This window comes from Antarctobacter sp., from assembly GCF_034670325.1.
GTDB lineage: Bacteria > Pseudomonadota > Alphaproteobacteria > Rhodobacterales > Rhodobacteraceae > Antarctobacter.
Window position 1 is genome coordinate 112,614 of record NZ_JAXMNR010000004.1, and the last position, 55,234, is coordinate 167,847.

Below are 55,234 nucleotides of genomic sequence, written 5' to 3' on the forward strand. Positions count from 1 at the left end.
GTCCAAGGCGTTCAACGTGATCCCGCAGCGGGTCCATATCAAGGGCACGGTCCGCACCCAGTCGACCGAGATGCGTGCTCTTGCGGAAAAGCGGATCAAGGAGATCTCCGCCGGTGTGGCGGCAACCTTTGGCGGCACCGCAGAGGTGACGTATCACCTTGGCTACCCGGTTATGGTCAACCATCCCGAGCAGACCGAATTTGCGCGTGACGTGGCGCGCGCGGTGTCTGGCGGCGTTGACGACGCGCCGCTGGTCATGGGCGGAGAGGATTTCGCCTTTATGCTCGAAGAGCGGCCCGGCGCTTATATCCTTGTGGGCAATGGTGACACCGCGATGGTCCATCACCCCGAGTACAACTTCAACGACGAGGCGATCCCGGCGGGATGTTCCTGGTGGGCCGAGGTCGTCGAACGGCGGATGCCGGTCGCGTCTTGATCGGGACGGTCGGCGGGACGGTAGACGTTCCGCCAACCGCCCCTAAGGTGCTCAGCTTTCCGCTTTTTTGCGGGGCTTCCGGGCGGCTGCGGGTTTCGCGGCCGCCTTTGTTTTGGGGGCAGCTTTGGCGCGGGCAGCGGCAGGTTTCGCGGCGGCCTTGGCGCGCGGTTTGCGGGCCGGTTTGGTGGCGGCGGTCAGCGCCTGCGTCGCGCGGAACCAGTGGTCACGGTCCTGACCTTGGGGGCGGCCTTCGTCCAGCCAGAGGAAAAAGGCAGCTTCGGCGATTTTGGCGGTGTCGGGTTGCGGGGTGCTCATGTGGTCTCCGGTCGTATCCAAGTTAGCGCTAACGTGATATCGGAGAGTGCTGCGCTTGCGCAATACGCTGCGCCGCAGCAATTCGGCGCCGTGTCCCTGCCGCATCACTGCGACCGGCACGGTGCCTCAGCCGACGCTTAGCAGCAGGCGCACAAGGGCGGTCTGCGTGTTGACCCCGGTCTTGTCATAGAGGCGGGCCAGATGCGTGCGTGCAGTGTTGACGCTGATCCCCAGCGCGTCGGCGGCGGATTTAAGCCCATCGCCATCGGCGATGTAGCGGGCGATCCGCAATTGGCCGTCCGACAGACCGTAAACCGCTTGCGCCACGGCAAGGCGGCGGTCGATGCGGGCATCGCCATCGACCTGAATGTAGGTCACGCAATCGCGCACGGACACATGAGCGATTGCCAGACCACCGTCGTCGGTATCGCCAAGGATTGCAGGATACCGGAACGGGCCGCCGGTTTCCTGCGCAAAGCGGTGCAGCTCAAAGTGTCCATGGTACTGGGCAGCCCGTTGCAACGCCTCTTGCAGGACACGGTCCCAATCGCGTCGGTGCGCGCGCAGACGCCCCGCCGACAGGGTGAGGACCGGGTGGTCCTTCAAGCGTTCCAGCATGCCGGGTCCGGCCCAGAGCAACCGGCCGGCACTATCGACAGAAACCAGTCCGTTCCCCTCTGGCGCGTCGCGCTGCATTACGAACGACGCATAGACGATCTTCCACTGGCCGTCCTCGCGCTGGAGGATGCGCGTCTCGAAACTTTCGGTGCGGGCTTCACCGGGTGCTTCGGCCCAGCCGTCAAACACCACCCATGCGCTGTCCCCGGTGACGCTGATGCGCATGTTGTCCTGACCAAACGGCACTTTGGGACAACCCAGCCCCTTGTCGAGCACATGTTTCATGTAGGCCGAGACTTCGGACCAGCCACTTTGCACCGAGAGCCCGGACGTGGTCGTCACATAGATGTCCTGCGTGCGCTCATCCTGCACGAAACACCGGGCCCACGCGTCATAGTCGCGGTCCTGAAAGGCCACCGTCTCGGCCCGGATGGTCGCGGCGATGGCCGCGCGGTCTTCGTCAGTCGGGTCGAAAAATGAAGGGGCGTGAAGGGTGGGGTCCATACGCATCAATCTAGACCTTTCGGAACAACGCGACAAACCCGGCGGCGCGCCTGCGCGGCCTTACCAGTTGGACGAAGGTTGCTGTCATCTGTCTCCAGCCAATGCGTGCCTCGGCCAGCGCGGCGTTTCCGTGGGTTTGGTAAAAGGCATCAATCTCGCGCTTGTCCGGGCGGTGATCGCGGTCGTAAGAGGGCGGGATGCGGGCAAGGGTCAGTGTCGGGTCCATAGAGAAGCTCCTGTTCGGGACTGGTCCGGTTCAGGATGCCGCATCAGAGGCTGCGGGTTTGTCATGTGGAGTGACCACATCGGTCAAAAACTGCGGACAGGCTTGATTTTCCTGTCCGCAAAGGTCGCCCGGCGTCCCGTCAGGCGGGGCCGCCGGGGTCGCGCCTGCGCTTGCTCTTCGACACGGCCTCTTTGACCATGCGGTTGAAGGCTTTGCCGCGCGCCCGGGATTCGGCCACCGTCTCTGTGTTGTGGCGGTCTTCGCGGCGCAGCTTTTCCCAGCGGGCCAGGCGGTCGGCATCCAGATCACCGGCGGCGATGGCCGCGCGGACCGCACAGCCCGGTTCGCCCTCATGGGCGCAATTGCGGAACCGGCAGGTCAGGGCCAGTTCTTCGATGTCGTCAAAGACGGCTTCGATTCCCTCGCCGGCATCGGCGAGCTGCAATTCGCGCATCCCCGGTGTGTCGATCAACCAGCCGCCCGCCAGCGTCGGTGCAAGGCTGCGGTTGGTCGTGGTGTGGCGGCCTCTGGCGTCATCCTCGCGGATGCCACGGGTGGCAGCCTCCTCGCCGGTCAGCGCGTTGCGCAGGGTGGTCTTGCCCACGCCCGACGACCCGACAAGCGCCAGTGTCTGACCGTTCTTGCACCACGGCGTCAGGCGCGCGACCTCTTCGGGAATGCGGGCGTTCAGGCTGATCGCGGTCACCAGCGGCGACAGGCGCTGAGCCTGCCGCAGGTAGTCGTCCGCATTGTCGGCCTTGTCGGGTTTGGTCAACACGATCAGCGGCAGGCAGCCGCCGGAATGTGCCAGCGCCAGATAGCGTTCCAGCCGCGCGACGTTGAAATCCGCGTTACAGCTGGTGACGATGCCCAGCGTATCGACGTTCGCCGCGATACGCTGAATCCGGACGTCGCGACCCGCCGCGCGACGGGTGATGTCCGAAGTCGGGGTCAGTCGGCGGATCGCATGGGTGCCGTCGCTCAGTACCCAGTCACCCACGGCGTAGGCGCCGGTGGATTCCGTTGGCAAAAGCTCAATCTGGCCCGTTGGCGTCACCGCGCGCATGCGGTCTCGGTGAACCTCGGCGAGGCGGGCGGGGGTCAGCGCCGCATCCTCTGGCGTCAGTTGCCGTGCGAAATGGTCCGACCATCCAAGGCCGGTCAATGTGTCATCAGTCAATGTGATAAGTCCCGTTCAGACATGCAATTGGGTCCGCCGGAGGCGGCCCGGTGTGCGTGCACGGGCGGCGGGCTTTTGGTCAGCGCGCGGCCCGGAGGGGGGATGCATTCTCCATCTTGTCCTCCGTCCAGTAGGGTCTGGCCTATGTCTAGACGGGCCGGGCCCTTGCTGCAAGCGCCGGTATCAAGCGCTGGTATTTCGGGGCCAGCGTTGCTATCTGCCGCGCAACAGCAAGGGCAGGGGCGCGCGATGTCACCGATCAACGTCATGTGCATCAAATGGGGGACGCTGTTTGGTCCCGAATACGTCAACCGGCTGTATTCCGGTGTGCGGCGCAACCTGTCGCGCCCGGTGCGGTTTTTCTGCATGACAGAGCATTGCGCGGGTCTGCACCCGGACATCGAGGTGCTGGACCTGCCGGTGGAACCCTTTGCCGAGCCGATGAACGCAGCGCTTGCGGTGGCGAACCGGCAGGGGGCGATGCGCAAGACCTCGCTCTTTCGGCCCGGTCTGGTGCCCGACCTTGCCGGGCCGGTGCTGGGGTTCGATCTAGATGTGGTGATCACCGGGTCGCTGGATGAGATCCACGACCTTGCACCGGGGACGGTGGCGATGCGCCACGACTGGACCGAAAAACGCAAGGGACGGCCCACCGGGCATGGATCAGTGTTCCGGTTTGATCCGGCGGAGCACGGATTCCTCTACGAGGATCTGGCCGCCAACCCCTATGCCGAGGTCGAAGAGGCGCGCGGGTCCGAGCAGCGATATACCTCACACAAGGCGATGGAGCGCGGTGTTTTCACCTATATTCCAGAACCTTGGGTGGTGTCGTTCAAGTATGACTGCAATCCGTTTCCGGGCAACTATTTCCGTGCGCCGCACCTGCCACAAGACGCACGGGTGGTCTGCTTTCACGGTCGCCCCAAGATGCCCGAGGCCATCGCAGGCTACAGCGGCTCGCTGATCCGCTACGCCCGACCCTGTGGCTGGTTGCAGGATCACTGGATCGATCGCGCGCGGGCGGACCTTGGCGCGGAGTGGACCTGAGGGACGGGTACGGCGCTCTTTCGGCTATGCCGAAAATCGCCCCGCCCACCGTCCCCGGCCGCAGGCGTCCCGACAGGGCACGCGGGTTTGGTCCGCGAAATCCCGCTTTGACCGGCTGACCGGCGGTAATCACGCGGCCCGCCGCACTTGCCCCCATGTGTCAAGGCGCGGTAAGAGCAAAGGAAAGAGCGAACCGAAAAGGGCAGGCGCATGACACGTCGCGTAGTTGTCACCGGGCTGGGGCTGGTCACGCCACTGGCCTCCGGAGTGGAAGAAACATGGTCGCGGTTGCTGGACGGGCAGTCCGGCGCAGGCACGATCACCAAGTTTGATGCAAGCCATCTGGCCACCACCTATGCCTGCGAAGTGCCCTGTGGCGACGGCACCGACGGCACGTTTAATGTCGACGCCTACATGGACAAGAAAGAGCAGCGCAAGGTGGATGAGTTCATCCGCTTTGGCATCGCGGCGGCCGAACAGGCCGTTCAGGATGCGGGCTGGACGCCCGAGGACGAGGAAAGCCGCCTGCGCACCGGTGTGATGATCGGGTCGGGCATCGGCGGGCTGAACTCCATCGCCGAAACCGCGCTCTTGATCCGTGATAAGGGCCCGCGCCGCGTATCGCCGTTCTTTATTCCCGGCGCGCTGATCAACCTGATTTCCGGCAATGTGTCGATCCGCTATGGCTTCAAGGGGCCGAACCACGCGGTTGTGACCGCCTGTTCCACCGGCGCGCATGCCATCGGTGATGCGGCGCGGCTGATCAAATACGGCGATGCGGACGTGATGATCGCGGGCGGGGCCGAGGGCGCCATCGGCGAGATCGGCATTGCCGGGTTCAACGCTTGCAAGGCGCTGTCAACCAAACGCGGCGACGACCCCAAGGCCGCCAGCCGCCCCTATGACATCGACCGCGACGGGTTTGTCATGGGCGAAGGCGCGGGCGTTGTCGTGCTGGAGGAATACGAGCACGCCAAGGCGCGCGGCGCAAAGATCTATGCCGAGGTCTGCGGCTATGGCCTGTCAGGCGATGCCTATCACATCACCGCGCCGTCTTCGGACGGCGAGGGCGGCGAACGCTCGATGCGGGCGGCGCTGAAGGATGCGGGGCTGACACCGGACGCGCTGGATTACATCAACGCGCATGGCACCTCGACCATGGCGGACACCATCGAACTGGGCGCGGTGGAGCGGCTGTTGGGTAATGCGGCGTCCAAGGTCACCATGTCCTCGACCAAGTCGGCCACGGGCCATCTGCTGGGCGCTGCCGGCGCCATCGAGGCGATCTTTTCGATCCTTGCGATCCGCGATCAGGTCGCCCCGCCGACCATCAATCTGGACAATCCGGCGGTCGAGACTCCGATCGACCTTGCGCCCAATGCCAAACGCAAACGCAAGATCACCTATGCGCTGTCGAATTCTTTCGGCTTTGGCGGCACCAACGCCAGCGTGATCTTCGGCAAACCGGAGTAATCCCCCATGTGGCGCAGTATCGCCTCGAACGCGCTGACCTTTCTGGTTGTCGCGCTGTTCCTTTTCGGCGGCGTCCTGATCTGGGGCCAGTCCGAGTATTCCGCCGAAGGTCCGCTGGACGCGCCGATCTGCCTTGAGGTGCCGCGCGGCACCAATATGCGTGCAGTGTCCGAGGACCTGTCAGAGCAGGGCGCGGTGTCCAGCGCGATGATTTTTCGTCTTGGCGCGGATTACACTGACAAGACGCAGGCGCTGAAGGCGGGCAGCTATCTGGTGCCGGAACACGCCTCGATGTCCGAGATCACCGATATCGTCACCCGCGGCGGTGCCTCGACCTGCGGGACAGAGGTGGTGTACCGGATCGGTATCACCCGCGCCACGGTGCAGGTGCGTGAGATCGACCCGGCGACGGGCCGCTATGAGGAGCGCGCCAGCTTTGACCCCGGTGAGGGCGATGTCCCCGAGGTTTACGCGCGCGTTAAACAGGCGGGCGACACTCGTTACCGCGTGGCGCTGGCCGAAGGGGTGACCAGCTGGCAGGTGGTCGAGGAGTTGAAACAAATCGACGTGCTGGAGGGCGCGGTGGGCGACCTGCCGCCCGAGGGCAGCCTTGCGCCCGACAGCTATGAAATCGGCAAAGGCGACACCCGCGCCGACGTCATCGCGCGGATGCAGCAGGCGCAGGAGGTGATCCTTGCGCAGGCGTGGTCGAACCGTGCCTCTGGCCTGCCGCTGGACAGCCCGGACGAGGCGCTGATCCTGGCCTCGATCATCGAGAAGGAAACCGGCGGCCCGCAAGAGCGGCGCGAGGTGGCCAGCGTTTTTGTGAACCGTCTGGAAAAGGGCATGCGCCTGCAAACCGACCCGACCGTGATCTATGGCGTCACCAAGGGGCAGGGCGTTCTGGGCCGTGGTTTGCGACAGTCCGAGTTGCGCAAGGAAACGCCGTGGAACACCTATGTGATCAACGGCTTGCCGCCGACACCCATCGCCAACCCCGGCCGCGCCAGTATCGAGGCGGCGCTGGACCCGGCGAACACGGATTATATCTATTTCGTGGCGAAAACGCTGAACCCGGCGGATGGGCACAACTTTGCGGTCACGCTGGATGAGCACAACACGAACGTCGCGGCCTATCGTGCGTTGGAGGCGCAGCGCGACTAGTAGGGGCGCTTGCTTGGCTGGAGGGGTGATCCGGTGGAGCGCGCAAGCGCGCGCAGGGTGACCCTCCCGACGGCCTGCGGCCTCTGGTCGGGCGATTGTCGTGCCTTGGCGGCCTGTGTTGCGCATCAAGGATCACCAGTAAACTGGACACTCCGGGGGACGCCCGTGGCGCTGAACTGCGGCGTCTGCCGGCAATTTGGTCTCATGCGGGATCATCGTCTGGCGGCCGGTCTCCCAACAGGTAACGTGGTCCCGCCCCGCTGTGCATGGCGCGGTCCTCAGGGTTGTAGAGAGCGCAGCTCTGCAAAGACAGGCAGCCGCAGCCGATGCAACTGTCCAGACGTTGGCGCAGGGCGGTCATGCGCGCGATGCGCGCATCCAATACCCGCCCGAAGCGGCGGGAGATGCGCGACCAGTCCGCCTTGGTGGGGGCGCGATCGCGCGGCAGGTGGTCCAGTTCGGCACGGATTTGGGCCAGTGTGAAACCTAGTCCTTGCGCGATCATCACGAAAGACAGCCGCCGTATGTCGGTCCGTTGGTAGCGCCGCTGTCCCCCCGCATTGCGGTCGGGAAAGACGAGGGATTCGGCCTCATAGTGCCGGATCGCGGAGGGGGCGAGGCCGGTGCGCGCCGAGATTTCGCCGATCGTCAGACCATCCTTTTTCATCTATCTGAAAATACTTGAAAGTTTGTTCTTGAGTTAAAGTATACTTGAGGTGCGATCTTGACGCCATCTTGAACAATGAGAGAAAGATCCATTCATGGCACGACTGGAACACGTCAACATCACCGTCCCCGACGCCAAGGCGACGGCGGCTTTTCTGTCCCGGCTTCTGGGCTGGCATGTCCGCTGGGAAGGGGCCTCGTTAAATCAGGGCTATTCCGTTCACGTTGGCGAAAAGGACAGCTACCTTGCGCTGTACTCGCCCAAAACCTCCGTGAGCCCGGCTGTCCCGCGCTATGTCAATGAAGCGGGCTTGAACCATGTCGGCATCGTCGTCGATGATCTGGACGCGGTCGAGGCGCGGGTGCGCGACTTGGGATTCGAGACCTTCAATCACGCCGACTATGAGCCGGGCCGCCGGTTCTATTTCGACGGGCCGGATGCGGTGGAATATGAGATGGTCTGCTACGACTGACCTATGTCGGTCTGTGAGGCGGGGCTTGGCGTCCCGCCTCTGGTCTGCTATCACCGCGTCATGACGACCGCCGCACATAACCCCTGCTGCATTATCTGCTGACATAGGTCGGGTCCCCCCGACCAACGGCGGGACGGTCCTCTATTCCAATCCATCATCAGAGTTGCTAGGCCCGCCGCAACATTTGCGAAGGACGAGGCCATGGACATTCGCTTTACCAACTCTGCGACCCGGAAGAAGGACATCTTTGTCCCGATCGACCCGACGAATGTGCGGATGTATCTCTGCGGCCCCACGGTCTATGACCGTGCCCATCTGGGCAACGCGCGGCCCGTGCTAGTGTTCGACGTGCTCTACCGCCTGCTGCGCCACGTCTACGGTGCCGATCACGTCACCTATGTGCGCAACTTCACCGACGTGGACGACAAGATCAACGCCACCGCACTGAAGCGCAAAGAGGCGGGGGCGCCCGGGTCTTTGGAGGATCTGGTGCGTGAACGGTCGGATGAGACGATTGGCTGGTATCACGCGGATATGGATGCTTTGGGCGCGTTGCGACCGGATCACGAACCGCGCGCGACCGCCTATATCGCCGAGATGGTCGCCATGATCGAGGATCTGATCGCCAGCGGCCACGCCTATGCGGCGGAGGGCCATGTGCTGTTCTCGGTCGAGAGTTACGCGGGCTATGGCGCGCTGTCGGGCCGGTCGGTCGATGACATGATCGCGGGCGCGCGGGTTGAGGTTGCGCCCTATAAAAAGAACCCGATGGATTTTGTCCTGTGGAAGCCCTCGACGGACGACTTGCCCGGATGGGAGTCGCCTTGGGGTCGGGGGCGTCCGGGGTGGCATATCGAATGCTCGGCCATGAGCCACGCTCTGTTGGGTGAGAGTTTTGATATTCACGGCGGCGGCAATGACCTGACTTTCCCGCACCATGAGAATGAGATCGCCCAGTCGAAATGCGCGCACCCTGAGGGGGATTTCGCGCGCGTCTGGCTTCACAACGAGATGTTGCAGGTGGAGGGGAAGAAGATGTCCAAGTCTTTGGGCAACTTTTTTACTGTGCGGGATTTGCTTGATCAGGGCATTCCGGGAGAAGTTATCCGCTTTGTGATGCTGTCGACGCATTACCGCAAGCCAATGGACTGGACGGCGGAGAAGGCGCGTGAGGCGGAGACGACGCTGCGCAAGTGGCGCGGCCTTGCCGCAGGTGCGCGTGCAACCAAAGAAGTTAGCACTGATGTTTTGGCAGCTTTGAAGGATGACTTGAATACCCCGAAAGCAATAGCAGAACTGCATAAGCTTGCGGACAAGCTTGGTCGGTCTCAGCGTTCAGAGGTTCCCTTAGGCGATGTCGATCAGTTTGCTGCTTCTGCAGGCCTGCTTGGGGTTCTTGAAGACAGCTCAATGATGGGATCTTGGATTTTTGGCGGTGCTGTCGACAAAGTGGCAGTTTCACTATTGTTGGAGGGCTTTGAAAACAAGCTGGTCCAAGCTCGGGTCGAGGCCATGCAGACCAAGGACTTCACCGAGGTCGACAGGTTAAAGGCCGCATTGATCGAGGCCGGCGTCGAGGTCCGGATGTCCAAGGCGGGCGTGGAACTGGTGCCGGGCGCGGGCTTTGACGCGGGCAAGCTGGAGGCGTTGGGATGACCAAGGAACGCCTTTCCCTCTACGACACCACCCTGCGCGACGGTCAGCAGACGCAGGGCGTGCAATTTTCCACCGCCGAAAAGCTAAAGATCGCGGCGGCGCTGGACAGCCTTGGCGTCGATTATATCGAAGGCGGCTGGCCGGGAGCGAACCCCACCGACAGCGCCTTTTTCGAGGAGGTGCCCAAAACCGGTGCCACTTTGACCGCCTTTGGCATGACCAAGAGGGCCGGGCGCTCTGCCGCCAATGATGAGGTTCTTGCAGCGGTCCTGAACGCAGGCACGCCCGCCGTCTGTCTGGTGGGCAAGACGCATGATTTCCATGTCACCACGGCGCTGGGGATCACACTGGAAGAGAACATTGCCAATATCGCCGCCTCCGTCTCACACCTTGTGGGACAGGGACGCAAGGCGCTGTTCGATGCCGAGCATTTCTTTGACGGGTACAAGGCCAATGCGCCCTATGCGCTGGACTGCCTGCGCGCGGCGCTGGAGGCGGGCGCGCGTTGGATTGTGTTGTGTGACACCAATGGCGGGACCTTACCGCAGGAAATCGGGCAGATTGTGCGCGATGTGATCGAAAACGGGGTGCCGGGTGACCGATTGGGCATTCACACCCACAACGATACGGAAACCGCGGTGGCCGGGTCTCTGGCGGCGGTCATGGCGGGGGCGCGCCAGATCCAAGGCACGCTGAACGGGCTGGGCGAACGCTGTGGCAACGCCAATCTGACGGCACTGATCCCGACGCTGCTGTTGAAAGCGCCCTATAAGGATATGTTCGAGATTGGCGTCACCGATGAGGCGCTGGCCGGGCTGACCCGCACCAGCCGGATGTTAGACGACATCCTGAACCGGGTGCCGCAAAAGCAGGTCGCCTATGTCGGCGCTTCGGCCTTTGCCCATAAGGCGGGGCTGCACGCCAGCGCAATCCTCAAGGACCCGACCACCTATGAGCACATCGACCCCGCGCTGGTGGGCAACCGGCGCGTGGTGCCGATGTCCAATCAGGCGGGGCAGTCGAACCTGCGCAAACGGCTGGGCGAGATGGGACTGGAGGTCGACAAGAGCAATCCGGCTCTGGCGCGCATTTTGGACCGCGTCAAGGAGCAGGAGAGCGAGGGCTATTCCTACGATACCGCGCAGGCCAGTTTTGAGCTGCTGGCGCGGGACGAACTCGGGCTGCTGCCAGAGTTCTTTGAAGTGAAACGCTACCGGGTGACGGTGGAGCGGCGCAAGAACAAGTACAATCAGATGGTGTCGCTGTCCGAGGCGGTTGTGGTCGTGAAGGTGGACGGTGAGAAAAAGCTGTCGGTCTCGGAATCGATGGACGAGGCAGGCAATGACCGTGGCCCAGTCAATGCGCTGTCCAAGGCGCTGGCCAAGGATCTCGGCCGTTACCAAGAGGCGATCGACGACATGCGGCTGGTCGACTTCAAAGTGCGGATCACCCAAGGCGGGACAGAGGCTGTGACCCGCGTCATCATCGACAGTGAGGACCGGCAGGGGCGGCGGTGGGCCACCGTGGGCGTCAGCGCCAACATAGTCGATGCCTCTTTTGAGGCGCTGCTTGATGCGGTGCGCTGGAAGCTGGTGCGTGATGGTGAGACCGGGGCGGCGTGATGGACTGGAACGCCTTCTTCGAGGTTCACAAAGACCTGCCGCGAGAGGGGCCGGGGTCGACTGAAGATGTGGTCTGGGCCACGGCTTTGGCCGGGGTGCCCGAGGGCGCGGCGATCTGCGACGCCGCAGCCGGGCCGGGCGCGGATGTAGAGGCTCTGGCGCAGACTGTGCCGGGCGCGCAGGTGTTGGCGTTTGACAAACACGATGGCTTTGTCGCGCAGATGCAGACGCGGTTTTCGGGCGCGCGCAATGTGACCGTGCAAAAAGCTGATCTGGCAGAGATCGCCAACCTGCCGAAGGCGCCATTTGATATGATCTGGTGCGCTGGGGCGCTCTATTTTCTGGGTCTGAAAAACGGGCTGGAGGTCATGCGCGGGGCGTTGAAACCGGGCGGCGTCTTGGCCTTTTCGGAACCCTGTTTTTTCACCGACACGCCCAGCCCCAAGGCCCGCGCCTTTTGGGAGGGGTATCCGACGCGCGACCGGGCCGGAATTGCGGCGGCTGTTTCGGCGGTGGGGTTTGATATCCTCGGCACGCGCGATGTCTCCGACGCGGGCTGGGAGGCGTATTACCACCCCATGGAGGCGCGCATTGCGATGCTGCGGGCCGAAGGCGATCCGCGAATGACCGACATGCTGGACCTCTGCGCCAAAGAGGCAGAGGACTGGCGCGCGGTGCGTTCGGAAACCGGTTATCTGCTGACCGTCGCACGGCGGTTGTCATGAGTTTTGGGCCGGGTAGCGATCTTTTCGCCTGCGCACAGATCGTCGAGCGCGGCGACCCAGAACGGTTTGCCGCCGCGATGGCCGCGCCGGTGTCCGCGCGGACGGTGCTTTTCCCGCTCTACGCCTTCAACGTCGAGGTGTCGCGCGCCCCTTGGGTGACGCAGGAACCGATGATCGCCCGGATGCGGCTGCAATGGTGGCACGACGCGCTGGAGGAAATCGCATCGGGCGGGTTTGTACGCCGACATGAGGTAGTGACGCCTTTGGCGCAGGCATTGGCCGGTGTGGCCGTGGCCCCTTTGCAGCAGGCGGTCGACGCACGCGAGGCTGATCTGGAACATGCGCCTTTTGCCGACGAAAGCGCGCTGATGGCCTATCTCGATCAGACGGCGGGGCATCTGGCTGTGGCTGCGATGGCCGCCTTGGGCACCGCCAATGTTCGCCAAGCCGAGGTGCGTCCGCACGCAAAGGCCGCGGCCCTTGCGCGCTATCTACAAGCCGTTCCGGTACTGGAATCGCACGGCAAACTGCCGCTTCCCGATGGTCGGGCAGAGACGATTGCGGCGATGGCCAAGGCGCGGCTACAGGACTTGCAGGAGGTGCCGTCCTTGCGGTCTCTACGGCGACGCTACGGCCCTGCGGGGGCCGCGCTGCGCGAATTTGCCCAAGGCAAGCCGTTGCTGCAACTGGCCGCGCAAGACCCGGCAGCGGTTGCCGAAGGACGGCTGCGACTGAGCGAATTCCAGCGGCGTTGGCGCTTGCTGCTGGGGTGAGGCCTCAGGCTTCGACCTCATCCCGGGGCCGCAGCACCAGCCAGATCAGCGCCCCACCCGCCAGCACAAGGAAGGGTGCCATCGCAAGGTTAACCGCCGTCCAGCCCTGCTGCGCCGATCCGCCAGAGCAGTTCATCAACCCGCCCGAGGCGAGCGAGGCAAAGGTCACACCGCCAAAGACGATAAGGTCGTTCAGACCCTGCATCCGCCCCCGCTCATGCGGCTCATGCGCACCGGCCAGCATGGTAGTGGCGCCGATAAAGCCAAAGTTCCAGCCCAGTCCCAAGAGGACCAGCGCGACAAAAAACTGCTCCAGCTCGACACCCGACAGGCCCACGACCCCCGCACCCGCGAGGATCACCAGACCTGTGGCCATGATCTTTTCCACGCCAAAGCGCGCGATCAGATGACCAGTGAAAAAGCTGGGTGCAAACATCGCCAGCACGTGGGCTGTGACCACGTTGGCGGCATCGTTGGTTTCAAACCCGCACCCGACCACGGCCAGAGGGGTTGAGGTCATGACAAGGTTCATCAGCGCGTAGGACACCGTGGCGCAGATCACTGCGACGGCAATGCGCGGGGTGGCCAGCAACTGCAATCGGGTTCGGCCTTTTGGTGCGTCCTCTGCCGGGCGCGGCGGGCGCGGGATTTTGAGGAACAAGAACAGCAGCGCCCCCAGTAGGTTCAGCGCGATCACAGCCGCATAGGTGCCAAGAAAGGGCACCACAAAGGCGTCTGAGGTCGCCTTGACCAGTTGCGGTCCGATGATGGCCGAGGCCAGCCCGCCCGCCATGACGTATGAAATCGCCTTGGGGCGGAATTCGTCCGACGCAGTGTCAGCGGCGGCAAAGCGGTAAAAGCCCTGCGCCGACATGTAGGTGCCGGTGATCAGAGACCCCAGCAGGAAGATCGGGAAAGAGGCCAAATAGAGCCCGTAGGCACCAACCGCCCCGCCAAGCGCGCCCGCACCCGCGCCGACAAAAAAACCGGCGCGCCGTCCGTATTGCTGCATCAGCCAGGACACCGGCGTCGCCGACAGCATCGAGCCCAGCACGATCAGAGAAATCGGCAGAGTTGCAAAACAGATATTGGAGGCCAGCGACTGTCCAGCCAGCCCGCCGATGGTAAAGATCATCGGCATCTGCGCGCCAAGGATCGCTTGGGCGAGGACAAGAACCACTACGTTACGGCGGGCGGGGGCGTCATGTTCAGTTGTCATGATGTGATGCGTATTCGGCAGTGCAGGGCGGGGCAAGAGCGATTGTGCCGTTTCGGGCGATGGTCCCTGTGGTTGCGGGCGTCCATGGGTTGCTATTTTTCGCGGTGGCATCACGGCGTGATGCACTGCCGGGCGGTTGACAGCACCGGCATCAAGGTTGAAGGCGAAAACGCATGGCACGCCCACGCCATCATCCCACCGCGAAAAACCGCAAACCATGGACGCCCCTGAACGCAGAAACCATCGCCCGAAACGAAGCGGTCAACGCATCGCGTATCCCTAGCTTCGGCACTATCCTGCGGATGCGCTTGCCGGTCAGTGGATCCACTGCGTAAAGCTGGTGAGGCAAAACCTCATGGCACGGGACGTCCAACGCTAGGTCGCGGACACCCAGATCTGCTTTGCGGTGATCAACGGCGATACCGCGCTTGGCAGACCAGTCCCCCGGGATATTTCGGGACAGAAGAAGCCGGGACGCGCCGGGAGGTTTCGCTTTCATCCGCGCTGATCTAAGGGTTCAGGGATGGATGGACTTGTGATCATCGGTGGCTCGATCGAGGCCTTGCGGCTGGCGCAGAACCTGCGCGGCGTGCGGGTAATCTTGCCAACGCCCGAACGGGTGGCGCGGCGCTGGCCCTGTCCGGTCTGTTTGGGGCCGATAACGGCCGAGGCGTTGCAGGGGGCGCATGTGGTGGTCGAGGCCGCGCATCCTTCAGATACGGAGACGGCATTTTCCGTGGCGCGGGCCGCGCGGGTGGTTGGGGTGCCTCACCTGCAATTGGTGCGCCCGCCGTGGCGCGCCACGCGCCGCGATCTTTGGGTACCTTTGCGACACCCGCAAGAGGCCGCAGCCGTGATCCCCGCAGCCGCGCGCGTTCTGGTCGCCACCGGGCGCGATGCGCTGCCCCGCTTGCGCAACCTGCGGGCCGAGGTGCTGATGCGCCGCATTGGCGACGCGCCGGACCCGCTGCCGTTGCGCAGGGGCCGCTTTCTGACCGGCGAGGGGCCATTTACGGTTGCGGATGAAATCCGGCTTTTGCGCAAAGAACGGATCGACTGGCTGCTGGTGGGCAATGCAGGCGGGACCGGCGGTTGGCCCAAGCTGGCCGCCGCACGGGCCTTGCGCCTGCCCGTCGCCATGATCGACCGGCCCCGCCGTCCCGGCGGGCCGCGCGTTTCAACCGTCAAGGAGGCTTTGGCATGGCTGAACCTGCACCCGCTGTCGGGCGGATAATCCGCAGTGACGCCTGCGTGGCCGAAGGGGCGGCGTGGCTTGTAACCTGCGAGCCGCGCTTTGCCGAGGCGCTGGACCAGACCGGCCCTTTGCCGCTGCGCCTGAGGGAGGACGGCTTTGGCCAGCTTCTCAGCGCGATTGTCAGCCAGCAGGTCAGTGTCGCCTCGGCGCGGGCGATCTGGGGTAAGCTGGAAGGGGCCGGGATGGTCACGCCAGAGGCGATCCGGGCCACGGACCATGACGGGTTGCGCGCCCTTGGCCTCAGCCGCCAAAAAGCCACCTATGCGCAGGCGCTGGCAGCGGCGGGGATCGACTTTGACGGGCTGCGCGCGATGCCCACAGATCAGGTCATCGCGTCGCTGGTTGCGGTCAAGGGCATCGGTATCTGGACCGCCGAGATCTACGCCATGTTCAGCCTTGGCCGCGCGGATGTCTTTGCCCCCGGCGATCTGGCCCTGCAAGAGGCGGCGCGGCTGCTGTTCGACTTGGACGAGCGGCCCAAGGAAAAGGCGCTGCGGCAGATGGCCGAGGCGTGGAGCCCGTGGAGATCGGTTGCGGCGCGCGCGCTCTGGGCCTACTACCACGTTGAAAAAAGCCGGGAGGGTATCGCGTGACACGGGTATTGCAGACAGGGCGGAAAGAGCCGGTATCAGGGGATTTGCGGTCCTGCGTGGTGTTCCTGCACGGCTATGGTGCAAACGGGGCGGACTTGCTGGGCTTGGCCGATCCGCTGGGCGAACACCTGCCCGATACACTGTTTGTGTCGCCCGACGCGCCCGAGGCCTGCGCCGGGGCTCCGATGGGGTTCCAGTGGTTCCCGATCCCTTGGATCGACGGCTCATCCGAAGAGGAATCCATGGCGGGCATGGCGCGCGCGGTGGATGATCTGAATGCCTTTCTGGACGCGTTGATGGTGGATGAGGATCTGCTGCCCGAACAGGTCGCCTTGCTGGGCTTTTCTCAGGGCACGATGATGAGCCTGCACGTGGGCCCGCGCCGCGAAGAGGAACTGGCGGGGATCGTCGGCTTTTCGGGGCGTCTGCTGGCGCCGGAGCTGCTGGCGGATGAGGTGCAGAGCAAGCCTCCGATCCTTTTGATCCACGGCGATCAGGACGATGTGGTGCCGGTGCAATCGCTGCCGCAGGCGGCGGAGGCCTTGCAGGAGGCGGGCTTTAAGGAAGTTTTTGCCCACATCATGGAGGGCACCGCGCATGGCATCGCGCCTGACGGGCTGGGTGTGGCGCTGGCCTTTTTGCGGGACAAATGCGGCTTTTGAGGACGCGCCCGCAGCCCCCTGTCCACGCGTGGACAGCTTAGGGGGAATGCAGAATCAAAGGGTTACAAGGGCGAATTTACCCTTAGTTAAGAAAGCGGGCCCGGAGTAGGGGCCGCAATTCGAGGTGGGTTGGGCGGAGATCCGACCTTAGCTGCGGTCTGCACGAACGGCACCTTTGCGCAAAAGACAGAGTTTCAAGGTCAGGGTGCTTCTCGGAACCGGACATTCAGTTCAACTTTCATGTTAGGCATTTGCAATCCGTTGTCTAAGATCTTGCTCACTCTGCTATTGCGTCAATAGATTTCATTGGCCGTCAGTCCGTAGGTGTTCAGTGAACCTAAAGTGGTTTACAAGCCGAGTGTCCACCTTGAGGTTGTCGGTGTATTTTTTTGCTGCACTACGGGTTGCTCAGGGTGAATCGACTTCATTCGTCTGGAGAGAAAATATTGCAGGATAACTATTTCGAGGCGTTGAGTATAGCACCTGGTGACGATAAATCTGAGTTAAAAAAACTTCGTGAGGCGTACGACAAGGCTCACGACATCAGAAAATTTGAAATCGAAATGTATTGGCGCAGGAGCGCATACCTTTGGACTTTGCAGGGAGCTGCACTCGCTGGTTTGGCTCTCATTTTATCGACAGGCACCTTTACTGAAGGCTGTCTTCCGCCTGCTTCTGAAACAACTGAGCAGTGCTATCTCGCTTGGGTAAGATTGGTGGTTACCGTTGCTATTTGGTGCTTTGGAACATTTACGGCCTTTGTTTGGCTTCTTCTTCTACGCGGAGCCAAGTTCTGGCAAAATAATTGGGAGAGGCATGTTGATTTTCTTGAGGATCAAATCTCAGGCGCACTTTACAAGACATACCCTGTAACCAAATTTGACGCGCCTTATAGCGTGTCTAAGCTTAACGAACTTATGGCAGGGTTCACTCTTTTGATGTGGATATTGATTGGCACAATTACGGTTGCGATTGTTTTTGGGCCAAATTCGTTAGTGACAATTGTGTCGCCTGGGTTTTCTGCACTGCTCTTTCTTACTTATTACTTCGACTCAGATATACGGATGACCGGTTTTGGCGAACCAATGACCAAGCCTCCTCGGGCAGATAGCGATGAAATAATGATAGTCGTTCGCAGGAAGCCCAGGTCGACAGAGAACGAAACTCAGAACGGCGATATAGGGCCGTAGTTAGACCTCGAAGAATAGCAGTTAATGGTCTACATCCTGACCGATACGACACGTCCCCGCCAATGTCTGCTGTCACACGCTGGGTTTCTGCGCCAGGGCTACTTCGGGCTGGGGGCGGTCATTCGACCCGTTCCGCACGAAAGGCAACTTGGGGCCGGTCCCAACAGATGCTACCAAACTCCGCCCGAAATTATCTCCACGTCCCGTGCGATACACCGCGCTCCATGCATTCAATCCCCGAAGACCGCTCGCACACCTTATCCCCGCTCCAAAGCCACCCGGCAACTGCCTTCTGTGGTACACTCGGCCTGTGACGGGGCCGGGGGTCCCGGCCCCGTCACAGGGGAGTCCCCACAATGATTATGCGCATCTTTCAGGTTGTCACGCGCCCCGGCAAGGAGGCGGAGTTTGGCAGGTTCTTTCACGAGGTGGCGATCCCCTCTTGATGAAGGGGACCGATGGCGTCGTCGACGTGCTGCCCGGTGCGCCGCGCGCCGAGAGCCAGCGCGAGTTTGTCTTTGTCATGATCTGGAGCGATCTGCGGGCGTTCAAGGATTTTGTCGGCAAGGATTACACCTCGACGCATATTGACCCGGCGGAAGAGGCGCTGGTCGAACATCGGCTGATCCGCCATTGCGATCTGGTGGAAGCCTGAAGCAGGCTGCAGGCGATGGGCGGCGGGCGGGCCCCGGCTCTATCTGTCACATGCCTATTACGTTGGCAGGCTAGGCCTCTGTCTGACCACAGCATCTTGCGGGACTTGCCAGAGCGCAAACGCGAGATATAGTAAATTCAAGCTGGGGCGGGTTCCCCGCTCTGGTGCTTTTTGATCGAGCAGGCAGGGCAGAGGGCGAGTCTCTCATGAATACCGAGTTCAGAACCAACTTTGTGCGCGAACCGGGCGCGCTCAAGCATCACCCCGCGTTGGTGCTGAACGCGGATTACCGACCACTTTCCTATTATCCGCTAAGCCTTTGGACATGGCAGGATGCGATCAAGGCGTCCTTCCTTGACCGGGTGGATATCGTCGCTGAATACGATGAGGTGGTGCGCAGTCCGAGTATGTCGATCAGGATCCCCAGCGTGGTGGTCCTGAAAGATTTCGTCAAACCGCAGAAGCGCGTGGCCTTCACGCGCTTCAATCTTTTTCTGCGGGACGAATTTCACTGTCAGTATTGCGGGACCAAGACAGATCTGACCTTTGACCACGTGATTCCCCGCGCCGCCGGGGGGGTGACAAGCTGGGAAAACGTGGTGGCAGCCTGTGCGCCATGTAATTTGCGCAAAGGCTCCAAAAGTTTGCGGCAGGTCGGCATGTCGCTGCGCAAACCGCCACGGCAGCCGTCTGCCGGCGAGCTTTTGAACATGGGGCGGCGATTCCCGCCGAACCATCTGCACGAAAGCTGGCTGGATTTCCTCTATTGGGATGCGGTGCTGGAGGCGTGACCTCTCTGGCCCAAGGGCGACCATGGGACGGGGCCGGTGCTCTGGTCAGTGTCGCGCGTCACGGGGCAGGTTGAAAACAGAACCGATTGCCAGAGCCGCTGTTGAGCGTGCAGGTCGGGCGCGGCGCGCCCGGCACCGGGTCCAGCGGCCAATAGCTGGCGCTGCCGGGGCGGCCATTCACCGCGACGGTGCCGCCCTGATAGACCAGCAAGGTGCGCGCGCCGGAGGGCCAGAGATGGGTGTCGGTCATGCCGCCATCGGCCATGGCCTGTCGCGTGCGGGTGCAGGGATCGCTGTCGGTCAGCCGGTCCGCGCCATCGAAAACGGTGCAGGTGCCTTGGGAGGTCAGAACGCGAGCCTGCCCATTGCGGGGCAGGGCGTCCAGCGGCAGTTGACCCGGCCAGGCCATGTAATTCTGGAGAAACCCGAAAAACACCGGCGGCTCTGCATCGCGCACGTTGGCCGTGGCCCAGACAGAATCGCGGACAAGGGGCGCTGTGCCCCAAAAGCTGTTGGAGACCGCGTATTCGTCACCTGGGTCTTCGGTGTTGACGATGCAGGCCCCTGCGGCCTCCTGCCCGAAGGCGCGGTAGCTGTAGCCTTGATTGGCCAGCCGTTCGACCGGTTCGTTGAGCCCGCCGTAATGCGTGGGCCAGGCATCCGGGTCACTGGTCGTGCGGTCCAGTGCCGACAGGTAGAGATTGCCGCAGGCGGTGCGGATGACCGCATCGGACAAGGCAGCGGGGCGGTCGACGCCCAGAACGGCGATTCCCCAGCGTGCGGCCTGCTCGACCGTGGTGACGTAAAACATGTCTTCGGCCGGGGTGGCATGCATCCGGGCGGCCAGCGAGGGCGAAAACCGAAAGCGGACGAGGTTGCGGAAAATCAGTTCGGTGACAGAGACCGACACCCGGTAGGCGCGTTCGACCGTGTCGGCGTCATAGCGGCCCTCGGCGACGGTCAGGCTGGGCGCATGAAAGCCCAAGCGCCCCTCGACGTGCAGAAAGCGGTTCACCGAGAGGCCGAAATCCGTCTCTGTCGAATGGCTGCCCGCCATGAAGACCAATGCGCAGGCGCTTTCGCAGCGCGCCCCGGCCCGGATCACCGTGCCAAGATGGCCGTGAACGATGTCGATCAGGTCCATCGCCTCGCTCAGCGATCCGCCGGGGCTGTCGAGACACAGGTGCAGAGGTGTGTAGATGCCGAAGTTCGGTCGCCCGTCCTCAAGGTCGGCGTTGACGTAGATCGTGCCGTCATAGCGGGGCAGGCGGGCGGCCTCTTCGATGGCGGCGCGCAGGCGGGTTGCGTCACCGGGTTCGATCTTGCCGCTCAGCTCGATAAGGCAGCCGTAGGCAGGGTCATCCGTCAGGCCGATGCGCGCTGCATTGGCCGCAACCGGGCTGAGCAACAGGCAAAGTATCAGCGTCAGCAGGCGGTGCATGTCGTGTCCTTTCCCGGGAGTGCCCTCAGCAAAGCAAAATCAGCCCGCCAAGGCGAGCCTTTTCCGGGTCGCGCGCGGCGGACTTGTCGGATTCCCGGTCACAGAGCAGGGGATATATTCTAACCATGGCAGGTGTGATCTTGCGGTGGGTGCCGTCACAGCGCACAGTGCTTTGGGGAATCTATCACAAGAGGGACAGACAATGCGCAAGACATGGATTGCGGCCTGCGCGTGCGCGGCATTTGCGGCGGCCTGCGCGCAGACCGAACAGAACGAAATTGTGGTTGTGCCGCAGTTCGACAAATATGGCAACGTCGTGAACGGGACCATCGTCGATGGCTATCTCATCGGGGACGACGGGACCGTGATCGGCCCGGTCAGCCCGGACGTGGCAGCGGGCAATCAGGTGCGGACGCGTGAACGCACCCAAGCTCAACAACAGGTTCAGACGCAACAACAGGTTCAGCAACAGCAGGGCGGTAACTGATACCGGTCCGGGCACCACGTCCCGGAGACGCGCCCTGAAACGACAAAGGCCCCGCAAATGCGGGGCCTTTTTAAGGTCTGAGACTGCGTATCGCGATTAGTCGTTGCCTGACGCAACCGGAGCTGCCTGCGCTGCGGCCTGCGGCTGAACCGGGCGCTTGCCGCCGTTCAGCGGATCGTCCTGACGCTGAACCGATCCCTCAAAATGGGCACCGGATTCGATAGCGATGGTCTTGTGGATGATGTCGCCCTCGACGCGGGCGGTGGCGGTCAGGCGGACCTTGAGGCCACGCACGCGACCGACGATGCGGCCATTCACCACCACGTCATCGGCAACCACTTCGCCTTTGATGGTGGCGCTTTCGCCGATGGTCAGCAGGTGGGCGCGAATGTCGCCTTCCACGGTGCCCTCGACCTGAATGTCGCCGGTTGTCTTGAGGTTCCCGGTCACGTGCAGGTCTGCGGACAGGACAGAGGCCGGTGGCTTTGCCTTGGGCGTCGCTGCGGGCTTGTAGTCCCCTGCGGAAGCTTTCGAAGGCTCAGGCATGGCCGGTTTCGACACGTCGTCGGCCTTGTGGCCGGGCTCATTGATCTTGCTCTTAGAAAACATCGTTCGCAGCCTTGATATAGATCATCGGATTGACGGGTTTGCCACCGACTCGGACTTCGTAGTGGAGATGAGTCCCGGTCGATCGACCAGTGTTTCCCATATCACCGATCCGCTGCCCGCGCGAGACCCTATCCCCGACTTTCACGCGGATTTTGGACATATGCGCATAGCGTGTCTCGATGCCAAATTCGTGTTGAATTTTAACCAGCCGTCCATAACCCGACTGCCAATCGGCATGGATCACGACGCCATCGGCGGTGGAGTAGATCGGCGTGCCGTGGGGGGCGGCGAAATCGGTGCCCGCGTGCAGGCGGCCCCAGCGATAGCCAAAGCCCGAGGTAAAGCGGAACGCATCCTTGAGCGGCGATGCGAAAGGCGCTTTCTGGGCGGCGATCCGGTACAGGTTCAGCCGGTCCATCTGGTTGAGAATGCGGTTGGCGCGCAGGGTGTCGGGGGAGGGGGCGTCATCACCCTTGGTCGAGAAGGACAGCGGAGTCAGCGGGCCACCCTGACCGGAATAACCCTTGCGGACCTCATCCAGAATGCGGTCCGGGTTCATGCCGGCCTTTTCGAACATCTTGTCCAGCGGAAGGACGGAAACGGTCATCGCCTCTTCGAGCTGGCGGAAGATGCGATCATTCTTGTCTTCGAGGGTTTCGATGGCGGCCTGCATCTCTGCGGCGCGGATCAGCGACAGTTGCGCATCGGCAATGACCTGATCGCGTTCTTCGGCAACCCGTGCCAGCGCGTCGGTCAGCAGGTTCACGGTGGCATCATCACCGCTTGCCCGTGCCACGGCGACCTCACCCTTGAGGTCGGATTCAAGCTCGGCCAGACGTTTGGTGGCGTCCTCACGCGATTTCATGACGTCGCGTAGGGTGGTCTGGATCACGTCGATCCCGGTTTCCAGCTCGCGGCGGCGCGCCTCAGAGTCCAGCAGTTCGGTCTGCATGACCGATACCTGACGAAGCGCTGCGGAGAAACGATCCTGCGCGGCCAGTGCCTCGGCGGTGCGGGCGTCGCGTTCCGCCGACAGGGCGTTCAGACGCTGCTGATAGGTCACCTGCTCACGTTTGGCCTGTTCGCGGAAGTTTCCGGCACCGATGGAGTCCATCAGCAGGATCGCTGTGGCCACGATGGTCCAGCCCATCAGCGCGGTCAGACCGACAAAAGCCACTGCCTGCGTTTCAGACCGAAGACGGATGAACCGCGTATCGGTGTCGGATCTCAAAAAGAGCCGACGTTCTGGAAAAAAGCGCTCAACGAGCGCATGAAATCTGATCGTCAGACGTGATCTCACCCGACTGTCCCCTAGTCCCGTCCCAAAAAAGGTGTTCGCTGTCCCCACAGAACGACACCCTGCCGTCGGGCTTACCTCACACATTCGTCATTCCGCAAGAATTTTAGCCATGCGATTCGGTCGCACCGGCGGGAAGAGGCCGAAATGGCAAAAAACCGCCGATTCAACGGGTTCTTGGCTGGGCCTGATCCGCGAGGGGCCAATAGAAGTCCGGCGGCAGGCCCGCTTCGGCGCGTTTTTCCTCATTGAACGGGGGTTTGAGCGCGCCTTTGAAATAGCGTCTGACAAGATCATGAAACACAACAATTGGGTCCGTGTCGTGCCTGCCACACAAGAAGTGGAACCATTTCGACCCGTAGGCGACGTGGCTGACCTCTTCGGCATAGATCGTTTCCAGGGCGGCGACGGCGCTGGTGACACCGGCCTTTCGAAAGATCTCGATCATGCCCGGAGTGACGTCCAAACCGCGCGCCTCAAGCACCATTGGCACCACGGCGAGCCTGCCCATTAAATCATCAACTGTGTCTTCTGCGGCACGCCACATCCCCGCATGGGCGGGCAGAGCGCCGTAAAAGCTGCCCGCTTCTTCAAGGCAATCGCACATCAGGTTGAAGTGTTTGCTCTCTTCATCCGCCGCCTTGACCCAGTCGTCATAGAACCCCGCAGGCATGGGGGTTCCGGCAAAGCGCGGGATGATGTCCCAGTGCAGATCGACGGCGTTCAGCTCGATATGCGCGACCGCGTGCAGCAGGGCGATGCGTCCCTGCGGGCTGCCGGGTTTGCGCTTGGGCACGTTGCGCGGGTCCAGCAGTTCCGGCTGTTCGGGTCGCGCGGGCCGCAGCGGCGGGTCGGCGCGGCCTACCGGAATCGGTGTGCCGGCCTCGCGAGCGGCGGCCCATTGCGCCGCATACTGCCGCGACTTGGCGGTTTTCTGCCGGCCATCGGCGGTGGTCAGAACGTCCACCGCCATTTCGCAAAGGCTCATCATCGGGCGCGCCCCTCAGGCTAGTTCAGGTGCAGGATTGCCCGGGGGGTATGAGGGCCGCGCCGCCATGACGCAAGGCCCCCTGCCGGGCTGCGGGTTCAGAGCGCGCGGGTCGCCTCCAGCACCTCTTCGGCGTGGCCGGGCACCTTGACCTTGCGCCATTCCCGTACGATCTGTCCGTCGGCATCAATCAGGAAGGTGGACCGTACGATCCCCCAGAACGTCTTGCCATACATGGATTTTTCCTTCCACACGTCCAACTTTTCGCACAGGTCAGAGCCTTCGTCGGAGATCAGCGGCACGGTCAGGTTCTTCTTGGCCATGAACTTTTCATGACTGGCGATCGAGTCCTTGGACACACCGTAGACCTTGACCCCCAGCGCCTCGAAGTCGGGCAACAGGGCGGTGAAAGCCTCGTTCTCCTTGGTGCAGCCAGAGGTGTCGTCGCGGGGGTAGAAGAACAGCACAACCGGCGCGCCCTTGAGCGCCGCAAGCGAGACCTCTCCGGCGGTCGAGGGCAGGGTGAAGGCGGGCGCAGGGGTCGGGGCGGTGTCGGACATGGATATCTCCTTTGTTACGATGCGCTAAGATGTGCCATAGAGCTACGCCATGTGAGAGTAAGACAGAAGGTGCGGGCTTCCAGTGAGCAGTGAACGCGAAGACCAGACTGCGACACCGCCGCCGCGCCGCCGGCGGCGACGGCGGGGTCGTGCCGTACTGCTGGTTTTGCTGGCATTGATCGCGGCGACGGGTGTGTCGGCCTACCTGATGATCGGACGCCCGGTGGATGCGCCGGGTTGGGTTCGGGACCGGATCGAGGCGCGCATCGCCCAGAGCCTGCCGGGAATCAGCGTTGATTTCGGTCGGATGAGCCTGCTGGTGCAACGGTCCGGTCTGGCGCGGATCATCCTGTGGGACGTGGACATCCGCAACGCGAATGGCGCGGCGGTGGCGCAGCTATCGGACATCGAGGCGGGGATTTCGCCCCGCGCGCTGCTCGGCGGCAAGGTGGTGCTGCGCGAGGCGCAGGTGTCCGGGGCCTTTGTCACCTTGCGGCGGGATGGCGACGGGCGGCTGGGGCTTGCCCTTGGCGACGCCTTTTCCGAAGGCGCGGACATGCCCGACATCAGCCAGATCATCGCGCAGATCGACTCTGTGATGGCCGACCCGCGATTGGCGCAACTGGAGGCCTTTGAGGCGGACGCGCTGACCCTGCGGTACGAGGATCAGCGCGCGCGGCGGGGCTGGACGGCGGATGGCGGGCGGCTGCGGCTTGCCCGCGAGGACGGTATGCTGCGGGCGACAGGCGACGTGGCGCTGCTGTCGGGCGGTGACGGGGTCGCCACCGTCGAGGTCGAGGCGCAAAGCCCGATTGGCGCGCAAACGCTTGATTTCAGTATCATCCTGCACGGGCTGGCATCGCGCGACATCGCCACGCAGAGTCCGGCGCTGGCCTGGCTCAAGGAACTTGACGCGCCGATCTCTGGCGCGCTGCGGTCGGCCTTGGACGAGGCCGGTACGTTGCAACCGTTGGAGGCGTCCTTGCAGATCGGCGCAGGCGCGCTGCAACCCACCGCCGCCACCCGCGCGCTGCCCTTTGACGCAGCGGAAACCGCCTTTACCTACCGGCCCGACGAGGGCGTTCTGCGGTTTCAGCGTATTCAGCTGACCTCACCTCTGGGTACGGTGACGGCGGCGGGAACCGCGCGCCTGAACGGGATCGAGACCGGGTGGCCGCAGGGGCTGACCGGCCAGTTCGCACTGACCGACATGTCGCTGGCCGAGGGCGCTTTGCTGGAGCGCCCGATTGCGCTGACCGGGGCCGAGATGGCGTTTAAGATCCGGCTTGAGCCCTTTCAGATGACACTGGGCGAATTGCGCGTGACCGATCCGGATTATCCGTTGCGGGCCTTCGGGCGGCTGTCGGCGGAAAGAGCCGGCTGGCAATTGTCGCTGGACGCCCACGCCGCCAGCACAACCCCAGAGCAAGTCCTGAGCTTTTGGCCCTCGGATCGCTTTCCGGGTGTGCGTCTGTGGATCACCAACAACCTTACAAGCGGAAGGATCGAGGATGTCCATTTTGCGTTACGCGCCGCGCCGGGCAGCGACAGACCGCAGACCTACCTTGATCTTGGATTTTCAGAAGGAATCGCCACCTTTAACCCGCGCCTGCCGGGACTGACCGGCGCGGCGGGACGACTGACCATTCACGAAGACCGACTGGGCCTGCGGCTGGACGCGGGCACGACGGATGCCGGGCGCGGCCCGATCGACATTTCGGGATCGGAATTCGTGATTGCCGACCTGCGCGCGCGCCCGACCGTGGGTGAGGTCCGCCTTAAGGCGGCGGGTGGTGTGACTGCCGCGCTGGCCTATCTCAACAACGAGGCGTGGCGACTGATCGACAAGGCCGACCGCACCGTCGACATGGCCAGCGGAACGGCGCGCGTGACGGGGCGCATAGCCTTGCCGCTGATCGAGGGGATGACCTTGCAGGATGTGGTGCTTGACCTGTCCGGCACGCTGCGCGACGTCAATGCGCCCACTGCTATCCCGGGTAAACCGCTGACCGCCGACCGTCTGGGCCTGAGCGTCACCAACGCCGCAGTGGCGCTGGAGGGGGCTGTTCTGGTGGACGGCGTACCCGCCAAGGGCCGCTGGGCGCGGCCCCTGCAAGGCAGCGGCGGCGAGGTCGATGCCGATGTCACCCTGACCGCGCAAAGCATCGCCGCCCTTGGCATCGGGCTGCCACCGGGCAGTGTGCGCGGGCGCGGCATTGGCCGGTTGCGCATCGACATGCCGCGCGGTGCTCCGGCGCGGTTTGAACTGACCAGCGATCTGGACGGTCTTGGCCTGTCGCTGCCGCAGATCGGCTGGGATCTGCCCCCCGCTGCGCGCGGCAAGTTCAGCGTCGCGGGCCTGTTGGGCGAGGTGCCGACCATTGAAAGCCTCGCGCTGTCCGGTGCGGGGCTGACGGCGGACGGGCGTGTCCTGCTGACCCGCTCCGGCGGCTTTGACCGGCTGGAGCTGTCGCGGCTGACGGTCAGCGACTGGCTGGATGTCAGCGGGCGGCTGGTGTCGCGCGGCGGGGGGATTCCGGCGATCGAGGTGGACAAGGGCCGCATCGACATGCGCAACGCGCCGTTCACCTCCAGTTCCGGATCGGATGGCGGTTCGGGACCGGGCGGCGGCGGCGCGCCGCTGGCGCTGACGCTTGACAGTCTGCGGCTGACGGACAGCATCGTGTTTGAGGATTTTCGCGCCAATTTCGACACCACCCAAGGGCTGAACGGGCCGTTCACCGCCATGCTGGGCGGGCGTGCTCCGGTCAAGGGGATGGCCGTGCCGCAGAACGGCGGCACCGCCTTTCGCATCACCGCAGAGGACGCGGGCGACGTGTTGCGCGCGACCAACATGCTCAAGACCGTGCGCGACGGGTCCTTTCGGCTGGACCTTGCGCCGGTCAAGGGCAAGCCCGGCACTTATGACGGGATGATGACGATCAAGGGCACACGGCTGCGCAAGGCACCCGCCATCGCGGCGCTGCTGGATGCGGTCAGCATCATCGGCCTGCTGGACCAACTGAACGGTCCGGGGATCTTTTTCAGCGAGGTCGAGGCGCGGTTCCGCCTGACCCCCAGCCGGGTTGTGATCAGCCGGTCCAGCGCAGTGGGGCCGTCGATGGGGATTTCGCTGGACGGCTACTATGACCTCGGGTCCGGGCGGATGGACATGCAGGGTGTGTTGTCGCCGATCTATCTGGTGAACGGTATCGGGCGGCTGATCTCACGGCAGGGTGAGGGGCTGATTGGCTTCAACTTCAACCTGCGCGGTACGGTCGAAAAGCCGCGTGTGCTGGTCAACCCGCTTTCGGCCTTCACTCCGGGCATGTTCCGTGACATCTTTCGGCGGCCTCCGCCTAAGCTATCGCAATGATCCCAATGGGTTGACCTATGAAACTAAGCGATTTCGACTTTGATCTGCCCGACGGGCTGATTGCCACGCGACCTGCGCGCCCGCGTTCCTCTGCCCGGCTGCTGGTGGCCGAGGGGGACGCGATTGCGGACGCGTATGTGTTTGATCTACCGCAGTGGTTGCGGGCAGGAGATCGGCTTATCCTGAATGATACCAAGGTGATACCGGCCAGACTTCAAGGTTTGCGCCGACGGAGGTCCGATGCGGGAGAGACCGAGGCCAGGATTGAGGTGACCCTGCTGGAGCCGCAGGCGGATGGCACTTGGGCGGCGCTGATCAAGCCGCTAAAGAAGGTGCGCGATGGCGAGGAGATACAGTTTTCCAATGACTTGAGCGCCACTCTTGAGGCGCGCGAGGCGGGGCAGGGAAAGCTGCGGTTCAACCTGTCGGGGGAGGATTTCGATGTCGCGCTGAACGCGGCGGGTGCGATGCCGCTGCCGCCTTATATCGCCGCCAAACGCGCCGCCGATGACCGCGACCGGGAGGATTACCAGACCGTCTGGGCGCGCAACTCCGGGGCCGTGGCCGCGCCCACGGCCTCTTTGCATTTCGACGATGCGCTGTTGGCGGTGCTGCGGGAGAAGGGCGTCACCTTCAGCCATGTCACGCTGCATGTGGGCGCGGGCACCTTCCTGCCGGTCAAGGTTGAGGATGTGACCAGCCACAAGATGCACGGCGAATGGGGCGAGGTGTCGGACACAGCCGCCGCGGAAATCGCCGCCACGCGCGCCGCCGGGGGCCGGGTGATCCCGGTGGGGACCACGGCGCTGCGGCTGATCGAAACGGCGGCGCGGGGTGGCCAGATCGCGCCGTTCCGGGGGGTGACGGATATCTTCATCTATCCCGGCTTCACCTTCAACGTGACCGACGCGCTGATGACCAATTTCCACCTGCCGAAATCGACGCTGATGATGCTGGTCTCGGCCTTGATGGGGCCAGAGCGTATCCGCCGGATCTATGACCACGCCGTCGCAGCGGAGTATCGCTTTTTCTCCTACGGGGACGCCTCTTTGCTGTTGCCGCCCCGCGGCTGACGGCCCCGAACCCCAAAGACATTCCAAGACCCGAGCGCCCCCGGACGCGGCTTTCCGCCGCCCGGTTGCCTTGAGTGGTTTCCCTGCGACATCGAATCGTGCAGGGCGTCGCCTATGGTCTGGAAATGATCATCCGTGCCCATCAGGGTGGGCCAAAGAAGGAATAAACCATTGCTCCACGTGCTGAAAAACTCTTGGGCGCTTTTGCTCGGAATGTTGCTGCTGATGATCGGCAACGGGTTGCAGGGCTCTTTGCTGGGCGTGCGCGGGGCAGAGGCGGGTTTCTCTGCGGGCACCATGTCGATTGTGATGTCGGGCTATTTCGCCGGGTTTTTGTTCGCGTCGCGCAACGTTCCGGGGATGATCCGGCGGGTTGGTCACGTCCGGGTCTTTGCGGCGCTGGGATCGCTGATCTCGGCGGCGCTGATCCTGTTTCCGGCCTTGCAGGATCCGATTGCCTGGACGCTGGGGCGGCTGGTGCTGGGGTTCTGTTTCTGCGGCGTTTATGTGACCGCCGAAAGCTGGCTGAACAATGCCGCCGACAATGAGACACGCGGCCAGACCCTGTCGGCCTATATGATCGTCCAGATGGGCGGCATCATCATCAGTCAGGGCCTGCTGGTGATACCGGATGCCTCCGGGTTCTTGCTGTTTGTCATCCCATCGGTGCTGGTCTCGATCTCATTTGCGCCGATCCTGTTGTCGATCCAGCCGACACCGGCCTTTGAATCCTCCAAACCGATGACCCTGCGAGAGCTGTATGGCGTGTCGCCGCTGGGCATGGTGGGGATGTTCTTTTTGGGCGGCGTGTTTTCGGCGCAGTTCGGCATGGCGGCTGTCTATGCCACCGAGGTGGGCCTGAAACTCAGCCAGATTTCGATCTTTGTCGCGTCGTTCTATGTTGGCGCCTTGGTGCTGCAATACCCCTTGGGCTGGGTGTCGGACCGGGTCGACCGGCGGCGGCTGGTCATGCTGGTGGCGGCGGTCGGAGCCGTGGCCGCCGGGGTTGCCGCCGCGCTTGGCGGATCGTTCACCATTCTGGTGGCCTCGGCCTTTGTGATCGGCGGCTGTTCCAACCCGCTGTATTCGCTGCTTATTGCCTATACCAACGACTTTCTCCAGCCCGAAGACATGGCCAGCGCCTCTGCCGGACTGTTGTTTGTCAACGGCATGGGCGCCATCGCCGGTCCGCTGGTGATTGGTTGGGTCATGGGGGTCGCCGGGCCAAGCGGGTTCTTTGTGTTGATCCTGGGATTGCTTGCGATCATCGCGGTCTATGCGCTGTACCGGATGACGCAGCGGGCTGCGCCCTCTGTCGGGGACACGGGCGCCTATGCGCCGGTCATGCCCTCTTCGACGCAGGTCGCCGTCGAGGTGGCGCAGGAATATTTCATCGACCAGCAGGACGAAGATGCAGGGGCTCCAAAGCCTTGACTGTCAGAACCTGACAGAATTCGTGATTTGGGTGCCTGCCGCAGTATGCGCAATAATCTTTCGTGGTGGGATGCGTAACGGGTGACAAAGGAGAAACAGATGATCACGCCCGACGATGTACTGGCCTTTTGGCTGGATGAGGTGGGACCCCAAGGCTGGTACGCCAAGGACGACGCGCTGGACGAGACGATCCGGACGCGGTTTGGCGGCGCATTGAAGGGGTTGATGGAGGGGCGTTTCGGTCTGTGGCTGACATATCCGTCAGGGGCACTGGCCTATATCATTCTGGCCGATCAGTTTCCGCGTAACATGTTCCGCGACGATCCGCGCGCCTTTGCCTCGGACGAGGTGGCGCGCGCGGCGTCAAAACAGGCGATCCATCGGGGCTGGGATCTCAAGATCGACGCACCGGCGCGGCAGTTCTTTTACATGCCGCTGATGCATGCCGAAAACCTCTGCGATCAGGACCGCTGCGTGCGGCTGTTCAAGGAACGGATGCCCGAGTCGGACAGCAACCTGCTGCACGCCCGCGTCCACCGTCAGGTGATCCGCGACTTTGGCCGCTTTCCGTTTCGCAACGACGCGCTGGCGCGGCGCACCACGGAAGCCGAAAAGGGCTTTCTGGACAATGGCGGCTATGGCACGACCCTGCGCGCAATGCAGGCCGACGTCGCCGCCTGACATGGCGCGCGCGGGGTGATTGCCCCGCGTGCGACGCTAAGCTAGCCTTCGCTGCAATAGCTTGCAGGGAGGGGCGGCATGAGCGCGAAACGCTTTGACATGGTGGTGATCGGGGCCGGGCCCGGGGGCTATGTGGCGGCCATCCGTGGGGCCCAACTGGGATTGCGCGTCGCGGTGGTCGAACGCGAACACATGGGCGGGATCTGTCTCAACTGGGGCTGCATTCCGACCAAGGCGATGCTGCGCTCGGCCGAGGTTTTCCACCTGATGCAGCGCGCCAAGGACTTTGGGCTGACGGCCGAAGGTCTGGGCTATGATCTGGACGCGGTGGTCAAACGCTCGCGCGGGGTGGCGAAACAGCTGAATTCCGGCGTCGGCCACCTGCTGAAAAAGAACAAGGTGACGGCGATCATGGGCACCGCGCGGCTGGATGGGCCGGGGCGGGTGCATGTCACGACCGACAAGGGGACACAGGTGCTGGAGGCCGCCAACGTGGTGCTGGCGACCGGCGCGCGGGCGCGCGAGTTGCCGGGGCTGGAGGCGGACGGCGACCGGGTCTGGACCTACAAACACGCATTGGTCCCCAAGCGGATGCCATCGAAACTGCTGGTCATCGGATCGGGGGCCATCGGCATCGAGTTCGCCAGTTTCTATGCCACGTTGGGGGCCAAGGTTACGGTGGTCGAGGTCATGGACCGCATCCTGCCCGTCGAGGATGAAGAGATCGCCGCCTTCGCCAAAAAGCAGTTTGTGAAACAGGGCATGAGCATCCTCGAAGGGGCCAAGGTTACGCAGTTGGAGCGTGGCAGGGATGCGGTTGTCGCCCATGTGGATAAAAATGGGGATAAGTCAAAGATCACCGTTGATACAGTGATTTCGGCTGTGGGTATTGTTGGAAATGTAGAAGGTTTGGGGCTGGAGGATATGGGCGTCCGGGTGGACAGGTCCCATGTCGTGACCGACCCGATGTGCCGCACGGGCGTCGAGGGCATCTATGCGATTGGCGACATCGCGGGCGCGCCCTGGCTGGCGCACAAGGCCAGCCATGAAGGCGTCATGGTGGCCGAATTGATCGCGGGCGGGCATCCGCATGCGGTGGACCCGGACAGCATTGCGGGCTGCACCTATTGCCAGCCACAGATCGCCTCTGTGGGTCTGACCGAGGCGCAGGCCAAGGCGCAGGGCTTTGACGTCAAGGTCGGGCGCTTTCCGTTTATCGGCAATGGCAAGGCCATCGCGCTGGGAGAACCGGAGGGCATGGTCAAGACGGTGTTCGACGCGGCGACCGGCGCGCTGCTGGGTGCCCATATGGTCGGGGCCGAGGTGACGGAACTGATCCAAGGCTATGTCGTCGGTCGGCAGTTGGAGACAACAGAGGCGGACCTGATGCAGACCGTGTTCCCGCACCCGACATTGAGCGAGATGATGCACGAATCCGTTCTGGACGCCTGGGGCCGGGCGATCCATTTTTGACGGCTGGTTTTTGACAACTGGGCGAACAGGAAGGCCAGTGCCTTTCGCCTGAGTAGTTGGACATCGCGGCCAGACCGGATGCACCGTTCAGGGGTGGGAACATGGCGGATCAAAAGACACAGCCTTCGGCGGCCTCGGTCGCGGATTATCTGGCCGGAGTAGATCCGCCGCGACGGCGTGACGATGCGCTGGTTCTGGACCGGCTGTTTCGCGAGGTGACGGGCTGGAACCCGGTGCTGTGGGGTGGGTCCATGGTCGGATACGGGCGCTACGCCTATACCTATGCCAGCGGGCATTCCGGGCAGAGTCTGGCCACCGGCTTTGCCCCGCGAAAGGCCAATATGGTTGTCTACATCATGCCCGGATACGCGGATTTCGGCGCGATTCTGTCGCGGCTGGGGCCGCACAGGATGGGGAAGTCCTGTTTGTATCTGGGCGCGCTGTCCAAGGTGGATCTGGCGGTTCTGGCAGAGTTGATCCGTGCCGGTCTGGACGATCTGGCCGGACACTGGCCAATCGAAGCAAGCTGAGGATGGTGCCTGACGTTAGGCCACGCCGACCAAATGAACCCGATGGCGACCCGGCCAAGGAGCCGGGTCAGAGGTTTTCGTTATCCGATCCGGGCGCGATCGCCTGCGGCACCGCATCGCCGCGTTTCTTCGCCTCCAGCGCCTTTTGGACGTGGTCGTTCAGGAACCCTCGGGCGCGCCGCTCGGCCAGTCGGATGCGGACGGCGGCGCGAAAGATTTCCTCGGACGAGGGCGACGAAGCGCCCAGCACCGCCGCCACCTGATCCGGCAGGTTCTCGTCCCCAAGCACGTCCATCGCCTTGATGGTGTCGCGGGCGAGCTTGTCTGCCAGATCATCGACGACGGACATGGGAACTCCTCAACGGGTGTTTTCGGTCAGGCGACGCTTTACGTAGGTGGAGACCGAGCCCATCAGCGTGTCCATGTGCGGTTCTTCAAAGAAGTGCCCGGAGCCTTCGACCTCTTCGTGGGTGATCGTGATCCCCTTTTGCTCATGCAACTTGGACACAAGCGACCGGGTATCGGCCGGCGGCGCCACGCGGTCGGCGGTGCCGTTGATGATCAGACCGGACGAGGGGCAGGGCGCGAGAAAGCTGAAGTCGTACATGTTCGCGGGTGGAGAGACCGAAACGAATCCGGTGATCTCGGGGCGGCGCATGAGCAGCTGCATCCCGATCCACGCGCCAAACGAAAAACCGGCCACCCAGCAATGCTTGGAGTTCTGGTTCATCGATTGCAGGTAATCGAGCGCAGAAGCCGCATCGGAGAGTTCGCCGACACCCTGATCGTATTCGCCCTGACTGCGCCCGACACCACGGAAATTGAACCGCAGCACGGTAAAGCCCATGTTGTAGAACGCGTAGTGCAGGTTGTAGACAACCTTGTTGTTCATGGTCCCGCCGAACTGCGGGTGAGGGTGCAGAACGATCGCGATGGGGGCATCGCGGTCTTTTTGCGGGTGATAGCGGCCTTCAAGGCGGCCTTCGGGTCCGGGAAAAATGACCTCGGGCATGGGGCGGAGTGGCTCCTTACACAGCAACTGGCCGGGCGGCTCATTCGGTCGCCGTGGCATTCTTGACCAAAACACGCAGCTACTTTAGAAGGTTTCTAAATCGGCTTTGGCGTGATCCGGGCTGGAAAGCAGATAGGCAATTGAACGGACAAGGTCAATTGCCGCCGCAAACAGGGGCGGAGAAGCCGTGAAACTGAGCACCAAAGGACGCTATGCCATGGTTGCGTTGACGGATATCGCGATGCAGGCCTCTGACGGGCTGGTCACGCTGGGCGATATTTCCAAACGTCAGGACGTTTCTTTGCCCTATCTGGAGCAGTTGTTCGTCAAGTTGCGGCGCGCCGGACTGGTGGAATCGGTACGCGGACCCGGTGGCGGATACCGCCTTGCGCGGGCCCCGTCCGAGATCCGGGTGGTCGAAGTGCTGGCCGCGGTCGATGAGACGGTGGATGCAATGCATGTGGGCGCGGGGGCCTCTGGCGCGCTGTCCGGCAGCCGTGCGCAATCCATGACCAACCGCCTGTGGCAGAGCCTGTCGGCGCATGTCTATGTGTTCCTGCACCAGACGCGCCTGTCGGATGTGGTCGAGAACTCTCTGGCACCCTGTCCGGCGGTGCCGTCGATCTTTGCCGTGGTGGATGAAGAGGACAAGTGAGGCATGTCGCGGGTCTACCTTGATCACAACGCCACCACGCCGCTGCGCCCAGAGGCGCGCGCGGCGATGATTGCGGCGATGGATGTATTGGGCAATCCCTCATCGGTCCATGCCGAAGGGCGGGCCGCCAAAGGCGTGATCGAGACGGCGCGCGCGCAAGTTGCCGCTTTGGTGGGCTGCCTGACCTCGCAGGTGATCTTTACCGGCTCCGCGACAGAGGCGGCGGCGCTGGCGGTGGCGCAAAAGGACCGGCATGGCGGGGGGTTTGCCGCGCTGCCGACGGAACACGATTGTCTGAACGTCTGGTCAGAGGTCGATTTGCCCGCGCTGCACCGCGCAGATGGCACGGTCGGGGATCTGGATGTGCTGGGCGGGCAGGCGGCACTGGTGGCCATCTCTGCCGCCAACAGCGAAACCGGGATCATGATGCCGGACCGGTCGGTGGTGCCGAGTGCCGGTGCCATGACGGTCGTTTGTGACATCACCCAGATGGCGGGCAAGGTGCCGGTTCTCTACCCCGAGGAGCGCAAACCGGCCTATATGATCCTGTCCGCGCACAAGATCGGGGGCCCCAAGGGTGTGGGTGCCTTCATCAACTTTACCCGCGACGATCCGCAAGCGATCCTGAAGGGCGGCGGGCAAGAGATGGGGCGGCGGTCCGGCACCGAGAACGTCATCGGCATCGCCGGATTTGGCGCGGCGGCAGAGGCGGCGCAGCGTGACGTTGCGGCAGGAAACTGGGCCCGTGTCGAAAAACTTAGAAACATTCTAGAAGAATCTCTTGAGGCTGCCTCTGAGGTGACTATTTCTGTCGGGAAAGAGTCGCCGCGCCTGCCAAACACCGTCTGCCTTGCCACGCCCGGATGGAAGGGTGAAACGCAGGTCATGCAGATGGACCTTGCGGGCTTTGCGGTCAGCGCCGGGTCCGCCTGTTCCAGCGGCAAGGTCCGCCGGAGCCGGGTGCTGGAAGCGATGGGATATGACGACCAGACGTCAGGGAGCGCCATCCGGGTGAGCCTGGGTCTGGACACAACAGAAGACGACGTGGCGCGCTTTTGCGACGCCTGGATCAGCAAATACCAGCGGCACCGCGCGCGGGCCGCATGAAAGAGAGGAAACCCGATGGCGGCTTTCGATGAAGTGACAGTCAAGGAAGGTGTCGACCAGGAGACGGTCGATGCCGTCAAATCGGTCAGCACCTACAAACACGGCTGGGACACCGATATCGAGATGGAATACGCCCCCAAGGGGCTGACGCCGGATATCGTGCGTCTGATCTCGGAAAAGAACGATGAACCCCAGTGGATGACCGACTGGCGTCTGGCGGCCTATGAACGCTGGCTGCAAAAGAAAGAGCCCGACTGGGCGATGGTCGACTATCCCGAGATCGACTTTCAGAACCAGTATTATTACGCCCGGCCCAAGTCGATGACCGAAAAGCCCAAGTCGCTGGATGAGGTCGATCCCAAGCTGCTGGAAACCTACGCAAAACTGGGCATTCCGCTGAAGGAACAGATGATCCTTGCGGGCGTCGAGGGCGCGGATGCGACCCCGGCGGAGGCCAAGGAAGGTGAGCGCCGCGTGGCGGTGGATGCGGTGTTCGATTCCGTGTCCGTGGGCACAACCTTTCAGGCGGAATTGAAAAAGGCCGGCGTGATCTTTTGCTCGATCTCCGAGGCGATCCGTGAGCATCCCGAGCTGGTCAAGAAATACCTTGGCTCTGTGGTGCCGGTGTCGGACAACTTTTACGCCACGCTGAACAGTGCCGTGTTTTCTGACGGGTCGTTTGTCTATGTGCCGCCGGGCGTGCGCTGCCCGATGGAACTGTCGACCTATTTCCGCATCAATGCGGAGAACACCGGCCAGTTCGAACGCACCCTGATCATCGCCGACAAGGGCAGCTATGTCAGCTACCTTGAGGGCTGCACCGCACCGCAGCGGGACGTGGCGCAACTGCACGCCGCCGTGGTCGAGATCATCATCGAAGAAGACGCCGAGGTGAAATACTCGACCGTCCAGAACTGGTATCCGGGCAACGAAGAGGGCAAGGGCGGCATCTACAACTTTGTCACCAAGCGCGCCGATTGCCGGGGCGACCGGGCAAAGGTGATGTGGACACAGGTGGAAACCGGCTCTGCCGTGACGTGGAAATACCCGTCCTGCATCCTGCGCGGCAATGAATCTCAAGGTGAGTTCTATTCCATCGCCATCACCAACAACCACCAGCAGGCCGACACCGGCACCAAGATGATCCATCTGGGCCGCGATACGCGGTCGCGCATCGTGTCCAAGGGGATCAGCGCAGGCGTGGCGCAAAACACCTATCGCGGGCTGGTGTCGATGCACCCCAAGGCCAAGAATTCGCGCAACTACACGCAGTGCGACTCGCTGTTGATCGGGGATAAATGCGGGGCGCATACGGTCCCCTATATCGAGGTCAAGAACAACAGCAGCCGCGTCGAACACGAGGCGACGACCTCCAAGGTGGACGACGACCAGCTGTTCTATTGCCGTCAGCGCGGCATGGATGAGGAAGAGGCCGTCGCCCTTGTGGTCAACGGGTTCTGCCGCGACGTGTTGCAGGCGCTGCCGATGGAGTTTGCCATGGAAGCACAGCAATTGGTGGCGATCTCGCTTGAAGGGTCCGTGGGCTGATGCTGCGGCGGGTCGGACTGGCGGGTCTGCTGCTGGCGGGCGTTATGATGCTGGTCGGCGGTGTTGGCTTGCAGGAACCGGCGCTGGCCGCCGGTCCGCAGTACGACCCGACCTTCCTTTACGGGATAGACGTGGAGACGGCCATGCGGGTCCGCGACTGTGAACCCAGCCTCTTTGGCACCCGGCTCTGCAATTTGTGGGGCATGTGGGGGCCGCTGTAACGACAGCGCGGATGGATCTTTTGGCAGGTGTCTTACCTGAACGAAGTTTCGCAAGATCTTGGAGTTGAACGATGATTGTCACCACGACCCCGGCCATCGAAGGCCGCCGCATCACCGCCTACAAGGGCATCGTGGTGGGTGAGGCGATCCTTGGCGCCAACGTATTCCGCGACATCTTTGCCGGGATCACCGATATCATAGGCGGTCGCTCGGGTGCCTATGAGGCCAGCCTGCAAGAAGCCCGCGAAACCGCGCTGCGGGAACTGGAAGAGCGCGCCGCGTCCATCGGTGGCACCGCCGTTGTGGGCGTCGACCTCGATTATGAAGTGATCAACAATATGCTGATGGTTTCGGCCAGCGGCACCGCGGTGGTGATCGACTGATCCACCGCCCCAAACCATAGAACACCCTCGCGCCCGCCCGTTGGCAAAGGTGCGCGACTGGCCAGACTTGAGAAGGACTAAAAATGCTGGAAATCAAGAACCTGCACGTCAAACTTGAAGAAGAGGACAAGCAAATCCTCAAGGGCGTCGACCTGACCGTCGAGGCGGGCAAGGTGCACGCGATCATGGGGCCGAACGGCTCTGGCAAGTCGACCCTGTCCTATGTCCTGTCGGGCAAGGACGGCTATGAAGTCACCGAAGGCGCTGCCACGCTGGAAGGCGAAGACCTGCTGGAGATGGAGGTCGAAGACCGCGCCGCTGCCGGTCTGTTCCTTGCGTTCCAGTACCCGGTTGAAATCCCCGGCGTCGGCAATATGACCTTTCTGCGCACGGCTGTGAACGCGCAGCGCAAGGCGCGTGGCGAGGAGGAAATGTCCTCTGCCGAGTTCCTCAAGGTGATCCGCGAAAAGGCCAAGTCGCTGAAAATCGACGCCGAGATGCTCAAGCGGCCGGTCAACGTCGGCTTTTCCGGTGGTGAGAAAAAGCGCAACGAGATCCTGCAAATGGCGATGCTGGAACCCAAGATGTGCATCCTCGATGAGACCGACTCGGGCCTTGACGTGGACGCGATGAAGCTGGTGGCGGACGGTGTGAACGCCCTGCGCGATGCGGGCCGCGGGTTCCTTGTCATCACGCACTACCAGCGCCTGCTGGACCACATCAAACCGGACGTGGTGCATATCATGGCCGATGGCCGCATCATCAAGACCGGCGGCCCCGAGCTGGCGCTTGAGGTCGAGAAGAACGGTTATGCCGACATCCTTGGGGAGGTTGCGTAATGGCCTTGCCCCAAACCAAGGTGGACGCAACAGAGGCGCGGCTGTCCGCGCTGACGCTGCCCGAAGGCGGGTGGAGCGAGCCTGCGCGCCGCGATGCTCTGACGCGTCTGCGGGCCATGGGTCTGCCCACCGCCCGTGACGAATACTGGAAGTATACCCGCCCCGAGACGCTGGTGTCGGCGGATGCGCCCACGGCCGCCGTGCTGGAGGCCGACGACGAAGCGCCGCTGTTTGCCGCGCGCGACCGGCTGAAAATCGTCTTCGTGGACGGGGTGTTCTCTGCTGAGGAGTCCGATGATCTCAGCCTTGAGGGGGTCACCATCGACCGTCTGGCCGATGTGAAAGATATCCACTGGGCCAAGGACTTGTACGGTGTTCTTGAGACTGACGGTCAAACCCCGGTGGCGCGCCCCTTGGCCGCGCTGAACACCGCCTTTGCCAGCGACGGCGTGCTGATCCATGTCACTGGCAAGGTGTCCAAACCGATCAACCTGATCTATCGCCACGAGGCCGACACCTCTGACGCGATCCTGCATCACGTGATCAAGCTGGACGCGGGTGCCGAGGTGACGCTCCTTGAAAACGGACCTGCTGCCGCGCGCTTTAACAAGTGCATCGAGGTGGATGTGGCTGACAATGCCACGCTGCACCATATCCGCGCGCAGGGCCGTGACCATGAGCGCCGCGCCGCCACGCATATCTTTGCGCGTCTGGGCAAGGAAAGCACCTTCAAAAGCTTTACCCTGACCGTGAACGGCGTGCTGACGCGCAACGAGGTGGTGATCGACATCACCGGCGACGACGCGGTGGCGCATGTGGCCGGGGCCTGCATGGGCGACGGCGCGTTCCACCACGATGACACCATCTTTGTCACCCATGACGCGGTGAATTGCGAAAGCCGTCAGGTGTTCAAGAAGGTGCTGCGCAATGGCGCGACCGGGGTGTTCCAGGGCAAGATCCTGGTGAAACCGGGGGCGCAGAAGACCGATGGCTACCAGATCAGCCAATCGCTGCTGCTGGACGGCGACAGCCAGTTCCTTGCCAAGCCGGAACTGGAAATCTACGCCGACGACGTGGCCTGTTCGCATGGCTCCACCTCTGGTGCGATCGACGAAGAGGGGCTGTTTTACCTGCGCGCCCGTGGCGTGCCGCGCGGCACCGCCGAGGATCTGCTGACCATCGCCTTTATCGCCGAGGCGGTGCAGGAGATCGAGGACGAGAGCCTGCAAGAAGAACTGGTCGAGCGTGTGTCGGCCTGGCTGGCGCGTCGGCGCGGCTGAGCGGTGCCTGTCACCAGCGATATCGCGGCCAGCTATCGCAGGCCCGGTCAAACCCTGCGCGCGCTACTGGCGCGCGGGGTCAGCGAACCGCGCGCGCTGGCCTACGTCATGGGGGCCTGTGGCGTGATGTTCATCGCGCAACTGCCCAAACTGGCGCGCGACGCGCATCTGAAGGGCACAGACCTTGACCCGGCTCTGGGCGGCGCGCTGCTGGCGACGGTGATCTTCCTGCCTTTGATCTTTTATGTCATCGCCGGATTGAGCCAGATCGTGGCCAAGGGTATCGGTCGTCCGGTGGGCGGGTACGAAACCCGTCTGGCGCTGTTCTGGGCGCTTTTGGCAGCGTCGCCCTTGGCTTTGCTCCATGGATTGGTGGCAGGGTTCATCGGCACGGGGGGCGCTTTGACGCTGGTGGGGGCTGTCTGGCTGGCGGTCTTTCTCTGGTTCTGGACCACGGGGCTGCGCGAGGCGCGCAAGCTGGCGGGACCGGGTGTAGAAAAGGGCGCGGTGTGACCCTGGACGGTTACCTGAAACTGGCGCTGCAAAGCGTGACGAACCCGCGTGAGGTCGCCGCCCTGCTGCTGTCGATCCGCCCCGGGCGAGAGGCGCTGTGGACCGCATTCGCGCTGGTCGTTGTGCTGAACGCGCTGATTTTTTCCGTCTCTTTGCTGATGAACCCCGCCGGTATCCCGGCCTTTCTTGCCAGTCCGGTGATGTTTGTTGTCATGCAGGGCGGCGCACTGGCGGCCAGCATCCTTGCACTGACATGGATGGGTCGGTTGTTCGGTGGCAAGGCGCGGATCGAGGAAATCGCCCTGCTGATGATCTGGATGCAAGGCCTGCGGGTTCTCGTTCAGGCGGTGATGTTGTTGCTTGTGCCGATCTCGGCAATGCTGGTGGGGCTGGGCACCATGATAGTGACCGCCCTTGGCGTCTGGATCGCGGTAAACTTTTTGGATGAAGCGCATGAACTGGGCGGACCCTTGCGTGCCTTGGCCGTCTTGGTATTGGGCATGCTCGCGATGGCGTTTGCCGTCTCGCTCTTACTGACCCTCGCCGGGGTCACACCCGAAGGAATGACAGACTATGTATGACGTCGACAAGATCCGCGCCGATTTTCCGATCCTTTCGCGTGAGGTGAACGGCAAGCCGCTGGTCTATCTCGACAACGGGGCATCGGCGCAGAAACCGCAGGTGGTGATCGACGCGGTGACGCGCGGCTATGCCGAGGAATACGCCAACGTCCATCGGGGTCTGCATTACCTGTCAAACCTTGCGACCGACAAATATGAGGGCGTGCGAGAGATCATCGCGCGCTTTCTGGGCGTCAAGGATGCCGAAGAGATCGTCTATACCACCGGCACCACCATGGGGATCAACCTTGTGGCATATGGCTGGGCGATGCCCAATCTGGAACCGGGCGATGAGATCGTGCTGTCGGTGATGGAGCATCACGCCAATATCGTGCCCTGGCATTTCCTGCGTGAGCGGCAGGGGGTGGTGATCAAATGGGTCGACGTGGATTCCACCGGCTATCTGGACCCGCAAAAGGTGATCGACGCCATCGGTCCCAAGACCAAGCTGGTCGCCGTCACCCATCTGTCCAACGTGCTGGGCACGGTGGTGGATGTGAAAACCATCTGCGAGGGTGCCCGCGCCAAAGGCGTTCCGGTGCTGGTCGATGGATCGCAGGCGACGGTCCACATGCCAGTGAATGTTGCCGATATCGGCTGTGATTTCTATGCCATCACCGGGCATAAGCTGTATGGTCCCTCTGCCTCGGGTGCGATCTGGATCGCCAAGGCGCGGATGGATGAGATGCGCCCCTTCATGGGTGGCGGCGACATGATCCGTGAGGTCCACAAGGACGAGGTGACATGGAACGACCCGCCGATGAAGTTCGAGGCCGGCACCCCCGGCATCGTCCAGCAGATCGGTCTGGGCGTCGCGCTGGAGTACATGATGGGTCTGGGGATGGAGAACATCGCCGCCCATGAGAAAGCCTTGCGCGATTATGCGCGGACCCGTCTGGACGGTCTGAACTGGTTGAGCGTGCAGGGGACGACCCCCGACAAGGCGGCAATCTTTTCCTTCACGATGGAGGGGGCGGGCCACGCGCATGACATCTCGACCATCCTTGACAAAAAGGGTGTCGCGGTGCGGGCCGGGCATCACTGTGCCGGGCCGCTGATGGATTTTCTGGGCGTCACGGCCACCTGCCGGGCGAGCTTTGGTCTGTACAACACCAACGCCGAGGTCGACGCGCTGATCGACGCGCTGGAACTTGCGCATGATCTTTTCGGCTGAAACGACGCAATACCGGGCAGGGGCGGCCTGAGCCTGGGTGATTTTCTGAACTAAGGTTCAATTCCGGGCGGTCGTTTGGCAGGGTGTGGGGGACGCAATAACCACGGGGCCCTTGCATGACACTGCTGACCGAAGCCGACGAAATTTCGCAGATAGCCTTTGGGTTCATGGGGTCCAAGGCGCTGTTCGCGGCGCTGGAGATGAATGTCTTTACCCATCTCGCCGAAGGCTCGCTGAGCGCGGAAGAGTTGGCAAGGGAAGCGGATGTTCACAAGGATCGCGCGACCACCTTGTTGACGGCACTGGCCGGCATGGGCCTGATCGCGGTTGAGGATGGGCGCTATTCGAACGCCCCCGCTGCCAAGGCCTTTCTGGTGCAGGGCGCGAAATACGATTTCTCGGATTACCTTCGGTTGCAGGTTGGGCGCCAGATGTACCCCCTGATGGATCAACTCGAAGGGGCCCTGACCGGCGAGATGGAAGAGGACGACACCGCCTCCTATGCCGACTGGTTTTCCGATCCCGATGAGGCGCGGCTGTATTCCGAAAGCCAGCACGCCGGGTCGCTTGGTCCTGCGCGGCAGTTGGCGCGGTCGATTGACCTGACGGGCAAGCGCAAGATGCTGGATGTAGGGGGCGGTACGGCGGCCTTTGACATCACCCTGTGCAAGGCCAATCCGGACCTGACCTCGACCGTTCTTGAGTTTCCCAATGTCGCCAAGCTGGGCAAAAAGTACGTGGCCGAGGCCGGACTGTCTGACCGGATAACCTATCTGGAAGGCAACGCGCTGGAGGCAGACTGGCCCAAGGGTCAGGACATTGTGCTGATGTCCTACCTCTTTTCCGGCGTACCGGGTGAGACCCACGACCGTCTGATCAGTCAGGCCTTTGACGTGCTGAACCCCGGCGGGTTGATCCTGATACATGACTTTGTCGTCCATGAGGATCGGACCGGACCGGTGCTGGCCGCGCTCTGGCAGTTGCAGCACACGGCCTTTACCCCCGAAGCCCGGTCGCTGGACGCCGGATGGTTGCAGGACAGGGTGGCGGCGGCCGGCTTCTCCGGGGTCACGGTGGGGCCGATGATCCCGGAGATGACGATGCTGGCCAGCGGTCAAAAGCCCTGAGGGTTTTCATCAAGCCCCATTGCAGCACCATCACCGAGCGGCTATAGAGACCGCCGAAGCACCCATAGCTCAGCTGGATAGAGCGCTGCCCTCCGAAGGCAGAGGTCAGAGGTTCGAATCCTCTTGGGTGCGCCAATAATTCCCGATTTCAGTGTTTTTCAGTAGCTTCGTGCCGATGCAGGTTCCGTTTTGGGCCGTTGCACCCGCGTTGATCCAGAAACCGCCGCGGGCGCGTCGTTCCGCTAGTCGTCGCCGTAGCGGCGGGGGGCGATCAGCGATTGAACGGTGTAGACAAGGATCGCCAGTCCGACAGCGCCCGCCACGGCGATACCGAGGAAGACGATCACATCCACCGGGCCGCCGAGGTCGGTCAGTCTGGAGTGCGTCATCAAGAGCACAAACCAGACCGCTGCCACCGCGCCGATGGGCATAGAAAGCTGCGCCAGCAGGAACTTTTGCCAGCTGATGCTGCGGTCGCGGATCAACACGTACAGGTAGGCCATCGTGACAATAACGGCGGCCACGACCATGGCCCAGAACAGGCCCCGGCCAAAGATTTCCTCAAAGACGGCAATTATGGTGCCGAAGGTCATGTCTTTCATGGCTGGATCTCCTCAGGCGCGGCCGCGCAGCATGGCGTTGTAGGTGGCTTTCAGGGCGACTTCTTTCATCAGCCAACTGATCCAGAGCTCTTCGAGCGGGGCGATCACGCCGGGGAAAGAGGGCACGAGGTTGTTGTTGTAGTCGAACTCGACCAGCATCGCGCGGCCCACGCGGGTGATCATCGGGCAAGAGGTATAGCCGTTGTAAGTGTCGACCGGGTCACGCCCCTCGATGGCGGCGATCAGCCCGTCCTCGACCACCGGGACCTGCCATTTGACGCTGGCGGCGGTCTTGCCCTTGGGCACGCCGGCGACGTCACCCAGCGCCCAGATGGTGTCATAGCGTAGGTGCCGCAGGCTGGCCTTGTCGCACTCGACCCAGCCCTGATCGGTCCATTTGTCGGCCCAGCTGAGGCCGGATTGGCGGATCACTTCGGGTGCGCGTTGCGGGGGGATGACGTGGATATAGTCATAGTCCCGCTCGACCGGGCCACCGGGGGTCTGGAAGGTGGCGGTGCGTTTGCCGGGGTCGATGGCGCTCAGGACATGGGAATAGGCCGGGGCGATGTCGCGGTCGCCAAAGATCATGCGAACCTTTTCGGACACGATGGGCACACCGAACAGGCTGTCATTGTTGGCCATGTAGGTGATGTCCATCTTGCCTCGCGTGCCATTGGTGCGGGCGATGTCCTCGATCAGGAACGTGTGTTTCAACGGCGCGCCTGCGCATTTCATCTCGGTCGCGGGGCGGGTGAACAGCCCGATGCCGCCGGTCTGGGTAAAGGTCTGCGCGGCTTTCCACGTGGCGGCGGCGTATTGCGGCCCGGCGTAGAGTGCGCCGATGCCGTTCTGTCCGACAAGATCAAGCGAGAATCCTTCGATTGCGTCGTGATCCAGCACAAGGCCCGGGGCCAACACGAGAAAATCATAGGGCAGCGTCTTGCCACTGGCGGTGGCGACGGTCTTGGCCTCGGCGTCGATGGCGGCAGCGGCTTCGGCCACAAGGGTCACGCCTTTGGGCAGCCAGTCGGTTGTCTTGGACAGAACGTAATCTGCGGGTTTCAAACCAGCGGCCACCAGCGAGAGGCCCGGTTGATACAGATGCTCTGCGCGGGGGTCGACCAATGTGATCTCGGCCCCGTCCAGACGGCGGACAAGGCGGTTGGCCAGCGACGTGCCACCCGCACCGGCACCGATGATCACGATCTTTGCCTTGGTGGCGGTCTGCGCCTGCGCGTCCCGTGCCGCGCCTGTGGCGGCCAAGGCACCGGCTCCGGCCGCGAGCGCGAGGAAACCTCGTCGGGACGGGGTGAAGGTGGGGTTTGTCATGTGACTCCTCCGTTAGGTAAACATGAATGGGGGGTTCTGTTGCGCGAGGCGGTCCTGATACACGTCAAGAAGTTTGAATGTGTTTGCGCGCTATTCGGCCCGTCCGGGCCGTGAAACGGTTAACCACTCGGAACCTGCGATGATGTCCCTTTGGGACCGGGGCGGGATGTTGAAACCCGCCCCGGTGGGGAAATCCGCCGCCGGGACGATTGACGGCGGATGTCTCGGGATCAGTGGTGATGCTCTCCCACGGGACAGTCACCTTCTTCGGCGAAACAGGCGTCGGTGCGCAGTTCCAGCCAGATCGCGTTCAGCACGGCAAAGGCGGCGGCCAGCGGCAGACCGAGAAGCCAGGCGAAATACCACATCGTGTCTTTCCTTTGTTACCAGGCCAGAGTTTTGACGTCGGGATCGAACAGCAGCCCTTCGACGACGGGCCAAGTGCCCATCGTGACGCCGTCGATGTAGTCCGCCTTGGTCAGACCGGCGGCCGCCGAACAGGCGCTGCACATGATCACCTGACCGCCATCGGCGATGAAATTCGTCAGCATGTCCTGAATAGAGGTGCCCGCATCGGCCATCGGTCCGGGGATATGGCTGGGACGTTTCTTGTCCGCCAGATAGACCGCGCGGACGTTCAGCCAGATCGCCACCGGCTCATGCCCGTTTTTCAGGGCCTTTTGGTGGGCGAACATGATCGCCTTGGCCGCCGACCACGTGTCGTCGGTCGTCAGGTTGACGAACAGCCCGGGTTTTGCGCCCTCGGCCAACGCGGCGGGGGCAGTGGCCGAAACCGCGCTGAGGGCGATGGCCGCAGCCGCCAGAAGAGAGGTGAAACGTTTCATTTTAGTATCCTTTTTCAGTAGAGAGTTTCGGCGTTTTCGGTGACGTCAGCCTCTGTGACCTTGCCCCAGAGCACCTTGTAGACCCAGGCGGTGTACATCAGGATCAGCGGCATAAAGATCGCCGTGACCACCAGCATGATGAACAGTGTCTGGTGTGAACTGGAGGCGTCCCAGACCGTCAGTGAACTGTCGGGATCGACGGTAGAGGGCAGGATGAAGGGGAACATCGTCAGGCCGACGCTGGCGATGATCCCGGTGATGCCCAGCTTGGACCAGAGCAGGGTCGACACCTCGCGCCCCGCCCGCAGGCCCAGCACGGCCATGGCGATTCCGACAAAGCCCATCACCGGGGCGACGGCGATCCACGGTCGATCAGCATAGGCCGACAGCCAGCTGCCACCGCGTGTGACCTCGGAATACAGCGGGTTGGACGGACCGTTGGCGACCACGTCTCCGGCAAGGGCAAAGCCATCGACGCCAACCGCCAGCCAAAGCCCGGCCAGCGCGTAGCCGCCCGCAGCCACCATACCCGCAACCGTGCCGTACCGGCGCGCGCGCTCTGCGACGATGCCATCGGTCTTGAGCGTCAGCCAGGCCGCGCCGTGCATCAAGAGCATCGACAGTGACACCACACCGGCCAGCAGCGCGAAGGGACGCAGGAGGCCCACGAACTTCGTCGCGAAGGTGCCGTCATACATCGGCATCAGGTCCTGGGTCAGGTGAAATGGCACCCCCAGCAGCACGTTGCCCACGGCCACGCCAAAGAGCAGGGCAGGCACCGCACCCCCGGCGAACAGCGCCCAGTCCCACCGCGCGCGCCACTTGGCACCGTCGCGTTTGGACCGGTACTTGAACGCCACCGGGCGCACGATGAAGGCGGCCAGAACCACAAACATCGCAAGGTAGAAGCCCGAAAAGCTGACCGCGTACAGCGGCGGCCATGCGGCAAAGATCGCGCCGCCGCCAAGGATGAACCAGACTTGGTTGCCTTCCCAGACCGGGCCGATGGTGTTGATGGCCACGCGCCGTTCCACGTCAGTCTTGGCGACGAAGGGCAGCAGCGCGCCGACCCCCATGTCAAAACCATCGGTCAGGGCAAAGCCGATCAGAAGGACGCCCAGCAGGGCCCACCAGATGACACGCAGCGTGTCGAAGTCGATCAGTTCAAAGAGGATCATCTGTCTTACTCCGCCGGATTGGGGGCAAAGGGGTCTTGGCTATCATGGCCGCGCAGCCGGTGCGTGTGGTGTTGCTGCCAGGCTTCGGTTTCGGCGACGTCCTGAAAAGGGCCTTTGCGGATGTATTTCACCATCAGGCTCATCTCGATCACGAACAGGACCGTGTAGAAGGTGATGAACCCTGCAAGCGTGATCAGCAGGTCGGCGATGCTCAGGTGGCTGGCGGACAGGGCCGTTGGCAGCACGCCGTCCACCGTCCAGGGCTGACGTCCGAACTCGGCCACGAACCACCCCAGTTCAGCGGCAATCCACGGCGTCGGGATGATCGCGACGGCGGCGTATAGCGACCAGCGCGGGAACTGCATGTTCCGGAACGAGGCCCGATAGAAGAAATAGGCCATCACGGCGATAAAGCTGAACCCAAGCGCGACCATCAGGCGGAACGCCCAGAACAGCGGGGCGACGCCGGGGACCGTGTCGTCGGCGGCCTGTTTGATCTGGGTCTCTGTGGCCTCGCGCGGGTCATCGACGTAGCGCTTCAGCAGCAGGGCAAAACCAAGGTTCTCTGAATGTGCCTCAAAGCTGTCGCGCACCTCTTGCGGGGTGGCGTCGCGCTGTTCGCGGATGGTCATCAGCGCGTCATAGGCCAGCAGACCTTCGCGAATGCGCTCTTCGGCCTCGTCCACCAGATCGTTGATGCCGGGGATTTCTTCGGTCAGGGACCGCGTGCCGATCAAGCCCATGGCCCACGGGATATGCACCGCGTAGTGGGTTTCACGCGCTTCACGATCAGGAAGGCCGATCAGCGTGAAAGAGGCGGGCGCGGGTTCCGTTTCCCACATGGCTTCCAGCGAGGCCAGCTTCATCTTTTGGGTGTGGCTGGCGGAATAGCCGGATTCGTCTCCCAGCACGACAACCGACAGCGCGGCGGCAAGACCAAAGGCCGAGGCCACGGCGATGGACCGGCGGGCCAGATCCTTGTGCCGGTTTTGCAGCAGGTACAATGCCGACACGCCAAGGACAAAGACCGATGCGGTCACGTAGCCTGCGCTGACGGTATGCACGAATTTCGCCTGCGCCACCTCGTTGAACACCACGTCAAAGAAGGACGTCATCTCCATCCGCATGGTCTCGGGGTTGAACGCGGCGCCCACCGGGTTCTGCATCCAGCCGTTGGCGATCAGGATCCACAGCGCCGAAAAGTTGGACCCGATCGCCACCAGCCAGGCAACAACCATGTGCTGTACGCGCGACAGCTTATCCCAGCCGAAAAAGAACAGCCCGACAAATGTCGCCTCAAGGAAAAAGGCCATCAGCCCCTCGATGGCAAGCGGCGCGCCAAAGATGTCGCCGACATAGTGGCTGTAGTAGGACCAGTTCATGCCGAACTGGAATTCCATGGTGATGCCGGTGGCCACGCCAAGGACAAAGTTGATCCCGAACAGCGTGCCCCAGAATTTCGTCATCTGCCGCCAGATGGGGCGGCCCGTCATGACATAGACGGTCTCCATGATCGCCACGAGGATCGACAGACCCAAAGTCAGCGGCACGAAGAGAAAGTGATACATGGCCGTCATCGCAAACTGCAGGCGCGACAGCTCGACCAGTCCGATCTCCATTGTTTGGCTCCTAATACATTGTGAGTTATTCCGCATCTCAGGTGCGAATTAACTGCTTTATATTCCAAACCGGAAATGTGTTTTTGATGCAGATCAAAATTGGCATCTGAAATGTGGAAAAATCCGGTGTGTGTCAGTCGACCGTCTGCAGGGACACACAGCGATCGGCAAAGCCGGTTTCCTCAGGCCGGTGCGCGGCCATCAGGATGGCCGCGTGCGGCAGGGCCTGTCGAAGACCTGCCAGAACGGCCTGCGCGGTGGCGCTGTCCAACCCCTCTGTCGGCTCGTCCAGCAGCAACAGGGCAGGGCGGTGCAGGATCGCACGGGCCAGCACAAGGCGCCGTGCCTCTCCTCCGGACAGGCCCGCGCCGCGAAACCCCAGCGGCAAGGCCAGCCCGCCGCGTGCGCTCACTGTTCTGTCCAGATGAACGGCACGCAACGCCGCCCACAGCGTTTCGTCCTCGGCCCCCGGCGCGGCCAGCCGCAGGTTCTGGGCCACAGTGCCAGCGATCAGCGCGTGGCGTTGTGGCACCATTGCGATGAGGGATTGCAAGGCGTCCCGGGACAAGGCCGCGACGGGGTGTCCGCCAAAGGTCACAGTGCCTTTTTCGGGGCCTATGTCGGGACGAATCTGACCGGCAGCCAACAGCAGAACGGTGCTCTTGCCGGACCCGCTTGGTCCGGTCAGGGCAAGGGTTTCACCGGGCGCGACACTCAGGCTGATCGGGGCAAACAGGGGCAGGCCCGCAGCGCTTCGCCGACGGGTGACCCCGTCCAGCCGCAGGGTGCTGTCCCTGAGGGCCGGTGCTTTGTCCGGAGTGGTCGATGCGGTATTGGCCGGGGTGACAACCGAGGGCAAGATGCGCCGCGCAGCGGGAACCATGCGCCCGATCTCTGTCAGGGCGCGCCGCACCGGGGCGACCGCCTCTGACAGGGCGAGGGCCGCAAAGATCCCGATGGCGGCCTGCGCTGCGCTGATGGCCCCTGCGTCGGCCAGCGTGCCTCCGATGGCCAGCGTCGCCGCCGTGACGCCCGCGCCGGTCAGGTCCAGACCCATGCCCATGCGCCGCTCGATCCGGTCAACATCCGCCTGGGCCGCACCATGCCTCGTGATGGCAGAGCCGACGGTCCCGCGCATCGCCTGCAACTGGCCGTAGACGGTCAGATCCTCGCGCGCGGCGACAAGATCGACCATACGGCTGCGCGTGGCTTGCATCGCCGCCTCAGCCCGGCGCGAGGGACGGCGGGCAAGCCTCTGGCCTATAAGGAAAACAAGGCTGGGCAGACCAGCATATCCAAGCCCCACGGTCAGACCGACCCACGGATGCACCAGACCCCACAGTGCAACCGCCGTCAGGGCGATCACGGCCAGTCCCGCCAGTCCCGGCAGCACCAGCCGCAGGGCGACCCCGTCCAGCGCGTCGATGTCTGCCGTCACGCGGTTGAGAGCCGCATTGGCGCGCAGGCGTTCCAACGACCGGTACGGGCTGGCCAGCAGCCCCTCCAGCAGACGGACACGCAGGCCTGACAGCGCGCGCAGCGTCGCGTCATGGGTGGCAAGCCGTTCTCCATAGCGCGCCGCCGTGCGCCCCAGCGCCAGAAAGCGCACCAGGGCCGAGGGCGCGAAGACGTTAAAGACCGCGCCCGCTCCGGCAAGGCCCGCCGCGGCGGCGGCGGTGATGAACCAGCCCGACAGGCCCAGCAGGGATACCCCCATGAGCAGCACGATCATGGCCAGCGCAAAGCCGCGCAGAAAGGTGCGGCGCTCACCGCGCAACAACAGGGCAGCGATCCGGATCAGAGCGGTCATACCTTCCCCCTCAGCCGCAATTCGCGGTCCATGCGCGTGATCAGGCGTGGGTCATGGCTGGCGGCGATCAACGTGCCACCCGCCGCGACAAACCCCATCAACCCGTCGATGACATCCTGCGCGGTTTGGGTGTCCAGATCGGCGGTTGGCTCATCGGCCAGTATCACGTCCGGCCCGCCGTGCAGGGCGCGGGCCAGCATGACGCGCCGCGCCTCACCCCCGGACAGCCCGGCACCGCGTTCGCCCAGCGGCGTCAGCACGCCCTTTGGCAGCGTGGCGATCACTGGCGTCAGCCGTGCCCGGTCCAGCGTTGCCGGATCGAGAGGGCCACCAAAGCCGATGTTGAACCGCAGCGAGCGGTTCAGGAAATGCGGGGCCTGCGGCATCCAGCCGATCCGCGCCCGCCACGCGTCGGCGTTTTCGGCATCCAGCACTATCCCGCCCAGCGTGACACTTCCGGACCCTTGGCGTTCCAGTCCGGCCAGCAGCCGCAACAGCGTTGTCTTGCCGACACCGCTTTCGCCCGTGATCGCAAGGCTTTCACCGGGGCGGACCTGAAAATCCGGCCAGATCAGGCGGTGGTCGCCGTGGTTGAGCGTCAGCTGCATGCACCGCAACCCGTCAAACTGCGGTCCGGTTGCATGAGCACCGCGCCCCAGCACCTGCGGGCGCATGTCTTCGCGCCAGGTCTGCAATTCGGTCTGCACCGCCTCGGCGGCGGCCTTGTCGTGCCATGCGGCGGCAAGGTCGCGCAACGGTTGGAAAAATTCCGGGGCCAGCAGCAACAGGTAAATCCCGGCAAAAGGCGTCAACGGCGCGCCCCATGTGCCCCATCCGACCTGTCCCAGCAGCGAAAAGCCGACCCAGACCGCCACCATGGCCACCCCAAGCGCCGAAAAAAGCTCCAGCACGGTCGAGGACAGGAAAGCGATGCGCAGCACCGCCATCGTGCGGTCGCGCAGCCCTTCCGAGGCCTCGGCAAATGAGGCAACCACAGGCCCGCCGGCACCGATCAGGCGCAGGTCCGACAGCGCCGCCAGCCGGTCGACAAGGATGTCGCTCAACTGTCCGATTTCATGCATCTGCCGCGCGCTGGCCTCTTTGGCGGCCCAGCCGACCAGCGCCATGAACACCGGAATCAGCGGGCCAGCCATCAAGAGGACAAGCGCCACGGCCCAGCTGTACCAGACCGCGATGCACAGGATTACCAGCGGCAGGACGGTGACCCGCAGACGGGCAGGGCGATAGCGCAGTACGTAGGGGCGCAGCGCCTCCAACTTTTCGGCAATCAACGCGGCGATGGCCCCGGCGCTCCCCAGGGCGGATGGTGTGGCAGCGCGGGTCTCGGTGTCGAGTATCTCTTGCCGGAGGGCGTCTATCTGTGCGGCGGCGGCACTGGCAAGGCTGCGCTGTGCGGTGGCATCCAGCACGGCACGCAGGGCGGCGAGCGCGAAGATCCCCAGCGCCGCAATCACAGGCGACAGGCCCGCCGCGCCGGATAGCAGATCGGCCAGAACGCGCGCGATGAGCGCAGCCTGCGCCAGCCAGATCAGCGACGCCCCCAACGAGAGCGCCGCGCCACGGGCCGGGGATCCTGCGCGGGTCTGTCCGGTGGACATTATTTTCTGCATCCTTGTTAGGGATTTCCTGGTTTCGCATCGGCCTTAGCCCACGATGGTCAGTCGCGATTTGATCCGGATCAAAGAAATCCGCAGCGCAGATGTGAAATATGGCGATCAAACCTGTCGGAGGGACGATGCGCCTGACCATAAGAACCAATCTGGCGGCCCGCGTGCTGATGTATTGCGCGGTGAACGGTCGGGATCTGGTGCGGACCTCGGACATCGCCGCCGACTGCAATGCTTCGACCAACCACGTCGCGCGCGTGGTGCAGCAGTTGCAGGCAGAGGGTTTCATCGAAACGCTGCGCGGGCGTACCGGGGGCATCCGCCTTGCCAAACCGGCAAGCGGTATTTCGATCGGTGCGGTTTTTCGCCTGTTCGAGACCGACATTCCCTTTGCCGAGTGTTTTGACCCCGACAATAACACCTGCCCGTTGGTGTCGGTATGCCGGTTGCGTGGCTATGTGGTCCGCGCCCTAGAGGCGTTCTATCATGAACTCGACATGGTCACGCTGGACGATCTGGTGCGCGGCAACTGCGGCCTGCAGGACTTGCTGGCGGCAGGCGGTCGTCTTTCGGGCGGATGCAGTCGGACAGCGGGACCGGCCTGAGCCAGACGTCAGTGATCCAGTGCGTGTTTGATATCGCCCGTGTCCAGCACCGGCGAGGCGTCCAGATCCTCGGCGTCCAGCATCGCCGCCACGCGTTCAAGGCTGGACACCAGCATCGCCTGTTCCCAGTCCTCCATCGCGGCGAACTTGCGCACAAATCGCTGTTGCAGCGGGTCCGGGGCCTCGGCCAGTGTCTCACGGCCCTTGGCGGTGATGTGGATATTGATCTGGCGGCGGTCCGTCTCTGATTTTTCCCGCATCGCGAGGTCCTGTCGCACCAGTTTGTCGACCAGCGATGTCACCGTCGCTTGTGACACGCGCATCTGGACAGAGATTTCCTTGGCCGTCGCGTGATCGCGCTCACCGATGATCTGGAGCACCCGAAACTGTACGGCCGTGACCCCGGCGGCCAGCTTCAGTTCGCGACTGTAAAGCTCTGTCGCGCGCAGGATGCGGCGGATGGCGATCAGGCAGGTGTCAACACGGTCCATCGGGTGTCCAGTCCTAAAGATTACCTATCCTACAAGGCGCGTGTGCGCCGTTCAAAGAGAATAATGTTTCGCAAATCTAAGGGTAAATTGGCCCATATGGGTGTCTGCATGCCCTATTATGCCGATTATCCACAAAATATGCTTTGCACGTTGAAATATATGCTGCGCTGCGCTAAGTACCATTCAAAGCAATCAAGGAGACTGCATCAGATGCGACACGCGCGCGATATCACACGTTCCAACCTTCCTTCCCTCCGGTGCCCGACGGCAGAGGATGGCGCGGGGATCTGGGAACTGGTGCGCGCCTGCAAGCCGCTCGATGAAAACTCGATGTACTGCAACCTTTTGCAGTGCGACCACTTTGCCGACACCTGTGTCGTGGCCGAACTCGACGGTCAGCCTGTCGGCTGGGTGTCGGCCTATATCCCGCCCAACGATCCCGACACGCTGTTTGTGTGGCAGGTCGCGGTGTCCGAAAAGGCGCGCGGTATGGGTCTGGGCGGCCTGATGCTGCAATCCATTCTCGACCGTGAGGTTTGTGAGGATGTGACGCGTTTGCAGACCACCATCACCGGCGACAATGAGGCATCCTGGGCGCTGTTCCGCAAGTTTGGCCGGATGCAGGGCCGGGGGTTGGATGTTCAGCCCTACTACACGCAGTCGCTGCATTTTCAGCAGCGCCACAAGACCGAGAACCTCGTGACCATCAAGCTGGACGAAGAGATGGCGCAGGCGGCCTGACCGCCCCGCGCCCCCGTCCTTCCCTGATCAGAAAAAAGAGAGACCGACATGTCATCGCAGACCTTCAAGCCGACGATCTTCAAACGACGTGAATCCGAGGCCCGCAGCTATTGCCGTGGGTTCGACACCGTCTTTACCACCGCGCTGGGGTCCGAAATGACCGACGCTGCGGGCCGCACCTATATCGACTTTCTGGCGGGCTGTTCCTCGCTCAACTACGGCCACAATGACCCGGACATGAAGGCCGCTCTGATGGCGCATCTGTCCGAAAACGGTATTGCGCACGGGCTGGACATGCACACCGGCGTCAAGGCACGGTTTCTTGAGACGTTTGAGGAGGTGATCCTCAAGCCGCGCGGCATGAGCCACAAGGTCATGTTCACCGGCCCGACCGGCGCCAACGCCGTCGAGGCCGCGATCAAGCTGGCGCGCAAGGTCACCGGACGTCACAACATCATCGCCTTTACCAACGGCTTTCACGGCATGACCATGGGCGCACTGTCTTGCACCGGCAACGCGGGCAAACGCGCCGGGGCCGGCGCGCCGCTGGGCGGCACGACACACATGCCGTTCGAGGGTGCCTTTGGCGAGAACGTCGACAGCCTTGAGATCATCGAACAGATGCTGGGCAACCCGTCCTCGGGTGTCGATGCTCCGGCGGCCTTCATCATCGAGCCGGTTCAGGGGGAGGGCGGTCTGAACGCCGCATCGCCCG

58 protein-coding genes and 1 tRNA gene (2 of these 59 only partly in view) are annotated in these 55,234 nt (G+C 63.1%); 37 read left to right on the forward strand and 22 right to left on the reverse strand.

All coding sequences use genetic code 11. The annotated features are described in order from the left end of the window. Positions 1–436, forward strand: partial view of a M20 aminoacylase family protein gene (locus tag VOI21_RS11110; RefSeq protein ID WP_323769940.1) — the 3' end only. It extends 731 nt beyond the left edge of the window; the window shows 436 of its 1,167 coding nt (coding positions 732–1,167); its start codon lies beyond the left edge, outside the window; the stop codon is at positions 434–436. 51 nt (positions 437–487) lie between these two features. Here the strand turns inward: VOI21_RS11110 and VOI21_RS11115 are convergent, their stop codons facing one another. The 4 genes from VOI21_RS11115 to rsgA form a co-directional block, all read right to left on the reverse strand. Next, a complete protein-coding gene (locus tag VOI21_RS11115; protein ID WP_323769941.1) occupies positions 488–751 on the reverse strand; it encodes a DUF2934 domain-containing protein in 264 nt (87 codons plus the stop codon). A 126-nt stretch (positions 752–877) separates the two neighbouring features. After that, positions 878–1,873, reverse strand: coding sequence for a nuclear transport factor 2 family protein (locus VOI21_RS11120; RefSeq protein ID WP_323769942.1), 996 nt, complete (start codon positions 1,871–1,873; stop codon positions 878–880). Positions 1,874–1,883: 10 nt separating this feature from the next. Then, complete coding sequence (locus VOI21_RS11125; protein WP_323769943.1) at positions 1,884–2,099, reverse strand: hypothetical protein; 216 nt, start codon at positions 2,097–2,099, stop codon at positions 1,884–1,886. A gap of 139 nt (positions 2,100–2,238) precedes the next feature. After that, positions 2,239–3,279, reverse strand: coding sequence for a ribosome small subunit-dependent GTPase A (gene rsgA / locus VOI21_RS11130; protein WP_323769944.1), 1,041 nt, complete (start codon positions 3,277–3,279; stop codon positions 2,239–2,241). 249 nt (positions 3,280–3,528) lie between these two features. Here rsgA and VOI21_RS11135 point away from each other — a divergent pair, with 249 nt between their 5' ends. From VOI21_RS11135 to mltG, 3 genes are all read left to right on the forward strand, one after another. After that, positions 3,529–4,326 (forward strand): glycosyl transferase, encoded by a 798-nt coding sequence (locus VOI21_RS11135; protein ID WP_323769945.1) that lies wholly within the window; start codon positions 3,529–3,531, stop codon positions 4,324–4,326. A gap of 210 nt (positions 4,327–4,536) precedes the next feature. Then, entirely contained in the window at positions 4,537–5,799 is a 1,263-nt protein-coding gene (fabF, locus tag VOI21_RS11140; RefSeq protein ID WP_323769946.1) for a beta-ketoacyl-ACP synthase II, read from the forward strand. 6 nt (positions 5,800–5,805) lie between these two features. Continuing rightward, positions 5,806–6,963, forward strand: coding sequence for an endolytic transglycosylase MltG (gene mltG, locus VOI21_RS11145; protein WP_323769947.1), 1,158 nt, complete (start codon positions 5,806–5,808; stop codon positions 6,961–6,963). A gap of 202 nt (positions 6,964–7,165) precedes the next feature. Here mltG and soxR read toward each other — a convergent pair whose 3' ends face one another. Next, the gene (gene soxR, locus VOI21_RS11150; RefSeq protein ID WP_323769948.1) at positions 7,166–7,630 is read right to left on the reverse strand and encodes a redox-sensitive transcriptional activator SoxR; all 465 of its coding nucleotides are present in this window, start codon (positions 7,628–7,630) and stop codon (positions 7,166–7,168) included. Between the two features lie 94 nt (positions 7,631–7,724). On the opposite strand from soxR, the gene VOI21_RS11155 reads away from it, so the two are divergent. From VOI21_RS11155 to VOI21_RS11175, 5 genes are all read left to right on the forward strand, one after another. Next, positions 7,725–8,102 carry a VOC family protein gene (locus tag VOI21_RS11155; RefSeq protein WP_323769949.1) on the forward strand — a complete coding sequence of 126 codons (378 nt, stop codon included), beginning with the start codon at positions 7,725–7,727 and terminating at the stop codon, positions 8,100–8,102. Positions 8,103–8,303: 201 nt separating this feature from the next. Then, on the forward strand, positions 8,304–9,758 hold the full coding sequence (cysS, locus tag VOI21_RS11160; protein ID WP_323769950.1) for a cysteine--tRNA ligase: 1,455 nt from the start codon (positions 8,304–8,306) through the stop codon (positions 9,756–9,758). Next, positions 9,755–11,380 (forward strand): citramalate synthase, encoded by a 1,626-nt coding sequence (cimA, locus tag VOI21_RS11165; protein WP_323769951.1) that lies wholly within the window; start codon positions 9,755–9,757, stop codon positions 11,378–11,380. The genes cysS and cimA overlap by 4 nt, the downstream gene beginning before the upstream one ends. Then, positions 11,380–12,105: a class I SAM-dependent methyltransferase gene (locus VOI21_RS11170; protein WP_323769952.1), complete on the forward strand. Its 726-nt coding sequence runs from the start codon at positions 11,380–11,382 to the stop codon at positions 12,103–12,105. Before cimA ends, VOI21_RS11170 begins: the two co-directional genes overlap by 1 nt. Beyond that, entirely contained in the window at positions 12,102–12,878 is a 777-nt protein-coding gene (locus VOI21_RS11175) for a squalene/phytoene synthase family protein (protein WP_323769953.1), read from the forward strand. Before VOI21_RS11170 ends, VOI21_RS11175 begins: the two co-directional genes overlap by 4 nt. A gap of 4 nt (positions 12,879–12,882) precedes the next feature. Here VOI21_RS11175 and VOI21_RS11180 read toward each other — a convergent pair whose 3' ends face one another. Next, positions 12,883–14,097, reverse strand: a complete 1,215-nt coding sequence (locus VOI21_RS11180) for an MFS transporter (RefSeq protein WP_323769954.1) — start codon at positions 14,095–14,097, stop codon at positions 12,883–12,885. Between the two features lie 523 nt (positions 14,098–14,620). Here VOI21_RS11180 and VOI21_RS11190 point away from each other — a divergent pair. From VOI21_RS11190 to VOI21_RS11215, 6 genes are all read left to right on the forward strand, one after another. Continuing rightward, complete coding sequence (locus VOI21_RS11190) at positions 14,621–15,331, forward strand: precorrin-6A/cobalt-precorrin-6A reductase (protein ID WP_323769955.1); 711 nt, start codon at positions 14,621–14,623, stop codon at positions 15,329–15,331. Then, positions 15,298–15,945 (forward strand): DNA-3-methyladenine glycosylase 2 family protein, encoded by a 648-nt coding sequence (locus tag VOI21_RS11195; protein ID WP_323769956.1) that lies wholly within the window; start codon positions 15,298–15,300, stop codon positions 15,943–15,945. Before VOI21_RS11190 ends, VOI21_RS11195 begins: the two co-directional genes overlap by 34 nt. After that, positions 15,942–16,607 (forward strand): alpha/beta hydrolase, encoded by a 666-nt coding sequence (locus VOI21_RS11200; RefSeq protein WP_323769957.1) that lies wholly within the window; start codon positions 15,942–15,944, stop codon positions 16,605–16,607. Before VOI21_RS11195 ends, VOI21_RS11200 begins: the two co-directional genes overlap by 4 nt. Positions 16,608–17,053: 446 nt before the next feature. Continuing rightward, positions 17,054–17,797: a hypothetical protein gene (locus tag VOI21_RS11205; RefSeq protein ID WP_323769958.1), complete on the forward strand. Its 744-nt coding sequence runs from the start codon at positions 17,054–17,056 to the stop codon at positions 17,795–17,797. Between the two features lie 442 nt (positions 17,798–18,239). Next, entirely contained in the window at positions 18,240–18,452 is a 213-nt protein-coding gene (locus VOI21_RS11210; RefSeq protein WP_323769959.1) for a hypothetical protein, read from the forward strand. Positions 18,453–18,658: 206 nt separating this feature from the next. Beyond that, positions 18,659–19,243: an HNH endonuclease gene (locus VOI21_RS11215; RefSeq protein ID WP_323769961.1), complete on the forward strand. Its 585-nt coding sequence runs from the start codon at positions 18,659–18,661 to the stop codon at positions 19,241–19,243. A gap of 58 nt (positions 19,244–19,301) precedes the next feature. On the opposite strand, the gene VOI21_RS11220 is transcribed toward VOI21_RS11215, so the two are convergent. Further along, positions 19,302–20,684, reverse strand: coding sequence for a hypothetical protein (locus tag VOI21_RS11220; RefSeq protein ID WP_323769962.1), 1,383 nt, complete (start codon positions 20,682–20,684; stop codon positions 19,302–19,304). 202 nt (positions 20,685–20,886) lie between these two features. On the opposite strand from VOI21_RS11220, the gene VOI21_RS11225 reads away from it, so the two are divergent. Beyond that, positions 20,887–21,171, forward strand: coding sequence for a hypothetical protein (locus tag VOI21_RS11225; RefSeq protein ID WP_323769963.1), 285 nt, complete (start codon positions 20,887–20,889; stop codon positions 21,169–21,171). Between the two features lie 96 nt (positions 21,172–21,267). Here the strand turns inward: VOI21_RS11225 and VOI21_RS11230 are convergent, their stop codons facing one another. From VOI21_RS11230 to VOI21_RS11245, 4 genes are all read right to left on the reverse strand, one after another. Beyond that, entirely contained in the window at positions 21,268–21,780 is a 513-nt protein-coding gene (locus VOI21_RS11230; RefSeq protein WP_323769965.1) for a polymer-forming cytoskeletal protein, read from the reverse strand. Continuing rightward, the gene (locus tag VOI21_RS11235) at positions 21,770–23,080 is read right to left on the reverse strand and encodes a M23 family metallopeptidase (RefSeq protein ID WP_323769966.1); all 1,311 of its coding nucleotides are present in this window, start codon (positions 23,078–23,080) and stop codon (positions 21,770–21,772) included. Before VOI21_RS11235 ends, VOI21_RS11230 begins: the two co-directional genes overlap by 11 nt. Positions 23,081–23,243: 163 nt before the next feature. Next, entirely contained in the window at positions 23,244–24,068 is an 825-nt protein-coding gene (locus VOI21_RS11240; protein WP_323769967.1) for a ferritin-like domain-containing protein, read from the reverse strand. A 95-nt stretch (positions 24,069–24,163) separates the two neighbouring features. Continuing rightward, positions 24,164–24,625, reverse strand: a complete 462-nt coding sequence (locus VOI21_RS11245) for a peroxiredoxin (protein WP_323769968.1) — start codon at positions 24,623–24,625, stop codon at positions 24,164–24,166. 82 nt (positions 24,626–24,707) lie between these two features. Here VOI21_RS11245 and VOI21_RS11250 point away from each other — a divergent pair, with 82 nt between their 5' ends. The 6 genes from VOI21_RS11250 to VOI21_RS11275 all read left to right on the forward strand — a co-directional run bounded on the left by VOI21_RS11250 (position 24,708) and on the right by VOI21_RS11275 (position 33,192). Then, positions 24,708–28,001 carry an AsmA-like C-terminal region-containing protein gene (locus tag VOI21_RS11250; RefSeq protein WP_323769969.1) on the forward strand — a complete coding sequence of 1,098 codons (3,294 nt, stop codon included), beginning with the start codon at positions 24,708–24,710 and terminating at the stop codon, positions 27,999–28,001. 17 nt (positions 28,002–28,018) lie between these two features. Next, entirely contained in the window at positions 28,019–29,074 is a 1,056-nt protein-coding gene (queA, locus tag VOI21_RS11255) for a tRNA preQ1(34) S-adenosylmethionine ribosyltransferase-isomerase QueA (RefSeq protein WP_323769970.1), read from the forward strand. A 171-nt stretch (positions 29,075–29,245) separates the two neighbouring features. Next, a complete protein-coding gene (locus VOI21_RS11260; RefSeq protein ID WP_323769971.1) occupies positions 29,246–30,508 on the forward strand; it encodes an MFS transporter in 1,263 nt (420 codons plus the stop codon). 99 nt (positions 30,509–30,607) lie between these two features. Next, positions 30,608–31,189, forward strand: a complete 582-nt coding sequence (locus tag VOI21_RS11265; RefSeq protein WP_323769972.1) for a DUF924 family protein — start codon at positions 30,608–30,610, stop codon at positions 31,187–31,189. Positions 31,190–31,267: 78 nt separating this feature from the next. Further along, positions 31,268–32,662 carry a dihydrolipoyl dehydrogenase gene (gene lpdA, locus VOI21_RS11270; protein WP_323769974.1) on the forward strand — a complete coding sequence of 465 codons (1,395 nt, stop codon included), beginning with the start codon at positions 31,268–31,270 and terminating at the stop codon, positions 32,660–32,662. Between the two features lie 101 nt (positions 32,663–32,763). Next, positions 32,764–33,192 (forward strand): DUF1801 domain-containing protein, encoded by a 429-nt coding sequence (locus VOI21_RS11275; protein ID WP_323769975.1) that lies wholly within the window; start codon positions 32,764–32,766, stop codon positions 33,190–33,192. A 67-nt stretch (positions 33,193–33,259) separates the two neighbouring features. Here the strand turns inward: VOI21_RS11275 and VOI21_RS11280 are convergent, their stop codons facing one another. Beyond that, positions 33,260–33,541: a hypothetical protein gene (locus VOI21_RS11280; protein ID WP_323769976.1), complete on the reverse strand. Its 282-nt coding sequence runs from the start codon at positions 33,539–33,541 to the stop codon at positions 33,260–33,262. Positions 33,542–33,550: 9 nt separating this feature from the next. Then, entirely contained in the window at positions 33,551–34,204 is a 654-nt protein-coding gene (locus VOI21_RS11285) for an alpha/beta hydrolase (RefSeq protein WP_323769977.1), read from the reverse strand. A 187-nt stretch (positions 34,205–34,391) separates the two neighbouring features. On the opposite strand from VOI21_RS11285, the gene VOI21_RS11290 reads away from it, so the two are divergent. From VOI21_RS11290 to VOI21_RS11345, 12 genes are all read left to right on the forward strand, one after another. Continuing rightward, the gene (locus tag VOI21_RS11290) at positions 34,392–34,859 is read left to right on the forward strand and encodes an Rrf2 family transcriptional regulator (RefSeq protein ID WP_323769978.1); all 468 of its coding nucleotides are present in this window, start codon (positions 34,392–34,394) and stop codon (positions 34,857–34,859) included. 3 nt (positions 34,860–34,862) lie between these two features. After that, a complete protein-coding gene (locus tag VOI21_RS11295) occupies positions 34,863–35,966 on the forward strand; it encodes a cysteine desulfurase family protein (protein WP_323769979.1) in 1,104 nt (367 codons plus the stop codon). A gap of 15 nt (positions 35,967–35,981) precedes the next feature. After that, positions 35,982–37,514: a Fe-S cluster assembly protein SufB gene (gene sufB / locus VOI21_RS11300; RefSeq protein ID WP_323769980.1), complete on the forward strand. Its 1,533-nt coding sequence runs from the start codon at positions 35,982–35,984 to the stop codon at positions 37,512–37,514. Beyond that, the gene (locus VOI21_RS11305; RefSeq protein WP_323769981.1) at positions 37,514–37,735 is read left to right on the forward strand and encodes a hypothetical protein; all 222 of its coding nucleotides are present in this window, start codon (positions 37,514–37,516) and stop codon (positions 37,733–37,735) included. Before sufB ends, VOI21_RS11305 begins: the two co-directional genes overlap by 1 nt. A gap of 71 nt (positions 37,736–37,806) precedes the next feature. Further along, positions 37,807–38,118 (forward strand): heavy metal-binding domain-containing protein, encoded by a 312-nt coding sequence (locus VOI21_RS11310; protein ID WP_323769982.1) that lies wholly within the window; start codon positions 37,807–37,809, stop codon positions 38,116–38,118. A gap of 83 nt (positions 38,119–38,201) precedes the next feature. Beyond that, positions 38,202–38,957, forward strand: coding sequence for a Fe-S cluster assembly ATPase SufC (gene sufC, locus VOI21_RS11315; protein WP_323769983.1), 756 nt, complete (start codon positions 38,202–38,204; stop codon positions 38,955–38,957). Beyond that, complete coding sequence (gene sufD, locus VOI21_RS11320; RefSeq protein ID WP_323769984.1) at positions 38,957–40,237, forward strand: Fe-S cluster assembly protein SufD; 1,281 nt, start codon at positions 38,957–38,959, stop codon at positions 40,235–40,237. Before sufC ends, sufD begins: the two co-directional genes overlap by 1 nt. Positions 40,238–40,240: 3 nt before the next feature. After that, the gene (locus VOI21_RS11325) at positions 40,241–40,750 is read left to right on the forward strand and encodes a YIP1 family protein (protein WP_323769985.1); all 510 of its coding nucleotides are present in this window, start codon (positions 40,241–40,243) and stop codon (positions 40,748–40,750) included. Continuing rightward, positions 40,747–41,331 carry a YIP1 family protein gene (locus tag VOI21_RS11330; protein WP_323769986.1) on the forward strand — a complete coding sequence of 195 codons (585 nt, stop codon included), beginning with the start codon at positions 40,747–40,749 and terminating at the stop codon, positions 41,329–41,331. Before VOI21_RS11325 ends, VOI21_RS11330 begins: the two co-directional genes overlap by 4 nt. Next, positions 41,324–42,544: a cysteine desulfurase gene (locus VOI21_RS11335; protein WP_323769988.1), complete on the forward strand. Its 1,221-nt coding sequence runs from the start codon at positions 41,324–41,326 to the stop codon at positions 42,542–42,544. Before VOI21_RS11330 ends, VOI21_RS11335 begins: the two co-directional genes overlap by 8 nt. A gap of 116 nt (positions 42,545–42,660) precedes the next feature. Continuing rightward, a complete protein-coding gene (locus VOI21_RS11340; RefSeq protein ID WP_323769989.1) occupies positions 42,661–43,671 on the forward strand; it encodes a methyltransferase in 1,011 nt (336 codons plus the stop codon). 58 nt (positions 43,672–43,729) lie between these two features. Continuing rightward, positions 43,730–43,806: transfer RNA gene (locus VOI21_RS11345), tRNA-Arg, on the forward strand. Positions 43,807–43,913: 107 nt separating this feature from the next. On the opposite strand, the gene VOI21_RS11350 is transcribed toward VOI21_RS11345, so the two are convergent. The 8 genes from VOI21_RS11350 to cydD form a co-directional block, all read right to left on the reverse strand. Continuing rightward, complete coding sequence (locus VOI21_RS11350; RefSeq protein WP_323769990.1) at positions 43,914–44,273, reverse strand: DUF5368 domain-containing protein; 360 nt, start codon at positions 44,271–44,273, stop codon at positions 43,914–43,916. 12 nt (positions 44,274–44,285) lie between these two features. Continuing rightward, complete coding sequence (locus tag VOI21_RS11355) at positions 44,286–45,602, reverse strand: FAD/NAD(P)-binding oxidoreductase (protein WP_323769991.1); 1,317 nt, start codon at positions 45,600–45,602, stop codon at positions 44,286–44,288. 230 nt (positions 45,603–45,832) lie between these two features. After that, positions 45,833–45,970 (reverse strand): cytochrome bd-I oxidase subunit CydX, encoded by a 138-nt coding sequence (gene cydX, locus VOI21_RS11360; protein ID WP_323769992.1) that lies wholly within the window; start codon positions 45,968–45,970, stop codon positions 45,833–45,835. A gap of 15 nt (positions 45,971–45,985) precedes the next feature. Continuing rightward, entirely contained in the window at positions 45,986–46,447 is a 462-nt protein-coding gene (locus VOI21_RS11365; protein WP_323769993.1) for a DsrE family protein, read from the reverse strand. Positions 46,448–46,461: 14 nt separating this feature from the next. After that, positions 46,462–47,625 (reverse strand): cytochrome d ubiquinol oxidase subunit II, encoded by a 1,164-nt coding sequence (cydB, locus tag VOI21_RS11370; RefSeq protein WP_323769994.1) that lies wholly within the window; start codon positions 47,623–47,625, stop codon positions 46,462–46,464. A 5-nt stretch (positions 47,626–47,630) separates the two neighbouring features. Further along, entirely contained in the window at positions 47,631–49,244 is a 1,614-nt protein-coding gene (locus VOI21_RS11375; RefSeq protein WP_323769995.1) for a cytochrome ubiquinol oxidase subunit I, read from the reverse strand. A gap of 133 nt (positions 49,245–49,377) precedes the next feature. Further along, positions 49,378–51,054 (reverse strand): amino acid ABC transporter ATP-binding/permease protein, encoded by a 1,677-nt coding sequence (locus VOI21_RS11380; RefSeq protein ID WP_323769996.1) that lies wholly within the window; start codon positions 51,052–51,054, stop codon positions 49,378–49,380. Beyond that, positions 51,051–52,673, reverse strand: a complete 1,623-nt coding sequence (gene cydD / locus VOI21_RS11385) for a thiol reductant ABC exporter subunit CydD (protein ID WP_323769998.1) — start codon at positions 52,671–52,673, stop codon at positions 51,051–51,053. The genes VOI21_RS11380 and cydD overlap by 4 nt, the downstream gene beginning before the upstream one ends. 137 nt (positions 52,674–52,810) lie before the next feature. Between cydD and VOI21_RS11390 the strand changes: the two genes are divergently transcribed. Further along, positions 52,811–53,287: an Rrf2 family transcriptional regulator gene (locus tag VOI21_RS11390; RefSeq protein WP_323769999.1), complete on the forward strand. Its 477-nt coding sequence runs from the start codon at positions 52,811–52,813 to the stop codon at positions 53,285–53,287. Positions 53,288–53,295: 8 nt separating this feature from the next. On the opposite strand, the gene VOI21_RS11395 is transcribed toward VOI21_RS11390, so the two are convergent. Then, positions 53,296–53,778, reverse strand: coding sequence for a MarR family transcriptional regulator (locus tag VOI21_RS11395; RefSeq protein ID WP_323770000.1), 483 nt, complete (start codon positions 53,776–53,778; stop codon positions 53,296–53,298). Positions 53,779–53,988: 210 nt separating this feature from the next. On the opposite strand from VOI21_RS11395, the gene ectA reads away from it, so the two are divergent. Together ectA and ectB are read left to right on the forward strand one after the other, a co-directional pair. Next, positions 53,989–54,519 carry a diaminobutyrate acetyltransferase gene (gene ectA / locus VOI21_RS11400; protein ID WP_323770001.1) on the forward strand — a complete coding sequence of 177 codons (531 nt, stop codon included), beginning with the start codon at positions 53,989–53,991 and terminating at the stop codon, positions 54,517–54,519. 48 nt (positions 54,520–54,567) lie between these two features. After that, positions 54,568–55,234 carry the 5' portion of a diaminobutyrate--2-oxoglutarate transaminase gene (ectB, locus tag VOI21_RS11405; protein WP_323770002.1) on the forward strand. Its footprint extends 620 nt past the window's final position, so the window shows 667 of its 1,287 coding nt (coding positions 1–667); its start codon is at positions 54,568–54,570; its stop codon lies off the right edge, out of view.

What these genes read in the sequence shown, in the direction of transcription:
- VOI21_RS11380 (WP_323769996.1), bottom strand. Translation starts at nt 51,054, where the DNA reads ATGACCGCTCTGATCCGGATCGCTGCCCTGTTGTTGCGCGGTGAGCGC.
- VOI21_RS11335 (WP_323769988.1), top strand. Translation starts at nt 41,324, where the DNA reads ATGTATGACGTCGACAAGATCCGCGCCGATTTTCCGATCCTTTCGCGT.
- VOI21_RS11285 (WP_323769977.1), bottom strand. Translation starts at nt 34,204, where the DNA reads ATGCCCGAGGTCATTTTTCCCGGACCCGAAGGCCGCCTTGAAGGCCGC.
- ectA (WP_323770001.1), top strand. Translation starts at nt 53,989, where the DNA reads ATGCGACACGCGCGCGATATCACACGTTCCAACCTTCCTTCCCTCCGG.
- VOI21_RS11350 (WP_323769990.1), bottom strand. Translation starts at nt 44,273, where the DNA reads ATGAAAGACATGACCTTCGGCACCATAATTGCCGTCTTTGAGGAAATC.
- sufD (WP_323769984.1), top strand. Translation starts at nt 38,957, where the DNA reads ATGGCCTTGCCCCAAACCAAGGTGGACGCAACAGAGGCGCGGCTGTCC.
- VOI21_RS11180 (WP_323769954.1), bottom strand. Translation starts at nt 14,097, where the DNA reads ATGACAACTGAACATGACGCCCCCGCCCGCCGTAACGTAGTGGTTCTT.
- VOI21_RS11125 (WP_323769943.1), bottom strand. Translation starts at nt 2,099, where the DNA reads ATGGACCCGACACTGACCCTTGCCCGCATCCCGCCCTCTTACGACCGC.
- soxR (WP_323769948.1), bottom strand. Translation starts at nt 7,630, where the DNA reads ATGAAAAAGGATGGTCTGACGATCGGCGAAATCTCGGCGCGCACCGGC.
- VOI21_RS11355 (WP_323769991.1), bottom strand. Translation starts at nt 45,602, where the DNA reads ATGACAAACCCCACCTTCACCCCGTCCCGACGAGGTTTCCTCGCGCTC.
- VOI21_RS11305 (WP_323769981.1), top strand. Translation starts at nt 37,514, where the DNA reads ATGCTGCGGCGGGTCGGACTGGCGGGTCTGCTGCTGGCGGGCGTTATG.
- VOI21_RS11170 (WP_323769952.1), top strand. Translation starts at nt 11,380, where the DNA reads ATGGACTGGAACGCCTTCTTCGAGGTTCACAAAGACCTGCCGCGAGAG.
- VOI21_RS11275 (WP_323769975.1), top strand. Translation starts at nt 32,764, where the DNA reads ATGGCGGATCAAAAGACACAGCCTTCGGCGGCCTCGGTCGCGGATTAT.
- VOI21_RS11390 (WP_323769999.1), top strand. Translation starts at nt 52,811, where the DNA reads ATGCGCCTGACCATAAGAACCAATCTGGCGGCCCGCGTGCTGATGTAT.
- queA (WP_323769970.1), top strand. Translation starts at nt 28,019, where the DNA reads ATGAAACTAAGCGATTTCGACTTTGATCTGCCCGACGGGCTGATTGCC.
- VOI21_RS11245 (WP_323769968.1), bottom strand. Translation starts at nt 24,625, where the DNA reads ATGTCCGACACCGCCCCGACCCCTGCGCCCGCCTTCACCCTGCCCTCG.
- VOI21_RS11375 (WP_323769995.1), bottom strand. Translation starts at nt 49,244, where the DNA reads ATGGAGATCGGACTGGTCGAGCTGTCGCGCCTGCAGTTTGCGATGACG.
- VOI21_RS11155 (WP_323769949.1), top strand. Translation starts at nt 7,725, where the DNA reads ATGGCACGACTGGAACACGTCAACATCACCGTCCCCGACGCCAAGGCG.
- VOI21_RS11135 (WP_323769945.1), top strand. Translation starts at nt 3,529, where the DNA reads ATGTCACCGATCAACGTCATGTGCATCAAATGGGGGACGCTGTTTGGT.
- VOI21_RS11240 (WP_323769967.1), bottom strand. Translation starts at nt 24,068, where the DNA reads ATGATGAGCCTTTGCGAAATGGCGGTGGACGTTCTGACCACCGCCGAT.
- VOI21_RS11365 (WP_323769993.1), bottom strand. Translation starts at nt 46,447, where the DNA reads ATGAAACGTTTCACCTCTCTTCTGGCGGCTGCGGCCATCGCCCTCAGC.
- mltG (WP_323769947.1), top strand. Translation starts at nt 5,806, where the DNA reads ATGTGGCGCAGTATCGCCTCGAACGCGCTGACCTTTCTGGTTGTCGCG.
- VOI21_RS11295 (WP_323769979.1), top strand. Translation starts at nt 34,863, where the DNA reads ATGTCGCGGGTCTACCTTGATCACAACGCCACCACGCCGCTGCGCCCA.
- VOI21_RS11340 (WP_323769989.1), top strand. Translation starts at nt 42,661, where the DNA reads ATGACACTGCTGACCGAAGCCGACGAAATTTCGCAGATAGCCTTTGGG.
- VOI21_RS11225 (WP_323769963.1), top strand. Translation starts at nt 20,887, where the DNA reads ATGCGCAAGACATGGATTGCGGCCTGCGCGTGCGCGGCATTTGCGGCG.
- VOI21_RS11230 (WP_323769965.1), bottom strand. Translation starts at nt 21,780, where the DNA reads ATGTTTTCTAAGAGCAAGATCAATGAGCCCGGCCACAAGGCCGACGAC.
- sufC (WP_323769983.1), top strand. Translation starts at nt 38,202, where the DNA reads ATGCTGGAAATCAAGAACCTGCACGTCAAACTTGAAGAAGAGGACAAG.
- cydX (WP_323769992.1), bottom strand. Translation starts at nt 45,970, where the DNA reads ATGTGGTATTTCGCCTGGCTTCTCGGTCTGCCGCTGGCCGCCGCCTTT.
- VOI21_RS11175 (WP_323769953.1), top strand. Translation starts at nt 12,102, where the DNA reads ATGAGTTTTGGGCCGGGTAGCGATCTTTTCGCCTGCGCACAGATCGTC.
- VOI21_RS11310 (WP_323769982.1), top strand. Translation starts at nt 37,807, where the DNA reads ATGATTGTCACCACGACCCCGGCCATCGAAGGCCGCCGCATCACCGCC.
- VOI21_RS11190 (WP_323769955.1), top strand. Translation starts at nt 14,621, where the DNA reads ATGGATGGACTTGTGATCATCGGTGGCTCGATCGAGGCCTTGCGGCTG.
- VOI21_RS11395 (WP_323770000.1), bottom strand. Translation starts at nt 53,778, where the DNA reads ATGGACCGTGTTGACACCTGCCTGATCGCCATCCGCCGCATCCTGCGC.
- VOI21_RS11280 (WP_323769976.1), bottom strand. Translation starts at nt 33,541, where the DNA reads ATGTCCGTCGTCGATGATCTGGCAGACAAGCTCGCCCGCGACACCATC.
- VOI21_RS11115 (WP_323769941.1), bottom strand. Translation starts at nt 751, where the DNA reads ATGAGCACCCCGCAACCCGACACCGCCAAAATCGCCGAAGCTGCCTTT.
- cysS (WP_323769950.1), top strand. Translation starts at nt 8,304, where the DNA reads ATGGACATTCGCTTTACCAACTCTGCGACCCGGAAGAAGGACATCTTT.
- lpdA (WP_323769974.1), top strand. Translation starts at nt 31,268, where the DNA reads ATGAGCGCGAAACGCTTTGACATGGTGGTGATCGGGGCCGGGCCCGGG.
- sufB (WP_323769980.1), top strand. Translation starts at nt 35,982, where the DNA reads ATGGCGGCTTTCGATGAAGTGACAGTCAAGGAAGGTGTCGACCAGGAG.
- cydD (WP_323769998.1), bottom strand. Translation starts at nt 52,673, where the DNA reads ATGTCCACCGGACAGACCCGCGCAGGATCCCCGGCCCGTGGCGCGGCG.
- VOI21_RS11120 (WP_323769942.1), bottom strand. Translation starts at nt 1,873, where the DNA reads ATGGACCCCACCCTTCACGCCCCTTCATTTTTCGACCCGACTGACGAA.
- VOI21_RS11220 (WP_323769962.1), bottom strand. Translation starts at nt 20,684, where the DNA reads ATGCACCGCCTGCTGACGCTGATACTTTGCCTGTTGCTCAGCCCGGTT.
- fabF (WP_323769946.1), top strand. Translation starts at nt 4,537, where the DNA reads ATGACACGTCGCGTAGTTGTCACCGGGCTGGGGCTGGTCACGCCACTG.
- VOI21_RS11265 (WP_323769972.1), top strand. Translation starts at nt 30,608, where the DNA reads ATGATCACGCCCGACGATGTACTGGCCTTTTGGCTGGATGAGGTGGGA.
- cydB (WP_323769994.1), bottom strand. Translation starts at nt 47,625, where the DNA reads ATGATCCTCTTTGAACTGATCGACTTCGACACGCTGCGTGTCATCTGG.
- VOI21_RS11195 (WP_323769956.1), top strand. Translation starts at nt 15,298, where the DNA reads ATGGCTGAACCTGCACCCGCTGTCGGGCGGATAATCCGCAGTGACGCC.
- VOI21_RS11215 (WP_323769961.1), top strand. Translation starts at nt 18,659, where the DNA reads ATGAATACCGAGTTCAGAACCAACTTTGTGCGCGAACCGGGCGCGCTC.
- cimA (WP_323769951.1), top strand. Translation starts at nt 9,755, where the DNA reads ATGACCAAGGAACGCCTTTCCCTCTACGACACCACCCTGCGCGACGGT.